Consider the following 56,724-nt stretch of genomic DNA (forward strand, 5'->3'; position numbering starts at 1 on the left):
TCAGCTTGCCCTTCGCGTGCTGAGCCGCGGTCGCCTTCTCACTCGGCCCCGCCACCGCCTGCGCACGGATCCCGTGCAACTCGGCGACGCGGCCGTGGATGTCGGCCGCGGCGGCACCGGCGGCCTCAGCTGCACCTGCGGCCTCGGCCGGAGCGGGAGCAATCGTCATCGACATGTCGTCAGTTCCCTTTCTGAGCGGCGGAGCATCTCATCACTGCCAACTGCGCGGCGCTTTGTAGGCCTCCGGCCTCCGCCACCTGCGGGGGCCACCGGCCGTCCGTCTGCCGTCCTGCTCCATGACCGCGTCCGCGTCCGCATCCGCGCGCAGGGCGAGCAGCACGACCGTGAGCGCGGCCAGTTCCTCGTCGCTGGCCCGGCCCCGTTCGACACGCAGGGACGGCTCCCCGTGGTCCGAATAGCCCATGCCCCCTCCTCCGGCTTTTCGGCCAACCATCGGACACCGTGCTCGACGAACACTCTCACTGCGCTTGAGAAACGCTGGCGGAGGCCGGGACCTGCGGTGTGTCCGAGGGGAGGGGGCAGGCGGGGCGGTGGCACGCGCGAGCCGCACTCCCCAGCCACACGCCCCAGCCGCACGCGCGAGCCGCACTCCCCAGCCACACGCCCCGCCCGCGAGACCGAGCCGCACTCCCCCACCGCCCCCAGGGCGCGCGCGGCTTCGCCCTCACACGCTCCGCGCGCGGACCGACTCCAGTGCGCGGGCGAGGGCGCGGGCGCTCTCGGCCACGCCGCCGATGCCCGTCATGACGACGGTGGTGGCCGCGGCGGTGCGGGCGGCCGTGCCCCGGGCGATCTCGTACGCGACCCGGCCCGCCGGCCCGCAGCCGCACAGCACCAGCCGCCGTCCTGGCCCGAGGAGTTCGGGCAACGCCGAGGGCGGCGTGCGGACGTCCCCGGCCAGGCTGAGGGAGACGATGCGCTCCGGGCCCTCGTACTCCCGCACCAGTGACTCGTACACGCCGGGCGGTACCCCGGGCACCGCCACGAGGCAGACGACGTCGGCCTGCGGACCGCCGGGGCGCAGCACGGCGAGGGCGACGGTGCGCGGCTCGCGCCCGTGCCGGGCCATGCGCGGTACCTCGCCGGCCTCCAGCAGACCGAGCACCTGGCCCACGGTGACCTCTTCGTCCTGCTGGTCGGAGAGCCGGCGCAGCAGGTCCATGCACTGGGACAGCACGGCGGAGGCGTCGGCGTCCGACAGTTCGGCACGGTCGTAGGTGGCGGTCAGCAGGAGCCCGCCGTCCGTGTCGTACTGCGCGACGAGGGTCACCGGCAGACTCGTGTCACCGCTCGCGCTCTGCGGTACGTCCACGCGGATGCCCTGGGCGTCGAGTTCCGCCCGCAGTGCCTGGGGCAGTTCGGGTCTGCTGTCGAAGCGGACGAGGGTGTCGGCGAGCCGGCCGGTGTCCTCGCGGCCGCTCCACCGGAGGATCCGGTCACCGGAGACCCACGGGTAGGCGCTCAGGTCGAGGGCCGCGTCGCGCACCTGGCGCAGCAGGTCCACCAGGGGCGCGGCCGGGTCGACGGTGACCGTCATCGGCAGCGGGTTGCCCAGTAGTCCGGGCATCTCCGCCGCGCCCCGCAGGGTCAGGTCGCGGCCGGAGAAGTGCACGCCGAAGCTGACCGGCACGGGTCCCCTTGTGTCCGCCGCCCGGTACAGCAGCAGCGCCCAGACGACGTGCAGCGCGCTGCTCTCCCCGGCGCCCCGTGCGGCGGCCCAGGAGCGCAGCCGGGAGGTCTGGTGGGGGCGCAGCCGGCGCTGGATGCGCCCGGCGCCGGTGAACCGGGTCCGCCCGCCCTCCCGGCCCGGCCGGACCGCGGCGTCCGCCGGCGGCGCGGCGGCGGCCCAGTAGTGGCGGGCCGCCTCGGTGTCGCGGTCCCGGAGCCATTCGGCGTGGTCGCGGATGTCCGGCCGCCGTTCGCCGCCGGGCACGACGCCGCCGGAGAGGTAGGCCCGGTAGAACTCCCGTACGAGCAGGTGGGCGCCGCGGCCGTCGAGCAGCGCGGAGTGGTAGCTCAGCAGGACGCGGGTGGGGGCCGGTTCGGGAGCGGGCCGGGCGCCCGGAGCGGGGCCCGTGCCCCGGGCGGGGGCGGAGCGTTGCGGGGGGCCGTCCAGCAGGGTGACCCGCAGCAGGCCGGGCCGGTGCAGTTCGAAGCCGCGCTGCCGGTCGCGCCGGAGCAGGTCGCTCCAGGCCACGGTGGCGTGCCGGTGGCGTACCACTTCGATGGGCGCGTGGTCGTGCAGGACGAGCAGGGGGGCGCCGGTCCAGTCGAAGGAGGCGCGCAGCACGGCCTCCCGGTCGGCGACGGAGTGCCAGGCGGCGGTGAACCGGCCGGTGTCCAGCGGGCCGGACCAGTTCCAGCAGAGCTGCTCGATGTGCCGGCCCGGACCGCCCTGCCGGGTGACGGCGGCGAGCAGCAGGTCGCGCTGGTGGCCGGTCACCGGGACGGTGCCCGCCGAGAGGGGGGCCAGCAGGTCGGCGAGCAGGTCGGCGGTGAGCGCCGGCGGTTCCGCACCGGGTGCGGTGCCGGCGCGGGTGAGGCGTACGAGGCGGCGGCCGCTGCCGTCGTCGTCCAGGGACACCGTGTACGCGCGGTGCCGGGCGGCGATGCGGTCCGCGACGGCCTCGGCCTCCGCGGCGCCGAGCGGCCCGCACAGCTCGAAGACGAGCGGGGCACCGGGCAGTGCGCCGTGCGGCTCGTGGACCACGGCGAGGACGGCCTGCGCGTGCGAGTGATGGCTGCTCATCCGGCACCTCGGACACCGGACAGGACCGCCGCGGCGGTCCGTACCGGTCTCCTGCCCTCCCTCTCGAATCGTTTCTGCGCGGGCTCCCGGATCGTGTCCCCCCGGCCTGTGCCCGGGTGCCCCGCCGAGCGGAGCCCACGGTCCCGGGCGGCCCGCTCCCTGCGTCTGTCGCCGCCGTCCTCGCTCATCGTCCGCCGGTCCTCCCCGACCCCGGAAAGCTTAGTGTTCCCGCAGGTGAAAGCCATGGTGTCGCAAGTCCGCCTGGATCCGGCCGCAAGCGGGGCTCGACCGGGCCGGCCGCGCGGTACGCCTCGCTGACCAGGTAGCGTTCCCGGATCAGACGGGTGGTGAAGCTCCAGTCGCGGGCGGCGTCGGACTCCTCGGCCAGCCGGGCGCTCCCGTCCGGCTCCCAGCGGAATCCGACGGCGTTGAACCGCCGCCGCATGCCCTGCCCGAGCGCCTTGGTGTACGCCTCCTTCAGCGTCCACAGCCGCAGGAACCGGGCGTTGCGCTCGGCGTCCGGCAGCGCGGCGAGCACCTCGGCCTCCTCGGGCGTGCACACGTGGGCGCGCAGCAGTTCGAAGGACGCGCGCCGGGTCACGGACTCGGCGTCCACGCCCACCGGTCCGCCGCGGCTGACGGCGACGGCGATCAGCTCCTCGGTGTGGGCGAGGCTCAGGTGCAGGTCATGTTCCAGGCCGCGCACCGTGGGCCGGCCGCCCGGCTGGTAGGCGACGTCGAGGGCGGCCGGGGGCACGTCGAGGACCGCGGCGGCCGTGCGCTTCATGACCAGGCGCGAGACCGCGAAAGCGAACCGGCCGGCCGGGGCGGGCGTCTGCCGGTAGCGCGGCCAGTCCCGGCCGAGCAGGGTGCGCAGGTCGGGATCGAGCAGGGCGGCGGTCAGCCACTCGCCCCACGTGGTGTGCACCACCACCCGCCCGGTGTCCTCGGCCCGTTCGCGCACCGCGTCCCACGGCCCCTGGGGGCCGGCCACCTGGACGGGCGGTGCCGCCCGGTGCTCGCTCCGCTGCTCCGTCCCCGTCATACCGCCGCCCCCTGTCCTGCCCGCCGCGCTCACCACAGCAGCCTCGTGCCGTACACGTCGCAGTCGACGCCCCGCTGGATCCGCTCGGCCAGTTCCGTCCAGACGGCCCCGCCCGGATCGGGCGCGCCGCCGGGCAGCGGCACGCCCAGCCGCCGGATGACGCGCTCGAGGGCGAGCAGCGCCCAGTCGCAACCGCCCAGGAAGCCGCCCTGCGCCTGCGCCGCCGCCTCTTGAACGCCCAGCACGGCGGCGGCCAGGAGCAGCAGCGCCTGCCGGTCGGCGAGGGCGCGCGCCGCCGGGTCGGACGCGGCGGCCGCCGACCGGGACGGGCCGCGCAGCGCCCGCTGCTCGGTCGCCAGCCGGCGGGCGTACCGGGTGAGCGCGGCACGGGCCGGGCCGTCCCCGGCTCGGGCCGGCCGTCCGGCCGCACCGGGCAGGACGGCCGCGAGCGCGGCGGTGTCGAGCGCGGCGGTGTCGAGCGGGGCCGACGCCTCCTCGCCGCCACCTCCACCGGACGCGTCCGGCGCGCCGAGCCGGAACAGCTCCCGCAGCGGGGGGCGTTCGAGGTTTCCGGGGGGCGTGGACGGCGCAGGGGGCGTAGAGGGTCCAGGGGGCACGGGGCGTACGGGCTGTTCGGGTTCTCCGGGGTGGTCGGGCTGTTCCGAGGAGTCGGCGAGCCGGGGCAGCAGCCGGATCAGCCGTGCCTGGGCGGACGCCATGGCCGTACGGTCCACCCGGGCGGCCGTGCGGAGGGCGGACTGCCGCGCCAGGGCCTCGCGTTCGCCGGCCGCCGGTCCGGACAGGCTGTCGTTCAGGACCAGTTCGAGGTCGCCCAGCAGCCCGCCGACCAGGTGCGGCACGACGTACCCGACCACGGCGGGCAGCACGGCCGCATCGTCGTCCTGGGTGCCGGCGGCATCGGCGGCACCGGAGCCTGCCGGCACCCCGGCCGCCCCGGAGACCCCAAAAGCCCTGGGCGCCCCGGAGCCCGCCGGCTTCCCGGGCGCCCCGGGCGCCCCGGAGGTCCCGGAGGCCCCGGGCACCCCAGAAACCCCCGAGATCCCATAGACCCCAGAAACAACTCCAGCCCCCCCGCACACTCCCGCCCCGCTGCCCGCAGGCATGCGCAAGGCGCGCAGCGCCACCGTCGTCAGGCTCTCGCAGGCCAGCAGGTCGGCGAAGACCGCGGCGAGCACGGGCCGCCACTGCCGCGCCCCCGGGTGAGGGGTCGCGGGCGCGGTCAGGAGCCGGACGGTGGTGCGCAGCAGGTCGCCGGTGGCGGCGATCAGCGCGGCCGGGCCGAGCAGTTCCGCCAGCCGCGCCCTGTACCCGACCGCCGCCCGCGGTTCCCCTGCCGGGGGGTTCGCCGCGGCGGTGAGCAGCGGGCGGATCACCCAGTCGTCGGCCAGCGCGGCGTCGCGGCGCAGCAACGGACGCAGGACGCGCACCAGTTGGTCGGCGGGACCGCCGTACCCGTCCGCCGCTTCGGGCACGAGCGGGCCCCACGCCGGATCGGGGCGCGGCGGGTCGCCGGCGGCCAGCGCGGCACGCCCGTAGGGGTTCGCGGGATCGTCGGGGTCACCGAGCAGGGCCTCCCACCGCAGCGCGCGCAGCGTCGGTTCGCCGGGCCCGGGCGCCTTCGCGCGGACGACCGGGGCGCGGCCGCCGCTCGCGTCCCGTGGGGCGGGGGGCGTCCGCTCGGTCTGCGGCGGCCGGGGCGGACCAGGTCGGGTGAGGGGCATCGGCGGTCTCCTCGTCGTCCTCATCGCAGCCGGCGCACGGGGCTCTCGGCGTGCCACTTGGCCAGGCCGAGTGTCTCCCTGCCGGCCCGGCCCAGCCACTCGCGTACGTGCAGGCGGGCGTCCGCCAGGCAGGTGCCCTCCCCCATGAGCGGCGCCACGGCCTCCTCCCGGAGCAGCACGCGGTGGGCGGAGACGACGGTCACCCCGGACTCGTCGGGCACGAGGGACCATTCACCGCTGTGCGCCGCGATCAGTTCGGGCGTCAGCGTCTCCTTGTAGACGATCCGTTGCGCGTACGGGAAGCACAGCCGTACGGTCTCCACGGTGACCGTCTCGCCGGTGGCGGCGGCGCAGGTGTCCAGGGCGGCGATCTGGATGCCCGGCTGGTCCTCGGTCACGCTGGTCCACTCGACGTGCGGGATCCGCTCGACCCAGTCCTCCATGCGATAGAGGAAGTCGTACACCAGCTCGGAGGGCCCCTCGACCCGCACGCTGTCCTCGAAGGACAGCAGCAGTTCGTCGAGCCGGTCCCACCGCTGGGCGGCCTCCCGTACCCGGGCGAGCTGCGCGCGGACGTCGGCGTCGAGGGTGTCCGGCACGCCGGCGGGACCGCGGGGCGTCTCGTGCCTCAGGGTGACGCGGCAGCGGTCCGTGCCCTCCGGTTCGACGGTCCAGGTGCCGCTGCTCGTCGCCCCGGGCCAGGCAGGGTCCTCCAGCTCGAACTCGATGGACCGCGTCAGCGGGTGGAGCAGGCGACGGGAGCGGGAGGCGTGCACATGGTCGGCGGTGACGTCCCACACCCACAGCTGTTCCTCGGTCCCGTCGAAGTCCATCTGCTCGACGTGGACGCAGGAGGGCAGGAACACCGGCCACCGGGGGGCGTCGGCGAGCAGGCCGTAGACGACCCCGGCGGGGGCCTCCACGCTGACGGTGGCCTGGGACGAGTGCACCCGCTGGGACGGCATGAGTGCCCCCTCTCCTCCGGTGCGCCCAGACTGCCCCGCGGCGCTGGAGCGGCGCTCGAACCGCGGTGGAGGACCGCCGGGTCCGCGGCTCCCGGTCAGCCCACCTGGGCGAAGCGGCCGGTGGCGGGGGCGCCCACGGCGGAGGGGGTGCCGGCCGGGCCGGACATCAGCATGGACTGCTGGAGCTTGGCGAGCACCGGAGAGGGCTCAAGGCCGAGGGTGCGCACCAGGGTCGCGCGCAGCCGCTGGTAGGCGTTGAGGGCCTCGCCCCGGCGGCCCGAGCGGTAGAGGGCCACCATGTACTGGCCGCACAGACTCTCGTGGCTGGGGTACCTGCTGACGAGCACGGTCAGTTCGGCCAGCAGCTCACGGTGGCGGCCCAGCCGGAGGTCGGCCTCGATACGCTGGTCCAAGGCGCACAGCCGGCTCTCCTCCAGCCGTCTGATCTGCGTCTCCAGGTGGACGCCCGCGTGCACGTCGGCGAGGGCGGGCCCGGTCCACAGGGCGAGCGCCTCGCGCAGCCGGGCGGCGGCCTCGGGGTAGTCCTCGGCGTCCATGGCGCGGTACCCGGTCCCGGCCAGCCGTTCGAACTCGCGGACGTCGCTGCTGCCGGCGCCGCCCTTGAGGAGGTAGCCGCTGGGGACCGTCAGCAGCACGTCCTTGGCGCAGCGTTGCTCCTGGCCGTCGTCCTGCCGCAGGGCGCCGTTGATCAGTTCCCGCAGTTGCAGGATGTACGTCTGGAGGGTGGGCCGTGCGCTGCGGGGCGGACGTGCGCCCCACAGCTCCTCGGTCAGGGTGGCGACCGGGACCACCTTGTCCGCGTTCAGGGCCAGCAGGGCGAGCACCTGGCGGGGCTTGGGGGCGGTCGGCGTGATCGAGACGCCCTGTTCCCGCACGGCGAGGGTGCCGAGTACGTCGATGTCCACGCTGTCTCCCCGTTGGTAGCTGCCCGCGTTCTGGAGCCGTTTCCTAGCAAGCTGAGTAAAAAACAGCATGCGCGGTATGTCAATACGAGGGTTCCGGCCCTGTTTTCCTTTCAGGCTCCAGGGAGAAAAAGGGGCATATCGTCTCATTTTTGAGAAACGACGAGGGACTGAGGCCCGAAATTCGCCTCAGTGGGCACGCATTCCTGACGCGATTACCAGACCACTAAGACTGTTTTACCAAAGCTTTTGGTGCGCCAGGGACAGATGCGTCAGAAGCCGTCGACGACCGCCGGCCCGGCGCGCAGGACGAACCGGCACGCCGGGTCTGTTCCCGGGGAAACGCGGCACGGCGCCGGGGACGGCCGGCGCGGCGTCACTCGGCCTCGGCGGGCACCCGCGTCCGCAGCCCGAACGCCTGGACGCTCTCCGGGGTCGACTCCGCCTCGTCCCGCACGCGCTGCTCGCTCTCGCGGACGATCTCCTCGACGCGTTCGGGAGTGACGACCAGCCGGCTCAGCACGGCCGGGACCGCGATGCTGGGCAGCAGGTGCTCGAAGAGGGACACCACCCGCTCCACCAGATCGGTCCGGTCGCTCAGCGTGTGGGAGTAGACCTGCACGCCGGTCCAGGACGCGGAGATGATCCAGGCGCTGGCCGCCGGGTCGACGTGCGTCAGCAGTTCGCCCTGCGCCTTCGCCTCGTGCAGCACCTTCTCGGTGGTGGCGATCCACAGGGCGACCGCCTGGCCGCCGAAGAGCGTGCGCATCTCCTGGCCCAGGGAGAGCCGGGCGGCGGCGCTGACCACCGGGTCACGGCGCATGCGGTGGGCGGTGAGCAGACCGGTGTCCACCAGTTCCTGGAGCTTGCACACCCGCGGCGCCAGGGAGACCTCGGCGAACTGGGCGTTCAGCACGCCCTCGGCCAGCGCCTGTTTCGACGGGAAGTGGAAGTACAACGCCCCCTTGGTGACGCCGGCCCTGGTCAGGATCTCGCCGATCGTGGCGGCCTCGTAGCCACGTTCGTCGAAGACGGACGCGGCGGCCTTCAAGATCGCGTGCCTGGTGCGGATCGCACGCTCCTGTTGTGCCACGACTCCTCCTACGCGCTTGCTGCCTGGCGAACAATGCCCTCACTGCTTGTTCCCCTCTAGAAACAAAACCAGGTAGTCCGTATTTTCACAAGCAGTGCCGAGCGGTCTCGTGCTCGGCGCGGCCGGAAGCAGCAAGGGTGTTCAGGACCGACAGGGGGCTCGCGTATGCCGCAGCATCTTCTCATCACCGGGGCGAACGGCTTCATCGGCAGGCACGTGGTTCGGGCCGCGCTCGCCCGCCCCGAGACGAGGATTCGGCTGGTTCGCCACCATGGCGCCGTCACCGCTCCCGACGGGGACCGCGTCCGGGTGACCCGCGCCGACCTGGGGGACACGGCCTCGCTCGACGGACTGTGCCGGGGCGTCGACACCGTCGTGCACTGCGCCTCGCGCATCAGCGGTGACGAGGCCGCCCTGCGCGCGGTCAACGAGGAGGGCACGGCGGCCCTGGTCGCCGACGCCCTGCGGCACGGCGTACGCCGCATCGTGTACGTGAGCACCGCCGCCGTCTACGGCCGCGGCCCCTTCCGCGGAGCCGAACCGCACGAACTGCCCGTCCGGCCCCGGTCCGCCACCAGCACCACCCGCGCCGCCGCCGAGCGCAGCGTCCTCGCGGCCGGCGGCACCGTCCTGCGCCCGCACCTCGTCTACGGCACCGGTGACCGGTGGGCGATCCCCGGTCTCGCCCTGCTGATCCGGCACCTGGGGGCGCCGGTCGCGGACAGCGGCGTGCACTCGGCCGTCGAGGTGTCCGCCCTGGCCGAGGCCGCGGTGGGCGCCGCCCTCGCGGACCCGGACCGCGATCTGGCGGGCGCCCACCACGTCAACCACCCGAGCCCGGTGTCCGGCGGTGTCCTGACGGAGGCGGTGGCCGGCCTGCTCGGGGCCGACGGCGCCGCCGCCCCGCTGGACCCGGAGCAGGCACGCGCCCGGCTGCAGGAACACCCGCAGGCGCTGCACCACCTCGACATGCTGACCTCGGACCACTGGTTCGCCAGCACGTCGATCTGGCGGCTGCTGGGCCTGGACCCCGGTCCGGAGCCCGCCCGGGGCCTGGCCCGCCACCTGCCGTGGTACCGGGCACAGCTGGGTTCACCCATGTACGCCGGCCGCTGAGACGCGCGCGCGGGAGCCGCCCTCGCGCTGCGGGCCGAGCCGGAGCGGAACCTCCTGGTGGCCGTTGGAGATGAAGGAACCCAGCGGACGCAGGTTCTCGGCCGGTACCGCGAGGGCGACCTCCGGGAACCGTTCGAACAGGCCGCGCAGCGCGATCTCCGCCTCCATACGGGCGAGTTGGGCGCCCACGCAGAAGTGCGCGCCGTGTCCGAAGGAGAGGTGTTCGCGGCGGGTGGCGCGGGTGACGTCGAAGCGGTGGGCGTCGTCACCGTGCACGGCGCGGTCGCGCCCGGCCGCCGCGAAGGAGATGACGATGGGCTCGCCCTTGGCGATGACGGTGTCCCCGACGGCCACGTCCTCGACGGCGTAGCGGAGGATGCCGTTGGCCCCCGGCGCCTCCGCCCGCAGCGCCTCCTCGACCGCGTCGGCCCACGTGGCCTCCCCGGCGCGGACGCGGGCGAGCTGGGCGGGGTTGGCCAGCAGCAGGCAGACGGCGTTGTCGAGCAGGTTGACCGTGGTCTCGTACCCGGCGGTGAACAACAGGATCAGGTTGTCGACCAGTTCCTTCTCGCTGAGCCGCGAACCGTTGTTCTCGTCCCGGGCGTTGATGAGGCTGGTGGTCAGGTCCTCGCCGGGGGTCTCGCGTTTGAGCGCGACGAGCCGGCCCATCGTCCGGTACAGGTCCACCTGGTTGCTCCGCGCGGCCTCCATGGAGGCGGTCGTGTCGAAGAAGCCGCTGATGATCCGGTGCAGTGACGCGCGGAACTCCTCGGGGATGCCGAACAGTTCGCTGAGCACACGGGTGGGCAGCAGGTGGGCGAAGCGGCTGCGGAAGTCGACCGGCCGGCCGCCGCCACCGGCGCCGCTGCCGCTGCCGCTGCCGCTGCCGCTGTCGCTGTCGCTGTCGGCACCGTCGCCGCCCCGGCCGTCACCGGCGCCGCCCCTGCCGCCGCCGTCGCTGCCGCCCCCGTCGCTGCCGCCGCCGTCGCCGTCGCCCTCACGGGCGAGGTCGTCGAGGAGCGCTTCGGTGATCTCCTCGACGCGGGGGCGCAGCAGGGCCACCCGGCGCGTGGTGAAGGCCGAGGCCACGAGCCCGCGCAGCCGCTTGTGGTCGTCCCCGTAGGCGGTGACCATGTTCTGCACCGAGACCCAGATGGCCAGCGGCCAGGTCTCGGCGATCTCGCCGTTGATCCACGCGGGCCAGTGCCGGTAGGCGTCCTTCGAGATCCGCGGGTCGATCAGCAGTTTCCTGATCGCCTCCTGCCCGCTCACCAACCAGGCCTCGACGCCTCCGGGCAGGACGACACGGGTGAGCGGCCCCTGCTCGCTCAGCCGGGCCGCCTCCCCGTGGATGTCCCGGCCCGACGGGTCGATCGCGTACGGACACTGCTGCTGACGGGTCATCGATTGTCTCCAGAGAGCCAGATCCGCAGGACATCAGGTGACGACGGCGGCCCGACCGTAGCACTGCTCGGGAACCTCCATCGGTACTTCACCAGAACCATAACAAACCAGACGACCGGTTTTGCAAGAGCAGGCGACCTGGAGAGTGACAAGGGCCGTCATCGACAGTCAATCACGGAGGAAATGTCCGCTTCTCCCGCAACCGATCGACGGTAAGCCCGAATAACGCCTTTCCTCACCAGGAAAGTTGCGAGTTTGAACTACCGAAAAACGGAGCCGCGTATTCAGTCGACCCGCTGACACTTGCCGAATCCTTTACCTTGAGGCCCACGCAATAAAACCGGTGGGTCCGTATCTTTGAGGCGTCGTCGAACAAAGCTTCCAGGCGGGGGATCTGCGATGGATTTGCACAGTGCGCACGACGAAGTGGGACTGCCGACGCTGCCGCGTCTGACCACCACGGTCCCGAAGGAATACGTTCACCGCGCCTGCTTGGCCGAGGTGTTCCTGACCGGCTGCACCAGCCAGGAGGACCAGCGGTTCTCCCTCACCGGCCAGTGGCCCAGGGCGCACACGCTCTTCAACCGCTCCGACGGGAACGGCCACGATCCGCTCCAGGTAGCAGAGACGTTTCGGCAGGCAGGCATGTTTCTCGCCCACGCCGAACTCGGTGTTCCGCTCACCCATCAGTTCGTGATGTGGAACCTCAGCTACACGACGTATCAGCAGCACCTGGGGATCGCGCTCAGCCCGACCGACTTCGAACTCGACGCCAGATGCACGGAGATCACCTGGCGCCGGGGGATGGCCGCCTCGCTGCGGCTCGAACTGTCCATCGTCCGGGGCGGAGCCCTCGTGGCCCACGGGGCGGGCACCTTCTCCACCGTCCCGCCGGCCGTGTACCAGCGGCTGCGGGCGAACCGCAAGCCCGGTCCGGACGACGCGTTCGACCTCGCGGCGTCCCGGCGCCCGCTCGACCCCGCGTCGGTGGGCCGCACGTCCCGGGCCGACGTGGTGCTCAGCGCCACGGACTCGCCCACCCGCTGGCTGCTCACCCCGGATCTCGCCCACCCCATCCTCTTCGACCACGCCGGGGACCATCTGCCCGGCATGGTGCTCCTGGAGGGCGGCCGCCAGGCGGCGTGCGCCGTGCTCGCTCCCAGGGGGCTGGTCCCGGCGAGCGCCACCACCGAATTCGTCCGCTACGCCGAACTGGACCGGCCGTGCTGGATGGACGTCACCCGGGTGACTCCCGAATCCGGCGATATGACCACGGTTCAGGTCACCGCGCACCAGGACGGCGAGACGGTCTTCACCTCGACGATCACCGGTCCCGTCAGCTGACGGCACCCGCCGGGGCCCGGCCGGCCCCCGCACCTCCTCGCCGTCCCTCCCCTCCCGCTCGGCCTCCCACCGCCCACGGCGCTCGTACTGCTGAGCCGCCGCCGGGCGATGGTGTTCTTCCCCGGCCGAACGGTCCGCCTCCGGCTCACCGGCGCGCGCGGCCGGCCGTGCGTCCCAGGTTTCCCCGGTCGACGTTCCCTCGGTCGACGTTCCCGCGTCCGACGCCCCGGGCTCCTCCGCCCTCGGCTGGGACGCCCCTGGTTCCGCCGCCCCCGGCCCGGCCGGAACCGGGTTCATGGACGGTCTCTGCCTCGGCGATGAGGGCGCTCATGCTGTCTCCTCTCGTCGGCAAGCGATCCGATGCCCGGTCGCCCGGGTGGTGCTCTCGCCGGTGGAACACGGTCATGGGCCGGTGGAGCGCAGTCATGACTCATGGCCTCGCCGGTCCCGCCGGTCCCCGCGCACGCGCCGCGGAGGCCCGGAACGGGAGAGGGCCTGAGCATCCTCATTTTGACACCCGGCGACCAGGTTGTCCGTAAGGTTTGCGATCGGAGCCGTAGCGGGGGAACGGGCCTGCGCCGCCGGCCGGGGCCCGCCCGTCGTGGACCATACTGATCACGAAAGCCCCCGCGGTGCCGCGAGGCCGGGGCGGGGGCCGGGCACAGGAAGGAGGCGGACATGCCCGAACGGACCCAGGAGTTCGGCAAGTACGGCGCCCGGGGCATCAAGGGGTACGAGGCCGTCGCCCGCCGGCTCGACGTGCTCGCCGGTTTCGTCGTCACCCCGGTGACCACCCGGCGCGGCCTGCTGGCCCGTCTGCACTACCTCACCCGCACCCCGCACGCCCGCGAGGCGGCCCGCGCGGCGGGTCTGACGGTCACCGACCGCACCCTGAAGGCGTGGCTCGACGGCCGCCGCAGCCCGTCGAAGAAGAACCTCGAACGCGTCGAGACCGCCTACCGGACCGTGCGCCGCCACAACGTCGCCCGCTATCTGCTGGGCCGCCTCAACCGGGAGGGCCGGGGCACCCGCGTGGAGATCCACCCGCTCAACCAGTCCCAGGTGCCCCGCCCGAGGCAGCGCGTCGTGGAGTTCCGCGCCCTCAACATCCGCCGCTGGGACCGCATCGTCGCGGCCTGGGCGGCCGACGACGCCCAGGCACTCGACGACGCCTGGGTCGACCAGATCGTCGACCTCGGCTCGCAGTGGGGGCAGTACGAGTACGTCACCAACGTCGGCTTCGCCGCCTGACGGCGCCGGCACCCGCCCCTCCCCTCTTCGCTGTCGCTCTCGCGACCGCTGCCGCTATGCGTCATGCGCATGGTTCATAGGGCACGGGTGCTAGATTCTGCGGTATGCGGATGACTCTGGCGGACCGGGTCCGGACAGCCGTGGCGGCGCTCCTGCACGCCACGGGCGAGTCGCAGACGGATCTCGCGGCGGCCCTCGGAGTGAGCCAGGCGCAGGTGAGCCGCCGTCAGTCCGGGAGCACCGCGTGGAGCCTCGACGACTGCGACGCGGTCGCCGGGCACTTCGGCATCGACGTACTGGACCTGCTGGCCGGGCCGACCCGGGCGTCGGAGGCGCTGCCGGACATCCGCCGCAGGGGAGCCGGGCGGCGCGCGCCGACGGGCCGGACCGAGCAGCCCGCCGCCCCCTCCGTCTCCGCCGTCCCCCATGGCTCCGCTGCCCCCGCTGCCGCGCAGGAGGTCGCGCGATGACGGACTTCGACGCGATCGACGCCCTGCTGGCCGCCGCCCGGCAGGAGGTCCCGCTGCCCGGGGCCGAGGAGCGGCGCGCGCTGCGCGAGGGGCTGAACCTGTCGCGCGCCCAGGTGGCGCAGGCGCTCGGTGTCGGCCCGTCCACGGTGGGCGGCTGGGAGTCGGGGCGCGACCCGAGCGGTGAGGTCCGGGAGAAGTACGCGTACTTCCTCTCCGGGGCGCGCGCCCGCCTGGCGGAGCAGGCCGCCCGCGAGCGGGAGCAGGAGAGGGGATCGCAGGGGGAGTCGGAGCCCGAGCCCGACACGGCGGCGGAGGCCGCGCCGGCCGTGGAGGCCGGCGACGTCCCCGCCCCCGACGTCGACGACATGGAGGTGGAGGCCCTCGCGGAGCCCCGGGCCTGCGTGCTGTGCGGCGGGCCGGCCCGGCAGCAGGTGGCGGGGTTCCCGCAGCACCTGGACCCGGCCGAGTGCTCCGCGCCGACGGCACCCGCCACGCCGCCCGCGCCGTCGCCCGGCCCCGGAAAGCCGGTCCCCGCCCCCACGCCCGGCACGAGCGCCCCTCCCGCCATCGGCAGGCACACGAGCACCCCTTCCCGCACCGGCGGCACCGGCGGCACCGGCGGCACCGGCGGCACCGGTGACCGGCCCCGGCCTCCGGCCGGAACCCGTACCGAACCTCACGCCGGAACCCGTACCGAACCTCACGCCGAAACCCGTACCGAACCTCACGCCGAAACCCGCGCCGGAGCCCGTACCGAAACCCGCGCCGGTGTCCGCATCGTCCCCACCGGCCGCCGGGCGCAGGCGGCGGCCTCCGTCGAGCCGGACCTGATCGGCCGGGCCGTCGCCGAGGCACTGACCCGGCACGCCGGTGATGTCGAGGCCGCCACGGCCGCGCTGGTCAAGCGGGCCATCCCGGACGCGATGGCCCTGCTGGACCACACCCGCAAGGGCGGCCGGTACGACGTCGTGGCGCACCCGTGGCTGCCCGACGTCCTGCACAAGCAGACCGCGCGCGGCGCCGACCAGATCTGGGAGGCCCGGCCCAAGTGGACCCGGCCCGAACTGCCGCCGGGCAAGCACGAGGTGACCGCGCTCGACGTCAACGGCGCCTACCTGAGCGCGCTCAAGACACATCTGCCGCTCGGTCAGCTGGAGCACTCCACCGGCGACCACCACGACCGGCGCCGGGCGGGTGTGCACCTGATCACCCCGCCCGCGTGGGAGCACGAAACGGTCCTCCCGAACCCGATCGGCAACCGCGACGAACCGGGACCGCTGTGGGTGACGGAGCCGACGCTGCGGCTGCTGCTGCGGCTGTCCGGGCCGAAGTACGGCCTCTGCGACCCGCCGGAGATCCACGAGTCCTGGACGTCGGGGGCCACGGAGAACCTGCTGGAGAAGTTCCGGGTGGCGCTCAAGGACGCCCGGGACCGGGCGATCGCCGAGGACGACGAGGTGACGCTGACGTACGTGAAGGCGATGTACTCCAAATTCGTCTCCACCCTCGGCGAGTCGAACTACAACCGCGAGATCTACCGCACCGACTGGATGCACCTGATCCGCAGCCAGGCCTTCGTGAACCTGTGGTGGAAGGCGCACCGGTCCTACGACGAGGGCCTGATGGTGGTACGGGCGATGGGCACCGACGAGTTGCACGTGATCGGTGACTGGCGCGGCGTCTTCCCCGAGGGCCGGGGCGTCACCGAGGTCAAGGTCAAGGACACCTACACGGTGGACGCCGCCGACGAGCCCTCCCCCGAGGGGCCCTGACGATCAGGGCCCTCCTCTGGGGCCCGACGATCAGTACCAGTGGTTCGACGACCAGAACGACCAGGCGCCGCACGGGCTGCCGTAGCTGCTGTTCATGTAGTTCAGGCCCCACTTGATCTGCGTGGCCGGGTTGGTGCGCCAGTCGGCACCGGCGGAGGAGTACTTGCCGGCCGGGAGCGCCTGGAAAAGGCCGTAGGCGCCCGAGGACGGGTTGACCGCGTTCATGTTCCAGCCGGACTCGTGGCTCACGATGTTGCTGAAGCACTGGAACTGGCCGCTCGGCACCATCTGCCGGGCCATCGCCTGTATCTGGGCGGTGGAGTAGGAACCCTGGACGGGGAAGTCGGAGGCGTCGGAGGTCGTGCTCTGACTCGTCGCCTTCTTCAGTTCCTCCTTCTCCTTTGCCTGCTCCTTGGCCTTCTTGTCGGCCGCTTCCTTCTCGGCGGCTTCCTTCTCGGCCGCCGCCTTCTTGGCGATCGCGGTCTCGGCCGCCGCCCTGCGGGCCGCCTGCTCGGCGTCCTTCTTGGCGCTCGCGTCGGCGGCCATCGCCTGGGCGTCGGCCTGCTGCGTGAGGGACGCGGTCTGCACCGGCGCCTGCTGCCCCACCGGGATGTCCGCGAGAAGCGTGGCGTCGGCCGCCGTCGCCTCGGCGTCGTTGTTCTGCGCGCTGCTGACCGACGCAACGCCCACGACGCTTCCGACAGCGGTGACCGCGGTGGCCGAGGCCACTGCGAGTCCCCGGACCGAGATCCGGCTCACACGGTTTCCCTTCGCCAAGGCCCCCGTGCCGTCACGGGGGCGAGTCTCACGACCCCCGACTCTGCCGTACCGGACAGCACAAGGCAATCCCCGCTCCCTTTCGTCCCGTTCCGCCACGGCCGCCCCGCATGCTTCACCGCTCACAGCCGGACGTGCGGTGAACCCCTGGGGAGACCGCACACGTGTGCATGCCGTAAGGGCTTCTCTCCTCAGTGGAACAGCGAGATCAGCATGAGCGGGAACCTTCCGGACCAGGCCGTGGCGGCGCTTTCGCCGCACGGCGCCGCGGCAGACTTCTCACCCCAGGACGTGGCCTCTTTGCGGCAGGCCGTCGCCGGACCGGTGCTGGTGCCCGGTGACGAGGGTCACGCGGCCGAGTGCGCCACGTACAACCTCAACAACCGGCTGGAACCGGCGGTGGCGGCCAGAGCCCGCTGCTCGGGCGGACGCTGGGCTACGCGGCCGACCACGTGCGCGGCCTCGACGTCGTCACGGCGGACGGGGAACTGCGCCACGTCACCGCCGACAGCGAGCCCGACCTGTTCTGGGCGCTGCGCGGCGGCAAGGGCAACTTCGGCGTGGTGACGGCGATCGAGTTCGACGTGTTCCCGGTGACGCGCTTCTACGGCGGCGCCCTCTACTTCCGCGCTGCGGACCTCGCCGAGGTGCTGGAGGCCTGGCGGGCCTGGGTGCCGACCGTGCCGGAGGAGATGACCTCCTCCGTCGGCATCCAGCGGCTGCCCGATCTGCCGGTCCTGCCGGAGCCGCTGCGCGGAGCCGTCGTGGTGCACCTGCGGATCGGCTACCTCGGCTCGGCCGACGACGGCGAGAAGCTCATCGCGCCGCTGCGCGCGTCCGCGCCGCCGCTGCTCGACCTGATCGGGGAGAAGCCGTACACCGCCCTGGGGGAGATCCACCTGGATCCCGTGGACCCGATGCCGTACTACGACCGGAGCGTCTGTCTGGGCGAGTTCACCGGGAAGACGGTGGACGCGCTGGTGCGGCTGACCGGGCCGGAGTCCGGCTGCACACTGGCCAACGTGGAGGTCCGGGCGCTCGGCGGTGCCTTCGACCGCGAACCCGCGCTCCCCAACGCGGTCTCCACGCGGGGCGTGCCGTTCGTCGTGTTCGGGTTCGCGGTGGGCGGCGCCGACCAGGCGGACGTCCTGCGGGGCGGGCTGGCCGAGGTCGTGGACGGGCTCGCGCCGTGGGCGCTGGAGCGCAACATGGTGAACTTCCTGTCCCCGGACGAGGCGACGGACCCGGACGGCGTGCGCGCGGTGTACGGGCCGGAGCGCTACGGTCGGCTGGCCGCGGTGAAGCGGCGCCACGACCCTTCCAGCGTCTTCCGTTTCAACCACAACGTCGCTCCGGGCAAGGACTGAGGCCCGGGCGCGGGGTGTTACTTCTTCGCCTTCAGCGGGCCCGCGAAGGACTTGCGCAGGGAGGAGGGGGCGGCGAGCGGGAGCAGGGCGGCGAGCGCCTTGCCCTTGACCGAGGCGGGCTGCCGGGTCAGTTCGACGTCGACGCGGGTGCCGTCGGCCTGGGGGGTGGTGGTGAAGACCCAGCCGCCGCCCGCGCCGAAGAGCTTCGAGTCGAGCGTGGTGATGTCGACCCGGCCCGCCTCGGCGTCCCACTCGTAGCGCGCCCGCTCCCATGCGGCGGCGGTGCCCTCGGTCACCTCGGCCCAGGTGTCACCGAGTCGGTGGACGGTGAAGTGGTCGGCGTCGATGGTGGGCCAGTTCTCGGCGCGGGAGGGACCGAAGTCGGTCAGCACCTCCACCACGCCGGAAGGGCTGAGCGAGGAGATGAGGTGGAAGCGGATGACGGTCATGGTGTCCCTCACGTCGAGAAGTGGTAACCGGCAGAAGTAGTAACCGGTTCGGCTGGTGACGACTCTTCCATGCAGGTCGTCACCGGTCAAGCCGGTTACTCACGTGAGGGGGGCAGTCCCGTCAGGTCGTCAGCAGCACACCCCCGTAGGAGACACCCGCGATCACGACCCAGGAACAGAGTCCGAGCGCCGCGACACGGCCGCCGTCACGGACGAGGGAGGGCAGGTGCACCGCGCTGCCCAGGCCCACGAGTGCGGCGGCGAGCAGCAGTTCCTGCGCGTGGTGGGCGAGGTCGAGGACGGTGTGCGGGACGAGGCCGGTGGAGCGCAGCGCGACCATGGCCAGGAAGCCCGCGACGAAGAGCGGCACGACGGGCGTACGCGCTCCGCGACGGGTGTCCCGCGCGGCCGTTCCGCCGGTAGCGGCCGCCCGCGCGGCGTCCTTGCGCCGGCCGCGCCGCAGGGACAGCCCGACCGAGGCGACGAGCGGGGCGAGCATGGCCACCCGCATCAGCTTGACGAGCACCGCTTCGCGCAGGGCGGTGGGCCCGGCGGTCTGCGCGGTCGCCACGACCTGCCCGACGTCGTGCACACCGGCCCCCACCCAGCGGCCGAACTGCCCGGCGTCCAGGCCCAACGGGCCCTGGAGCAGCGGAAGTACGACGATGGCGAGGGTGCCGCACAGCGTCACCATCGCCACGGCCGTCGCCACGTCCTCCTCCTCGCTGCCCGAGACGTCGCTCATGGCCCCGACCGCGGAGGCCCCGCAGATCGAGTAGCCGGTGGCGATCAGCAGCGGCTGGTCCCCGGGCAGGCCGAGACGGCGCCCGAGCCAGACCGTGCCGGCGAAGGTCGCGGCGACGGTGCACACCACCATGACGACGGTCTGCCAGCCGAGCCCGGCGACGTCGTCGAGGCCGACGCTCAGGCCGAGCAGGACGACACCGGCGCGCATCAACCGCTTGCCCGCGAAGGTCAGTCCGGGCCGCGCCGCGCCCCGCACCGCGCCGCGCAGCCGCGGAAGGTGTGCGGCGAGCACACCGAGCACGATGGCGGCCGTGAGCATCGGCACGCCCGGAAGCAGCCGGTGCACCGTCCACGCCAGCGTGACACCGGCGGCGGCCGCCGCGAGCCCCGGCACCTTGGCCCGCGCCCCACCGGCAGCACGCGGCTTCGGCTCCGTCCCCGGCCCCGGCGCCGCATCCGGGCCCTGCTCCTGCCTTGGCTCCTGCTCCGGCCCCTGGCCCTTCCCCTGTCCCCGCCCGTGCCCCTGGCCCGTCTTCGGCCGCGTCACCGACGTGGTGCGGGTCACCGACGTGGTGCGCCCGGTCATCGTTCGTCGTCCGGCGGCTCGTAGACCCGGCGGACGCTGCTGCCCAGGCGGCCGATGTCGGCCCCGTAGATGTGCAGGGAGACGGCTTTGCCCCCGCCCGCGTTCCAGACCCGGTGGATGTCGCCCGGCGGTGCGAAACCGCAGACGTCGCCCTGCTCGTTGACGACGTCCTGGGTGGCGAGGAGACGTGTGCCGTCGCCGTCGGAGACCTCCCGGTAACGGCGTTCGTGTTCGCGGCCCTCGTGCACCCCGGTGACGCACCAGGAGACGTGGTCGTGGACGGACGTGCGCTGCCCCGGCAGCCACACCAGGGCCACGACGGAGAAGCTGCCGTCCTCCTCTATGTGCAGGACGTGCTGGCGGTAGTCCTCGGCACTGCCCTCGCGCTGAGACTCCGTCAGCAGTTCGGGGTCGCCGAGGTGCGGTGCCAGGCGCTGTGCGACCAGGTGCGCGGTGCGGTCACCGGGCAGGCCCTGCCCCACGGCCTCCCGCACTTCCTGGACGAGACGGTCCAGGCGGGGGGCGGCCGCCGTGCGTGTCCGGACGTCGGTAGTGGTCATGCTGCCAGCGTCCGACCGGGAGAACCGCACGTCCAACGACGGTTTCTTCGGTCGTTCCCAAGCTGTGCTTATGCGGGACGGGCCGTGTCGCTGCGGGACGGCTCAGCAGCCCACGCGCCGCTGCGCGACCGCCTTGATCGTGTCGACGACCAGCGCGGTCGCCGGGACCCTCAGGTGCTCGCGCAGCACGTACGCCGAGATACGGCGGCGTACGGCGGGCTCCAGCGCGCGGCCCGCGACCCGGTCGAGCCGCAGGAAGGACAGCACCAGGCCGGGCATCATGGCCACCCCCAGCCCCTCGGCGACCAGCGACTGCACCACGAGACCGTCGTCCGTCGTGAACGCGATGTCGGGTGCGAAGCCCAACTCGGCGCACTCGTGCAGGAAGTTGGTACGGCAGCGCGGGCACCCGGCGATCCAGCGCTCCTCGGCCAGGTCGGCCAGCCTGACCGCCCGCCGCCGGGCCAGCGGGTGACCGATCGGCATCAGTACGGTCAACTGGTCCTCCAGGAGCGGGATCTCCTCCACCTCGTCCGGTACCGACTCCCGCAGTCCCGGATAGGTGAAGGCGAGCGTGACGTCGCACTCGCCGCGCGCCAGCCGCTCCAGCGAATCGGGCGGCTCGTCCTCCAGCAACTGCACACGTATGCCCGGGTGGTCGGCGGCGAGCCGGGCCAGCGCCTCGGGGACCACGGTGGCGTTGGCGCTGGGGAAGGCGCAGACCCGCACCCGGCCGCTGCGCAGCCGCGTGATCGCCGTGACCTGCTCCTCCGCCACGGACAGGCTGCCGAGTATGGCTTCCGCGTGCCGGGCCAGGGTCTCCCCGGCCTCGGTCAGCCGCATCCGCCGGCCGACCCGGATGAACAGCGGGGAGCCGACGGACCGCTCCAGCGCCTTCATCTGCTGGGTGACGGCGGGCTGGGTGTAGCCGAGGACCGCGGCGGCCCCGGAGTAGGTTCCGGCGTTCACCACCGCGTGGAAGGTCCTGATGTGCCGTGAATCGAACACACCTCGCATCATAAGCAGAACTTGGGTTCCGGTCCGCAGAGGTGTCCTTGTACCCGCACCTGCCCCTGCCCCTGCCCCTGCCCCTGCCTTCGAGCGGTTTCGGTTCCGGGGACAGTACAACCATCGGCAGGGCACGACTGTCGTACACTCCGACGATCATCGGCTTCACTGAATCTTTTCAGGATGCCGACACCACAATCTGATCAGTGGGGGGCTTTTGTCTACTTCGCGCCCATTCGGTAGAGCGCGCCGTTCCCGGCTGCTTGGCTGCACCGCCCTCGCGGTGGCCGCAGGCATGTTCCTGAGCACGCCGGCCCTCGCCGCGGACAAGCCGTCGCAGGACGTCTCCATCCCGAAGCCCAAGTCTGCCCTGCCCAAGGCGGACCGGCCCGCGGCCGGCGTGCACGCCGCGCCGGGCCTGCGTTCGGGCATCAAGGCCGCCGGAACCACCTTCGACCTGGACGGCGACAAGGTCGACGACAACATCGTGCGGCTCGACGACGGGACGACCCTCGTCTGGCTGAGCACCAACGGCAAGTTCCAGCAGTACACCATCAGCCAGGACAACCCCGACGAGAAGTCCAAGGACATCCTCACGCCGGGAAACCTCGACGGTACCGACGACCCCGAGGTCCTGACGCTGTCCACGACGGGCACCCTGTCGCTGTACCACAGCACGAGCACGTCCGGCACGAGCTACAGCACCTGGAGCGGCCAGGGCTGGCAGATCTACAACAAGGTCATCGCGCCCGGTGACGTGACCGGCGACGGCAAGCCCGACCTGCTCGCCCGCACGTACTCCGGCGACCTGTACCTGTACCAGGGGACGGGCAACGGCAGTTCGCCCTTCCGCGCCCGGGTCCTGGTCGGCGGCGGCTGGTCGATGTTCGACCAGCTGGTCGGCGTCGGGGACATCAACAAGGACGGCATCGGCGACGTCGTCGCCCGCACGCCCTCCGGCGACCTGTACTTCTACGCCGGCAAGGGCAGCGCCACCGCTCCGCTCGCCGCCCGGACGAAGATCGGCAGCGGCTGGAACACGTACAACCAGATCATCGCCGCCGGCGACTGGAACGGCGACGGACTGGGCGACCTGCTCGGCCGCACCGCCTCCGGTGACCTGTACTACTACTACGCCGACGGTTCGGGGAACTTCCTCGCCCGGAAGAAGAACGGCAGCGGCTTCGAGCCCGTCGACCTCTTCTCGGGCAGCGGAGCCAACCCGTACTGGGGCAAGGCCTCGCTCGTCGGCCTGGACAACGGCGGCACGCTGTACTGGTACGGCGTGCTGCACAACGGCCAGCTGGGCGGACGCGCCAAGATCAGCGACACCGGCGGCTGGGCCGGCGCCCACGTCGGCTACGCCTCCTCGCTCGACGCGGACGGTTACGCGGACGTGCTGGAGCAGTGGAACGGAGCGCTGTACAACCACAGCTACGGTACCGACTCCGCCGTGTCCAACGGCTGGAGCAAGTACAACCTGTTCCTCGGCCCGGGCGACCTGAACGACGACGGCAAGGGCGACGTCCTCGCCCGGGACACCTCCGGCAACCTGTACCTGTACCGCGGGAACGGCACCGGTGGGTCCCTCGCCTCGCCGCTCAAGATCGGCGGCGGCTGGAACGGCTACGACAAGATCGTCGGCGCGGGTGACCTCAACGGCGACGGCCGTGCCGACATCGTCGCGCGGACCCCGTCCGGCACGCTGTACCTCTACCGCGGCACCGGCAACAGCACGTCGCCCTTCGCCTCCAAGGTGAAGATCGGCACCGGCTGGCAGCAGTACAACAAGCTGGTCTCGCCCGGTGACATCGACGGGGACAACCAGGCCGACCTGCTCGCGGTCAATTCCAAGGGCGAGCTGTACCGCTACTCCTCCACCGGCCAGGGCCAGTTCAAGGCCCGCGCCAAGCTCGGCACCGGCTGGAACACGTACAAGAACCTGTACTGACCCGCCCGTAGCGGCCTCAACGGCCGCGGTGGCGCGGAACTCGCGACAGGAAAGGGGCTCCCCCGGCGTCACGGCGCCGGGGGAGCCCCCCTTTCTGCTCCCGGCGCCCGGCCCGGTGCGTCCCCTCCCGGCCAGGGACCGAAGAGACCGGGAACCGGGGTGCAGTCATATGGCCGATGCGTCCGGCTCTGCCGGAAGCCACGCTGAAGCGAGTGACGCCGCACCAGCGCGCACCGTTCCCGCTTCGGAGTCCGACATGACCAGGTTCACCATGATCGACCTGACGGGCCGGCCCGCCTCCCGCCGCCCGTCGACCCGGCCGCCGCTGCCCCGCCGCCGGCCCGCGGCCGACCGCGACGGCCCGGCCCGCAGACCCGCCCTCACGCTCGTCCCGGGCTGCGACCCCTACCGCAGCCCCGTCGAACTGCGCACCCTCGTCCGCTCACCCATGCCCGAGAACGTGCGCGGCGCGCTGGTGACGACGGTGCGGAAGGCGCCGGGCCGGGCGTTCCAGGCCCGCTGGACCACACTCGACGCCCCCTCTCGCATCCCCCCGGGCCGGGTGCGTCTGTCCTGGACCCCCGCCGGGGAAGAACGGATGGACGTCAGCGCCCACTTGGGGCCGCCGGGCGCCCAGGTCCTGCTGGCCGTGTGGCCGGCGCTGCACGGCAACTGGTGCGACGTGGTCCGCCCGACCGTCGCGGAGGTGACGGATCTGCACGCGGCCCTCAGCCTGGCCACCGCGGCCCTCGACCACCTGGTCCGCTGAACCGGCCGGTGCGCCCCTCCCCGGCTCACGTCACTCCGGCGTCACTCACGACGTCACATCGACGTAACATCGGCGGCACTCGTCATCCCGTCGATCCCGTCCAACGACACCAACGCCACGGTCCTCGCGATCGCCGAGCGCGCGGCCGACCTGCTGCGCCACGGGTGACGAGGGGCCGGGCCACGGGTGACCGCGAGCCGTGCCACCCATGACGGCGGGACGGACGGGGTGGCCGACGGGACGGGCGGCGTCCACGGCGGGCCTCTCCGCCCCACGTACGGGACGCTTCCCTTCCGTGCCGGCACAGGTGGGTGGCGCACCGGCCATCAGGTTGCACAGGGCTGACTAAGCTGGGCGCGGGAGAGCCGACGCAGCACGCAACCTGGAAGCCGTCCTGACCACCGGGGCACGGCTGCTCGCCGCCGACCCGGCCGCGAGCATCGCGAGCATCGCCGCCGAGGCCGGAGTCGACCGCCGCACCGTCTACCGGCGGTTCGCCTCACGCGAGGAACTCCTCGCCGCCATCCACATCTCCCGCCTCGAAGCCATCGAGAGCGCCATCGAGGACGCCCGACTGCGCGAGGCCCCCGTCGCCGTCGCCCTGCACCGCTACGTCGAGAACATCATCACCGTCAACCGCACCTGGCCCGTCGACCTCACCCGCATGCTCGCCGACGACGACATACGCGAACGCCGCGACCGCTCCCTCCAGGAGGTCGACACCTTCCTGCGCCGCGCCACCGACGAAGGCCTCCTCCGCCCCGACCAGCCAGAAGGCTGGACCGCTGCGCTCCTCCCGCAGCTGATGCACCTGGTGGCCCGGCAGATGCCCCACCTCAGCGCGCCCCGGGCCGCCGACGTCGTCGTCGACACCTTTCTCCAGGGAATGGGAGCCCGGCAGTCCGGGCGGACGACTCCGTAGCCGCCGTCGGCGCGGGTCAGGCGTGGGCGGCCACGGGATGACGCGGTTCGCCCCCGCCCATCCGCCGCGGCGTGTCGGAGCCCTGTCCCGGGAGTACGTGCGGGCCATGTCGACGTTCGCCTCCGGCGACGGCGCGGACCACGTGCAGGCGCTGAAGGAGACCGCCGCACAACTCGCTCACGCGGCACACGAGTTCGGGTACCAGCTGGACTACACGCGCATCACCATCGCCGGCCAGGTGGTCCTCTTCCTGCTGGAGTGGGCGTTCACCCTGCTGCTGATGCTCATCGACCCGGCCGAGGCGCTGGCGGAGCAGGCTGCCCTGCGGGCTGCCTTCCGGGCGCTGCTGCTCAAGGAGCTGCGGCGGCTGTCGCTGGAGGCCGCGGTCATGGTCGGCGTCAACGTCGGCCTGTCCACCGCGCTGGACGGGCGGGCCCGGTGGATCCTGGCGGCCCAGGGCAAGCACACCACGCAGGGCGCCGCCTACCACCGCCAGTCGGTGGTGTTCGGCGCGATCCAGGGTGCGATCGGCACCGCGCTGCCGTTCGCGACGGCGGGCACGTCCAAGGTGCTGGCGAAAGCCTCCCTCCCCGCGCTCGTGAAGGACCTGGAGAAGGCGGTGCAGGCAGGCCTGCACCGTCCCGCGCCGTCGGCCCCGGCCCGTACGGCGGGCGAGGACGCAGCCGACGCGGCTCCGGCGCACGCCGTCCGGGGAGCCGGACTCGTGGTCCCGCGCTCCTCCGTGGCCGACGCCGTTCCCGATCCCCATCTCGCCGCACTGGACGGCTGGTTCGCCGGGAAGCTGGCCGCCGTGGTGGCGCCGGTGGCCGTCTCCCTCCGCCCGGGCGTGGTCGACGGCGCCGCCCGCGGCCTCTTCCGGCTCCGCGTGGAGACGCTCTTCGGCAGGGCCTTCGCCGAGCACATCGGTCCGGCGGCGGCCCGGAGCGCGGGACGCGACTGGGCGGACGCGTTCCTCGCCCGCGACGGGTCGTCCTCCCGCACCGGCCGTTCCGCCCTGGCCGAGGCGCTGGGCGAGGCGGTGCGTCCACTGCCCGAACGGTTCGCCCCGCTGCGGACGCGACTGTCGGACGGCGTGGCGCGGGCGCTGCCCGGCAGGGCGGCCATGAAGGGGCTGACGCTGCTGTTCGAGACGCCGCTGAACGCGGCGCCCCAGAACCTCTCCGAGGGCGTGTTCAACGTCTGGCTGACCGGCACGTGACGACACGGCGCGACATGTGTGCCGTGCGGGCGGGGCGGTCCGGTGTGATCGCCCCGGCGAGATCACTATATGTTTCTCGCTCCGACCCGCCTCACTTGCCACCGAGGAGCCGCCGGGGGGTGCTCGGGGTTGGTGTACTCGCGCCAGGCCGCGATCAGGCCGTCACGGATCTCGTAGACGGCATGCGGCGTCAGTCCGTCCCGCCCAGCGATACGCCCAGGAGCGCCTCCATCCGGGCGATCGTCTCGTGCGGCTGCCGCGCGTGGATCGTCGCGAAACCCAGTTCAGCGGCGGGCGCCAGGTACTCCTCGGTGTCGTCGACGAACACACACTCCTCGGCGGGCAGGTCCAGCATCTTGAGGACCAGCGCGAAGATCTCGGGCTGCGGCTTGCGCAGGCCGTGCCGCTCGGAGATCACCACGGCGTCGTAGTTCCGGTCCAGGTCGTAGCCCGAACGAGCCAGGCGGCCCCCGCAAGTCCTGCTCATGGGGCCGCCTTCCCGTTCCGGCTCCATTCCCCGGGAAGCCGGAACCGGACGGTCCCGCCCGCCTCGTCCACAGGCGGGCGGGACCACGGAGCAGGCACGAGCGGCGCGCACCTCGTCGGGCCCGGCACCGCACGGCGACCCCGTTCCGCACCCGTTCACCCCACCCTCACGAACGGGTCTCGTGCCGTCCGGAACCACGGCCTAACCTCACCGGGTCCGCTTCCCCGTTGCCGCCCCGACCCGAACGAGGTCCCCCATGCCCCTCCGGCGTGCCCTGGCCGTCCTCACCGTCCTGCCCGCCCTCGCGCTCGCCCTCCCGGCGAACGCGCAGGCGGCCACCGCCGCTCCCCGGCACCCCGCCCCGCCCCACCACCGGGCCCCCTTCGACCTCCAGGCCCACCGCGGCGGTCTCGGCCTCACCACCGAGGAGTCCCTGGAAGGGTTCGGCAAGGCGCTGCGCCTCGGGGTGAGCACCCTGGAGCTGGACACGCAGATCACCAAGGACCGCAAGGTCGTCGTCAACCACGACCGGCAGATCAGCGCCGTCAAGTGCGCCGACACCGGGCCGGTGGTGCCGGGCGACCCGATGTACCCGTACGTCGGGAAGTACATCAAGGACCTGACACTCGCGCAGATCAAGACGATGGACTGCGGGTACCGGCAGTTGCCCGGTTTCCCCGAGCAGGAGCAGGTCAAGGGCTTCCGGATGGTGGAGCTGAAGGACGTGCTGAACCTGGTCAAGCGCTACCGGGCCCGGCAGGTCAAGCTCGACATCGAGACCAAGGTGGAAGCCGGAGCGCCCGAACAGACCGCGCCGCGCGAGCTGTTCGTGCGCCGCGTGTACGAGGAGATCCACCGCTCGGGCATCGAACGGCAGGTCACCGTCGAGTCCTTCGACTGGGGCGCGCTGAAGACCATGCACCGGTTCGCGCCGTCGTACCCGCTGGTGGCGCTGACCAACTACGACTTCCTGCAGGTGGGCGAGCCGGGCGCGTCACCGTGGCTCGGCGGTGTCGACGCCGACGACTACGACGGCGACTTCGTGAAGGCCGCCGCCGCTGCCGTCCCCGGCCTCACCACGCTCTCCCCCAACTACGGCTTCCCGCAGAACGGCACGGTCGCCGACCCGGGCTTCCGCTTCTACCCCGACGCGCGGATGGTGGCCGAGGCGCACCGGCGCGGCCTGAAGGTCGTCCCGTGGACCTGCGACGACCCCGCGACGCTGGAGGCGCTGATGGACCTGGGGGTCGACGGGGTCATCACCGACTACCCGGACCGCGTCCGGGCCCTGATGGACGAGCGCGGCATGCCCCTGCCGAGGGCCTACCCCGGCCCCCGGCAGTGACGCGGTTCCTCGCTCAGGCGGGGCGTTCGCCCCGCCGGTGGGGGTGGGACGGGTAGACGCCGAGGACACGCACCTCGGAGGAGAAGAAGCGCAGCTCCTGGAGGGCGAGCGCCACGTTGGGCTCGTCTGGGTGGCCCTCGATCTCGACGTAGAAGCGGCTGGGGTTGAGCCCGGCGCCCATCTGGTAGCTCTCGATCTTGGTGAGGTTCACGCCGCTGCTGGCGAACCCGCCGAGCGCCTTGTAGAGGGCGCTCGGAATGTTGCGCACGCAGAAGAACAGGCTGGTCACCGTGGGCCCGTCCGTGCCCGGCCAGGGGCCCTGCTCCCGGGAGAGCACCACGAACCGCGTCGTGTTGTCCGGGTCGTCCTCGACCCCCGCACGCAGCACGTCGAGCCCGTACAGTCCGGCGGCGGCGGGCGGGGCGAGCGCCGCGTGCCGCGGGTCGCCCAGCTCGGCCACCTCACGCGCCGAACCCGCCGTGTCGTCGCTGACCAGCGTGCGCCAGCCGCCCTCGCGCAGCAGCTTGCGGCACTGCCCGAGCGCGTGCACATGGCTGCGCACGCACTCCACCTGATCGAGGGAGGCGCCGGGGACACCCATCAGGTCGAAGCGGATGGCCAGGAAGTACTCGCCGACGATGAACAGTCCCGATTCCGGCAGCAGGTGGTGCACGTCCGCCACCCGGCCCGCCGCGGAGTTGTCGACCGGGATCACCGCCACATCGGCCGTGCCCAGCGTCACCGCGTCCAGTGCCTGCTCGAAACCCGTGCAGGGCAGCTCGCCGCCGTCCGGGAACAGCGCCTGGGCGGCGGTCGCCGAGTTCGAGCCGCGCTCACCCTGATATGCGACGGTCGTCACCGTGTATCGCCTTCCACCGTGGGGGTCCTCTCGTCGGGCGGCAGCAGGTCCACCGCGTACCGCATGTACTGCAGTATCGGGGTGCTGTCGTCCACCAGGGAAATCAGGGGGTCCTGCGCCGCGCTCCCCCGGCAGGCCAGACCGTGCTCGTACGCCGCCGAGACCACCTGGTGCACCAGCCGGCCCGCCCGCCGGACCTGCTCGGCGAGCACCGCCTCGGCGGCCGGCCGGGCCCCCGCCGCCGTCCGGGAGACCCCGTGCAGCCGCGCCGCCAGGCTCAGCCGCTCGTCGTGCAGTGCGGCGGCCAGCTCGGCCGCCGCCTCGACGGGCGACACGGCGGGTGACCGGACGGCGCGGGGGGGTGCCGAGCGCGGCCAGGGCGCCGGTCAGCCGCCGCACGGCGCCGAACGCCATGCCCGCCACCGCCGCCCAGACGAACACCGCGTCCCCGGCCCCCAGCGGGGTGCCGGACGAGCTGGTGGCGAACCCGCCCGGCACGTACACGTCCGCCAGCCGGAACACCGCCCCGGACCCGTCCGTCCCCCTGTCCGCACTTCCGGCCGTACCTCCGGACGCACCGCCGTCCCCAGCCCCGGACGCACGGCCGTCCCCAGCGGCGCGGGCGTCGCGCGACGGCCCGGGCAGTACCTTCGACGACACCACGAACACGTCCAGGTCGCCCACCCCGGAACTCTCCCCGGGCCCGTGGGGGTGCTCGGCCAGCCGCAGCGCCAGCCACTGACCGCCCGTCGCCCCCTCAGCCCTCGCCGCCGGCAGCAGCCGAAACTGCCCCGACACCGAGAACCCGCCCGCGATCCCGCGCACGAGCGGAGCGGCGCCGGACGGATCCCAGGGGACGGCCGCGCCGAGCGGTGCGGACCAGTTCCACACGGAGGTGAACGACTCCCACGCCGCCGACGCGTCGGAGTACCCGTCCCGCTCGTAGGAACCAAGCACCCGCACCGGATCGGCGTGCGGTCCGACGATCCCCAGGTAACCGCCCCGCACGTCGGTCGTCCCCCGCCTGGGCGACCCGCTCACCGGCCTCGTGCTCGTACGCGTACTCGTGTCCGTACGCGGCCGTGTGGACGACGTTGTCCAGTTCCGCACCGCGCGCGAACCGGTGCGGCTGCCGCCGCAGGAAGTCCACGCTCATCTGCGGGAACGCGTCGGTGAAGGCGGCCACGTGCGGAGTGACGAGGGCGCCGGGCAGGTCCCACAGGGGATGGCCCGCGGGCAGCGGCTCGGGGTCGGTCACGTCGAGGACGACCCGCAGCCGGCCGCCGCGCACCTCGCGCACCGCGGCGGCGGTGTCCAGCAGTTCCCCGCGGGCGACGTTCACCAGGAACGCGCCGTCCTTCAGCCGTGCCGGCTCCGCCGCGCCGAACATGCCGCGGGTGGCCTCGGTCAGCGGGGCGCACAGCACCACCGCGTCGGCCGTGGGCAGCAGCGCGGGCAGTTCCGCCGCGCCGTGCACGCGGCCCGCCGGGGTCGTACGCCCTGTCCTGGCCACGAGGACGACCTCGCAGCCGAACACGCCGTGCCGTGCCGCCACGGCCGCGCCCACGGCGCCGTAGCCGACCACCACGACCCGTTTGCCGACCAGCGTGGTACCGGTGTTCGGGCGCCATTCCCCGGCCGCCTGCCGGCGGGCGTAGTGGTCGAGGCCCCGGCCGAGGGCCAGCAGCAGGCTGACGGCCAGTTCCGCGGTTGCCTCGCGGTGCACTCCGCGGGCGGTCGCCAGCCGGGCGCCGGGCGGCAGCAGGTCGAGCAGCGGCATCATGTGGTCGTATCCGGAGCTGAGGAGCTGGACGACCTCGACGTTGACCGCCCGGGGCAGCAGGTGCGCGAAGACGCGTTCCGCCCCGGGTGCCGGGGGCCCGGCCAGGAAGCGCACCTCGCGCGGGTCGCCGGGCAGCGAGGCCGTACCGTCCCAGTAGCGGTAGGAGAGTCCGTCCGGCAGGCGCGGGACTCGTTCCGGTCGGTACGGGAGCCACACCGTCTTGCCGTCGTTCATCGTGCCTCAGCCTCTTCCGCGTCCCGCCGCGCCACACGGGCGCGGAACCGTCCGGTCACGTCCGTGAGAACACGTGTGCATGTACTCATTTCGCCAACGTGTGCAAGTCGGCCGAAAGTTCACGTGAGGTACGGCACACCCCTTGTCGGACTCCCGGTGAACCTCCTCGCCATGCCGCCGCGTGTACGGAGCGGGGGAAGGGTGGGTGCGGTCACCCACGACGACATCGCGCACGAGGAAAATGACGTGAACCCACCAGCGACCGGACGGCAGACCCCCGCCGCCGGCCTCTCCGCCCTGCGAGCCGCCGTCACGGGGCCGGTGCTCACACCCGACGACTCGGCGTACGCGACGCAGTGCACCGGCCACAACCTGCTGCACGCAGGCCGGCCGTCGGTCGTCGTCTGCGCCACCTGCCAGGAGGACATGGTCGCCGCCGTACGGTTCGCGGCGCGGCACGGCATGCCCGTCGCGGTGCGCAACGCCGGGCACCGGATGGTCCTGCCGGACGTCGGCGACTGGCTGCTGATCAGCCTGCGCCGCATGCCCGACGTCGTCGTGGACGCCGGGCGCCGTACCGTCACCGTGGGCCCAGGCGCCCGCTGGGACCACGTGCTCACCGAGACGGCCCGGCACGGCCTCGCGCCCGTCTGCGGTTCGGCTCCCGCGTCGGGGTGATCGGCTGCACGCTGGGCGGCGGGATCGGCCCGCTGCTGAGCCGGACGTACGGGTACGCCGCCGACCACGTACGCCGGATGGAGGTCGTCACGGCGGACGGCACCGTCCGGGAGGTCGCGCCGGACAGCGAACCGGACCTCTTCCGGGCGCTCCTGGGCTGCAAGGGCAACTTCGGCGTGGTCACCCGCATGGAGTTCGACGTCTTCCCCGTCAGCCGCTTCTTCGGCGGCGGGCTGTGGTTCCGCGGGGAGGACATGGCCCACGTGCCGGGTGTGTGGCGGAGCTGGCTCGAAGGGCTGGACGAGCGCACCACCACCTCCGTCGCCGTGCAGCGTCTGCCCCCCCGTCCCCGGCCTCCCGCCCGGGCTGCGCGGCGCGTTCGTCCTGCACGTGCGCGTGGGCCACCTCGGACCGGCCGCCGAGGGCGAGCAGCTGGTCACCCCGCTCCGGGCCGCCGCCCCGCTCCTGCTGGACACCGTCGCGGAGCGGCCCTGCGAGCAGGTGGGCGACATCCACGTGGATCCGGTGCGAGCCGCGTACGTCACGGAGACCACCGTGGGCCTGCGGGAGTTGACCGCCGACACCCTCGCCGCGTTCGTGGAACTCACCGGCCCGGAATCCGGCTGCCCTCTCGCCTCCGTCGAGATACGCGCCTTGGGCGGTGCCCTGGACCGGGAACCGCCGGTCCCCAACTCTGTGCCGTCACGGGGCATTCCGTTCGTGACGTTCGCCGTGGGCGTGGCGGGGCCGTCCGGGGCGGGCCTGATGGCCGGGCACCTCGCCGCGTACGCCAAGGGGATGGCCGCTTGGGGGGACGACCGGAGCATCATGAACTTCCTCGCCCCGGACGCGGAGCGTGAGGAGGCGGACGTACGCGCGCTGTTCGGCGGCCAGCGGTACGACCGCCTGGCGGCGGTCAAACGTCGCTACGACCCGAGGAACATGTTCCGCCTCAACCACAACGTCCGCCCCGCCTGAGACGGGGGACCGGTGTCCGCCCGCGTGGGACGGGGGACCTGTGTCCGCCCCACGTGAGACGGCCGACCGGTGTCAGCCCGCGTGGGACTGGGGTCCGACGTCCGGCCCTCGTGAAGCCGGCGTAGCGCCGTCCGCCCCGCGTGAGACGGCGGTCAGGCAGCGGGAGTGAACGCCCCCGGGCCGCTCGGCATGCCCAGCCTGCCGACCCGTTGTGCCCGCCGCGTGGTGGGTGTGCCCGGCCGCAGGCGCAGGCGCAGTGCGCGGCAGCCGCGGCGCGCGGGCCCGCCGCCGGCCCCGCTCCCCCGCGTCAGGCCTCCGTGCGCCGCGGCAGCCGCCAGTTGGGCCGCGGGAAGTGGCAGGTGTAACCGTCCGGGTAGCGCTGGAGGTAGTCCTGGTGCTCCGGCTCGGCCTCCCAGAAGGGACCCGCGGGCACGACCTCGGTCACCACCGGACCCGGCCACAGCCCCGACGCGTTCACGTCGGCGATGGTGTCCTCGGCGACCCGCCGCTGCTCCTCGTCGAGGTAGAAGATGGCGGAGCGGTAGCTGTCGCCGATGTCGTTGCCCTGGCGGTTCTTCGTCGTCGGGTCGTGGATCTGGAAGAAGAACTCCAGGATGGCGCGGTAGTCGGTCGCGGTCGGATCGAACGTGATCTCGATCGACTCGGCGTGGCCGTCGTGGCGGCGGTAGGTCGGGTTCGCCAGCTCACCTCCGCTGTATCCGACGCGCGTGCCCACCACGCCCGGGAGGTTCCGGATCAGCTCCTCCATGCCCCAGAAGCAGCCTCCGGCCAGCAGGGCCCTCTCCTCGACGTCTGTCATGACATCTCGCCTTTCTTTCCACATCTCTTCGTCTCGAACAGCCTCGCACATGGCCCACGCCCGCTCACACCGCTGGTGAGTGGCACGGAGGCCCAAACATGTCACCAGTTCAGAAGGTGACGGTATCATGTCAGGCTTAGGTGTCACCAGTCAATAAGGTGACGCTTGGTCCCTGTCGCTGTTGCGACATGTCCCACCTGTGCCAAGGGAAGCCAGTGACAGCCGCCGCACAGCCATCGGATTCTGTCCAGCGCGTGAACTCCGCTCACCCCCCGAGGGAAGGCATGGCACCGATGAGACAGATCCGCCTGATGGCGGCGACCGCCGCGGGCTTCGCCCTGGCCGCAGGAGCCGTGACGCCGGTTTCCGCCACGCCCGGCGCGCGGCCGGCGGGCACACCACGGGCGCACCCGCCGGCCGCGTCCGCGAACAGCGCGGCGACGGTCCGCCTGATCACGGGTGACAGCGTCACCGTGGCGAGAGGACCCGACGGCCACCAGGCCGCCACCGTACGGCCCGGTCCCGGACGCGGGAGCATCGTCTTCCAGACGTTCGAACAGGACGGGCACATCTCGGTGTTGCCGTCCGACGCGCAACCCCTCGTCTCCGCGGGGCGGTTGGACAAGTCACTGTTCGACGTCACCGCCCTCCTCGCGCAGAAGTACGACACCGCCCACACGGACACCCTCCCCCTGCTGGTCAGCGCCTCCGGCGGCGCGGCGGGCCCGGCCGAACGCAGGCTCACCGCGTTCGCCGAGGAGTCCAAGCAGCCGAACAGGCCGGAGAATTCCCCGAACTCCCCGGACCTCCCGAAGTCCGGGGTGAACGAGAAGCCCGAGAAGCCCGCCCCCACCCCCGCCCTGGCCAGCATCCACGCCCGCGCTCTGCGTGTCGCGCAGGGCGACCTCGGCCGCTTCTGGGACGAACTGGCCCCGCCCTCGGCCTCGGTCGAGGGCACGTCGCGGACTTCTTCCGCGCTCGCCGCCGTCCCCCGCGTGTGGCTGGACGGCCGGGTCCACGCCGTACTCGACCGCAGCACCGCCCAGATCAACGCGCCCGCCGTCTGGCAGAAGGGCGACCGCGGCGACGGCGTCAAGGTCGCCGTGCTCGACACCGGCGCCGACCAGTCCCATCCCGACCTGGCCGGACGGATCTCGAAAGCCGAGGACTTCTCCGGCAGTTCGGGCACCGGTGACGTCTTCGGGCACGGCACGCACGTCGCGTCCATCGTCGGCGGCAGCGGCGCGGCCTCCGACGGCACCCGCAAGGGCGTGGCACCCGCGGCCGACCTGCTGATCGGCAAGGTCCTCGGCGACGACGGGTTCGGCACCGAGTCACAGGTGATCGCCGGCATGGAGTGGGCCGCCGCCCAGGGTGCCAAGGTCGTCAACATGAGCCTCGGTTCCGAGGAGGCCAGTGACGGCACGGACGCCATGAGCCTGGCGCTGAACGAACTGAGCCGCAGCACCGGCACGTTGTTCGTGGCCGCCGCGGGCAACAGCGGCGAGAACGGCGAGATCACGGTCGGCTCCCCCGGCGCGGCCGACGCCGCCCTCACCGTCGGTGCCGTGGACCGCGACGACTCACTGGCCGGCTTCTCCAGCCGCGGCCCGCGGGCCGGTGACGGCGCCGTCAAGCCGGACGTGACCGCGCCGGGCGTCGGCATCGTGGCGGCCCGGGCGTCGGGCACCACCATGGGCGACCCGGTCGACCGGTACTACACGGCCGCCTCCGGCACTTCGATGGCCACCCCGCACGTGGCCGGGGCCGCCGCCCTGGTCGCCCAGCGGCACCCCGACTGGACCGGTACGCAGCTCAAGGACGCCCTGATCAGCACCGCCCGTACGATCGAAGGGCAGAAGACCACCGAACAGGGCGGCGGCCGCATCGACGCCGCCGCCGCGGCCCTCGGCCCGGTCACCGCGACGGGCAGCGTCACCCTCGGGTCCTTCCAGCCCGGGGACGGCCCCCGCACCGCCACCCTGCACTACACCAACACCTCCGGCACGGACGTCGCCCTCGCCCTTTCCCCGCACCTGACCGACGTGCACGGCCGTTCCGTGCCGCCCGCCGCGCTCGGCCTCGCGGCCTCGGTGCGCGTGCCCGCGCACGCGACGGCGGACGTCCCCCTGACCGTGCGCCCCGCGAAGGCTCCCCGGGGCACCTACTACGGCTACGTCACCGGCACCGCCGCCGGCGCCTCCGCGCCCACCGTCCACACCACCCTCGACCTGACCGTGCACGGCCCCGTGCACCGGCTCACGGTGGTGTCGTACGACGAGAAGGGCGACCGCGTCCCCCTCCAGCCGGTCATCTGGGGCCCTGGCGGGTTCGTGCCGTACACGGACTCCGAGCACGCGGTCGCCGAGGTGGAGGAAGGCACGTACCAGGTCAGCCACACCTTCACGGTCACCGCGCACGACGGCGAGGAAATGCGCGAGGTCGTGCTCCCCGAGGTGAAGGTCACCAAGGACACGACCGTCACCGTGGACGCCCGCGCCACCACGCCCGTCGAGATCCGCACCCCGAGGCCCGCCGAGCAGCGCGGCGCGATCAGCTTCCAGACGTACCGCGAGATCGACGGCCGCAGCCTCACCCAGGGCACGATGTACTTCGACATCGCCAAGCGCGTCTACGCCAGCCCCACTCCCCCGGTCCAGGACGGCAGGTTCGAGTTCGCCTCCCGCTGGCAGCTCGTCGCCCCCCTGCTGGACGCACGGGCCGCCGGGATGCCCGGCAGGCTGGACGCCTACTACATGCCCGCCTCCCCGCTGTTCGACGAGCGCGGTGCCGCCCTGACCGCCGTCGACGCGGGCGATGCCGCGGCCCCCGCATTCGCCCGGGTCCGTGGCCGGATCGCCGTCCTCACCAACACCACGTTCGTGAGTGAACCCGCCGTCATCGCGCAGGCCGCGGCGGCGGGCGCCAAGGCGGTGCTCCTGGTCGACTCGTCGGACACCGCCTGGACCCGCTGGCGGCCGGACGGCGACCGCTGGGCCGTGCCGACCATCCGTATCGGCGCCTCCGCCGGAGCCCAGCTGCTGCGGCTCGTCCACCGGCAGACCGAACGCATGACCTTCCACGGCACCGCCCGCAGCCCCTACCTCTACGACGTGATGCAGGTCAGCAGGCAGAGCATCCCGCGCCACATCGTCCACACCGTCTCCGACCGCACCAGCGCCGCCGTCCGCACGACGTACGCGGACACCGGCGGCCCCGGCTGGATCTCCGAACAGCGCTTCGCCCGGCGCCCGTACCAGCGGACGTCCTGGAACCAGTACAACCGCTACGTGCCCACCGGCTTCACCCGCACCGAGTACGTCAGCGCCGATGACACCGTCTGGCAGCACCTGGTGCACCACACCACGGCCTTCGACCCGGACCAGGCGCTGGCCGTGGGCCTGCGGGACGATCCGCGCACCTACCGGGCGGGCACCCGCGACACGGAGACCTGGCAGGGCGCCGTTGTGCGCCCGTCGATCCCGGCCGGCACCACGACGCCGACGGTACGGTCGGGCGACGTACTGCACCTGTGGATACCGGAGTTCACGGACTCCCAGCCCGGTCACTGGTCGCGACTGGTGGAGGGCGGCGGAGACATCGGCCTCTCCGGCGCCTCCGGAACCACCGGCACCACCGGAACCACCGGCACCACCGGCACCACCGGCACCACCGGAACCACCGGCAGCCCCGATACCAGCCAGGCAGCGGCGGGTGACACGAGCACGGCGGTGCTGTACCGCAACGGGAAGAAGTACGCGGACCTGGGCACCGCCTGGGTCGACGCCGAGGTCCCCGCGGACAAGGCCGGCTACCGCCTGGACATGACCACCTCCCGCACCTCGTCCACCTGGCGCTACGCCACCGCCACCAGCACCTCGTGGTCGTTCCGCTCGCAGCACACCGAACAGGCCGTGGCGCTGCCCCTGCTGCAACTCGACTACGACATACCGGTCGACGCGCGGAACACGGTCAGGACCGCGGGGCCGTACGGCGTCGGCGTCACCGTCCGCGCCCAGGACGGCGCACCCGTCCCGCACGGCGTCACCGTCCGGGTCGAGACCTCCTGCGACGACGGACACACCTGGCGCACGGCCCGACCCGGCCACCGCACCGGCAACACCTTCCGGGCCACCGTCGCCCGCACCGGTGGCCACGGCACCGCCTACGTGACCCTCCGCGTCACGGCCGAGGACGCCGCGGGCAACCGCGTCCAGCAGACCGTCCAACGCGCCTGGGCCCAGCACCGGTAGGGCATTCAGGCACTGTCACGGGCACGGAGGGGCGAGCGGTCATCCGACCGCTCGCCCTTGCGTCACCCTTCACACCTCTTTGTGACGATCGTCCCCATCCCCCCTTGCCATACAGTCTTCAACCAGCACCAACGGCAAGTGGGGAGGACGTGCGGGATGCTGGAAGCCGCTGGAGTCTCACAAGTGCAGGAATCCGTCTACCGCGTGCTCGTGATGTCCGACCGGGCCACGGTCGACGACATCGCCCGGCGCACCACCCTGACCCACGCCGACACCGCCCGCATCCTCGACGCCCTGGTCGCGCTGGGCCTGGCCACCCCCGCCGACGGCTCCCCGCGGCTGTACCGCGCCGTGCCCCCGGACGTGGCCCTCCTCCCCCGCATCAAGAAGAACGCGGAGGCCCTCGATCTCGCCCGGACGGAAGCCGCCCGGCTGATCGAGACGCACCGCGAGACGGTACGCCGCCACGACGCGGGGCAACTGCTCGAAGTCATCACCGGGGCCGAGGCACTGCGCCAGCACCTCAAGCAGATCCAGACCAACACGCGCGAGGAGATGCTCTGGTTCTGCAAGGCCCAGTACGTGGCCATGCCGTCCGGCACCAACGCGGAGGAGTACGAGGCCCTGGCCCGGGGCGTGCGCTACCGCGTCCTGTACGAGCAGGCGTTCTTCGACGACGACGGCGCCGTGGACAACGTTGCCACGGGCATGCGAGCAGGAGAGATCGCACGTTCCGTCCCCACCCTCCCGCTGCGCCTCGCCGTCGCCGACCGCTCGGTCGCCCTCTTCCCGCTGGTCCCCGGCGGCCCCCACGGCAGCCCCGACGAGCCGACCACCGCGCTGGTGCGCGACAGCAACCTGCTGAGCGCCCTGGTGGCACTGTTCGAGAGCTACTGGGAGAACGCCGTCCCCCTGCACCTCACGGCCACCGAGGGCGCCTCCCCCGCCCTGGACGCGGAGGACCCGGACACGCGCACCCACCTGTCACCGACCGACAGCAAGCTCCTGTCCCTGCTCGTCGCGGGAGTCGCCGACAAGGCGATCGCCTCCCACCTGGGCCTGAGCCGGAGGACCGTCCAGCGCCGCATCCAGGGCCTGATGGAACGCGCCGGGGCCGGGACGCGGATGCAGCTCGCCTGGCAGGCCGCCCGGCGCGAGTGGCTGTGAAATACATGTTTTCGGGGTGTGTCAGTGCCAGCGGCATCGCTCACCAGCGGAAAAGAGGCCCTCAAATGAATACCTACAGAGCGGACCTGACATCCATGCGGGGAAACATGTGTTGTGGCCCCAATCGTGCTGCCCCCACATGACCAGGCCACCACAGCCCACACCTGGACCACACGTTGCCGGATTCAGATGTGTGAGTGTGCGACCAGAAATGGAAGACCTCCCATGTCAAGAGCCCGCCATTTCGCGCTGGGTTCAGCGCTGAGCACGACCGCAGCCGTGCTCAGCGTCTCCGCCTGCGGCACCGTGAGCGCGTACGCGGCGAGCCCGCAGGCCTCCGGCACCCAGCAGGGCGCTTTCCACCCCAATCCGAACGCGGCCGGCAGCAGGGTCGACTCCCCCTGCCGGTTCTCCGTGAACGGCCAGGAGTGGCTGCCGAGCAGCGAGGCGCGGAAGCTCAGCCTGACCTCCGCCGCCGACGGCAAACTTCACATCGGGGTTCGCGCGGGCAAGTGGGACAACTGCACAGTCTCCTTGGCCGCGTACCTGACTCACGGCCCCTCCTGGCAGACCTCCGGCAAGCAGGAGTTCCTCGACTTCGACACCGTCAAGGTCTCCCACGGCGCCACCGGGCATCTGGCGATCACGGCCCCCGGCAAGGACTGCTTCACCCAGGTCGACCTCTACCGGGGCGACGTCAAGCACGACGGAAAGACCGCCGATCTGCCGGAGGGCCCCGACCACCCGGTGTTCACGGGGAACCTCATCGCGGCCTGGCAGGGCGGGACCACGGTGTGCCACGTCCCGCAGACCCCCTCCACCCCTCCGCCCGTTCCTTCGAAGCCCACCCCGCCCGCCGAGTCGACGACGCCACCCGCCGAGGCGACGCCGCCCGCGACTCCGGCCCCCACCGCCTCCCGGCCCTCGGCCCCGGGCACCCCCAAGCCGTCGGCCTCGGCGCCGTCCGCCCCGCCCGCCTCCCCGGCTACCTCTCCGGCCGCGGCCGTACCGGTCACCGCCACCGCCCGGCCGAGCCGGTCGAGTGGTTCGTCCACGCCCCTCGCCGAGACGGGCAGCGGCAACGCCGTGCCGCTCACAGTGGGCGCGGCGGTTCTGGTGGCGTTGGGCGCCGGTGCGTTCGTGGTCGCCCGGCGGCGACGGTCAGCACAGAAGGGCTGACGAGACACACGTTTCCGCGACCAGGTGAAGTCTCGTGTGAATCCGGGTTCCGACTTACCATGGATAGCGGCAAAGGCGGAACCGGGCTGCGGCCGAAACGTTCCCGCCCGAGCGGGCCCGCCACGGGCAAGGTTGGCTGGGTCTCGGCTTAGACGAAGGAAAGTACATGGCAAGCGGCACCGTGAAGTGGTTCAACTCCGAAAAGGGCTTCGGTTTCATCGCCCAGGACGGCGGACCTGACGTCTTCGCGCACTATTCCAACATCGCGGGCAACGGCTACCGCGAGCTGGTCGAGGGCGAGCACGTCACTTTTGACGTCACCCAGGGCCAGAAGGGCCCGCAGGCAGAGAACATCGTCCGCGGCTGACCGTTCGCGCGAACAGGGCTCTGTCCCGGAGAATCGTTCTGAGCGAAGAATCGAACAGTTCGAACAAGCTCCGGAACATTGACCAGACAGCAGGAAAGACGTCCTGCGGATCGCACCTCATGTACGTCACGTCAATGAGGGACGATCCGCAGGACGTCTTCTGTTTCCCGGGGGGCCTGCTTCCCACCGGGACTGCCTTCCGGAGAGGCCCCTCCAAAGCGGCCTATCTTGGAGGGGCCGGACCTCTGGAAGAGCCGGACCTCCCGACGGTCGGTCCTCCGTACGGACGATCCTCCGGACGGGCGGGATCAGGTCGCGCGGCGGAGCGGAACGACGACCCGCTCTCCCAGCCGACCCGGAACGATCCGGTAGTACTTGATGTGACCGATCTTCTCGGTCTCTTCCAGCCAGCCCAGACCGATCACCTGCTTACGCGTCCGCGAGAACACGGGCGGCGCCATCCCCACCAGCTGCGCCAGCTGCGCCGCGGTCTCCAGTACGGCACCGGAGCGGTCCGTCGGGTGCAGGGCATACAGCATGACGACGAGACGCTGGTTGGCGGTCATGCCGGCCGTTGCCTCCAGCAGCTTGAGGTTCTGCTGCTTGTCGTCACTGGTCACTTTGCCTCCCACCGTGCTGGAGTGTTCTCGTCGAAGCCCGGGATGTCCGGCGGATTGCACGTCCTCACCGCTTCACGCTGCTCCAGCCCTGTTCCATGGAAGGCAATGTACGGGCTGATGCGGTAGAAGTTGTAGTTGCCGATGCGCCCTCGGACGATCAGAACCCGATGCTTGGCCAACTTTCTGTTGATCTTCCCGACCGCGTCCGTCGACATCCCCACCCGCTTGGCGATGTCCGCTCCCGTGGCCCGCAGCGGCTCCATGCCCTCGGGCGACACACCGATCCACCACAGAACGAGGAACTTCTGACTGGGCGTGAAGGCCTTTGACTCCGTGATGGCCTCCACCCGCGCCTTGTCCACCTGTGTATGCCTGCCGGAGAAGGCATAAGGCGCGTAGGGGACCGGCTCGCCGGTGTCGGCGTCGACCAGTCTGCGTACTGCTCCCAACAGGCCCTCCATGCGTGGGGCATTGATGCTGTGTTCATCCAGGGCGACCCTCAGGCCGACCATATGAACCTAACGTACATGAGCAGGAAGTCAATCAACTCCGCTCGTCGACCGTGTCGCTTGTCCTCCACACAGGGCATCACCGCTCCACCCCCTGGCCCTCTCCCGACCGAGAGATGTACGTGACGTCAATCTGCCGCTGTTCTGGAACAGCGGTGCTCAGTTCCCTCAGACGTGGTGGCAGTTCCAGGGAACCGTGTGCCAGATCGACGGACAGCGGTAGCGGATCAAGGAAACCGGGTGATCAGTCCGAGGAAACCGGGTGCCCGGTTCTCTCAGCCGCCCACGGCGATCGACCGAACTGCCTGCCAGTCCCCAGGATCTTGGTCAGGCTCTGCATTTCCGCAGGTCAGAGGCGGTTTTTGCGGAAGACGCTCTCTTACTTCGTCCAACGCGCCGTGGGCCCACCGTCTGACTTCACCTCACCGGCACTGATGCGAACCCCACTGTTCCTGTACCACGGAAAGTCAGCCACTACGCCCCCGCGGCCGACGACTCAGGCGCGCGTGTGCCTCCAGCAACCCCGGAGGAGGCTCAGCCACGCCTTTGGAGGAACTGCCCTGACGCACCTGCACCGGCCGGAGCACCCCGGCCACGATGGTGCTGGCGCATGGTCCGGGCAGCTTCGTGGAGAGCCCCGGACGAAGAGACGGCCCCCGCCCGAGAGATGGCCCACGTCTCGGAGACGGCTGCCGCTCCCCTCCCCTATTACGCCGTAATAAGGCCGTCCCCCTATTACGGCGTAATAGGGGGACGGCCTGTGCGACGGTCTGCGCTCAGCGGGTGCTGCTGGGGGACTCCAGACGCTCCTGCTGATGCTTGTTGAGGATGACCAGCATCCGGTCGAACTCCGTGACATTCATCTTGCGGATGAGGTGCATGGCGAGGAAGGCGCCGTTGTCGTAGGGCAGACGGCGGGCCGCGGACCCGTTGACATCGGTGAGGTCCTGGTCCGGAACGGAAGCCCGGTTGGACCGGGGCTCGGGCACGGTCTCCGGAGCGGGAGTGGACTGTACGGCCACCGACGGAACGGCCTCGTCCGGCTCGACCGACCGGCCTGACTCATCCGGCACATCGAACTCGTCAGGCTCGTCTGCCTCGTCCGGCTCTCCCCCGTCGACTGGGGCGGCCTCGTACTGTTCCTCCAGGGCCTGCAGGCTCTCCGGAGTCTCCGGGTTTTCCGAGCCCGCTACGCTCTCCGGTTCCTCAACCTCGTACCCTCCCATCCCTTCGTCCGCCTCCGGGCCGGGGACCGCCGGGGCTACCGGCGGTGCCGGGGTCATCGCGGCGGCGGCTGCCGCCTTCCGGTCCGCTTCCCTGCGAAGCCGCTCGGCCTTCAGCTCCTCCAGGGCGGCTTCCTGCCGCTCCTGCGGTTCCTTGGCCACGGCCCGGAGCAGTTCGACGGGCTCCGCACCGACCGCTGCCTGGAGTTGGGGGGACAGGTTCAGCAGCGCGAGACGCTGGGACACCCAGCCCTGGGACTTGCGCAGCCGCTTGGCGAGCTTGACCTGCGAGCCGTGGATGGCGAGGAGCCGTTGCAGTGCGCGAGCCTCGTCGAGCGGATCCAGGTCGTTGCGGTGGATGTTGGCGACGAGCGCGGATTCGAGGATGGCATCGCCGTCACTCCCCTGCTCGTCGTCGACCATCACATGGAGATGGGTGAGTCCTGCCTCCCGGGCGGCGGCCAGGCGGCTGCTGCCGTCGACGACGACGTGCGTCGTGTCGGGCTCCAGGTCCTTCTCACGGTCCGGGTTGGCTTTGAGGTAGGCATCGCGGTTCATGACCGTGATGGCCTGCTTCTGACCGTGCTCCTGGAGACTGCCTGCGAGTTCGCTCAGATCACCGAGGGTGGTGCGCGGGTTCTCGGGGTTGGGGCTGATGCGTGCCACGGGCAGACGGGCCGGCGGGGAAACCCCCTCGGTGGGGACGCCGGTGGCCGCGCCGATCGCGGCACGCCGGGCACTGACCGGCCGGGCGCCTCCTCCGAAACGTCCCGCTCCGAGCTGATCGGCCTTGCTCATGAGATCTCCCGTGCCAGGGCCCGCATGCCGATGGCCTGCTGCGAGGAGGGGGCGTAACTGAGCAGGGGCTGCTTCATGCGCACTGCTTCCTTCTGTTCCTTCAGGTCGCTGATGAGACCGACGACCCGCGGATCCTTTATGTCGATCCAGCCCTGGAGCGAGGAGGTGGCGATGTAGCCACGGCGGCCGTCGTAGAGGTTGACGACGATCCCCAGGTAGTCGATGTCGAGACCGAGGTCGTTGCGGAGGTCCTCGATCTGGTTGGTGAGCAGGTCGTAGGCGTCGGCGGAACTGTCCTCCGCCTGGACGACGATGAGCGCGCCGGACTGGCCGGGGCGCTCGCCGTCGCGGCGGCGTCCGTAGTAGGCCGCAGCGTCCATGCTGAGGCCGAGGCTCGGCGGGCAGTCGACGAGGATCACGTCGTAATCGGCTTCCAGCGGAGTCAGTGCTCGTTCCAGGGCGGCCTCCCGTGCGCGCACGGCGGACAGGCGCACGTCCAGGAGGAAGGCGTCATGGCAGGCGGGCAGCAGGTGCAGCCGACCGCCGAAGTGGTCCTCGTCGATGGAGACGATCAGTTCCCGCAGCTCGCCCTTGGGGTCGCCCGCCATGTGGTTGGTGAGGCTGTCACCGTTCATCGGGAGGGGCGCGGCCCCGAGCTGGTTGGTCAGGTGGCACTGGGGGTCGAAGTCGACCAGCAGGACGCGAAGACCGCGGCCGGGGAGCTTCTCGATGCCGAGCGGATCGCTGCTGCTGTCGGCCACGTCCCCGTCCTCGTCGCCCGCCCTGAGGGCGGCGGCCAGGGCTTTGGCGACGCGTACGGGATACAGGCGGTTGGAGTCCTCTGACAGTGCCTCACCCACACCGGCTGTGATGGCCGTCTTGCCCACGCCGCCCTTCTGGTTGCAGACGACGATGCGGCGGGTGATGTCCGGGCGCTGCACGTCGGGGGCCGGGTTCGTGTCGAGCCAGAGCTGGACGGACTGGGCGAGTCCCTGAATGAGGGAGACCCGGCGGTCCTCCGAGATCCCGCGGAACTCCTCCCACTGCCCGGGGGGCAGGAAGGTGGAGAAGGACTCGGCCCCGGCGGTGTCGACCGAGGCCGTCGCCGAGGCGAGGCCGCACCAGGCCGCGATGCCCTGCTCGACGGCGGTCTGGATCTCGATGCCGAGCTGAGCGGTTCTTACCTTGAGGTTCTGCCGGAGCCATCCCGGCAGTTTGGAGACGACCTTCACTCGGTCGTTCGAGGTGGCTGGCATACTCATGGCGCTACCTTACTAACGCCCTTGATCAACTGCACCACCGACACGTTAGTTAGTGCGACTTGGTGATGCGTCAGGCCGTGGCAGCCGGTCTCCCACCCCTATTACGGCGTAATAGCCGGGACCGGTTCGCACCGTCCGGACCCTCTCTTCCCCATGCTGCCTGCGGCCCACGACCCGGAACCTATTACGGCGTAATAGGTTCCGTCTTCGCCGCCTTGAGGAAGTCGGCAGCGGCGGTCAGCGCGAGACGTGCCCCATCGGTGAGGGCCGCGTTTCTGCCCGTCTGCCGTTCCTGCTTGGCCAGGGCACGAACGGCCGCGTCGAGGTAGCGGTGGAGGCTCACCATCTGGAGCGGGGTGCGGCAGTGCGGGAGCACCGCCGCGATCTCCTCGAACCAGTAGTCCGCGTCTTCGTCGAGCACCAGGCCGTCCCGCTGCTCCAGGAGACGGCCCGCGACAGGGACCAGGAGTTCGTGGCGTTTCTGCGCCTCCTCCTGGGCCCGGCGCTCCGCTGACTGTTCGAGGACGATCCGCCGTTCGGCTTTCAGTACGGCTTCCGGAGTGCGGCGTACCGGTTGGGCTTGCGGGGTCTCGTCGGTGAGCGTGCTCGCCCTCAGTCTCTTCGCCTTGTTGTAGGCCGCGCTCGGGGCGTTCACCGCCAGCGCCGGTGCCAACTGCTCCCAGTGGGCTCCTGCCTCCCGGGCATCGTCCACCGCCCGTGCCTGGTGGGATTCGCTCTGCTCTCGCAGGTACTCCCACAACTGGACCCGCTTCAGGGCCGCTGCCCGCCGGGCCTCCGGGGGCTGGGTGCGCAGCGCGTCCGTGTGCTTCTCCGCGTACAGCAGCGCTCCGTACAACTCGTCGTCGGCAGGCATGCGCTCGACGTCCGGATCCTCGGCGTTCTCATGGATCTGCCTCAGCTCCCCGACCAGAGCTACCGCATCCAGGGAACCGATCCGTACAGGCGCTTTGACCAGGGGTTTTGTGGGCCGGGTCGACTTCCGCACGCGCTTCGCCATGGAGAGATTGTGCCGTCTCCCCCCGTGATTCACAGAATGTGAAACAGCGTAGAAGCGCCTGAGTCCGCGGGCGAGGGGGCCGTACTCCGCGCAGTTACGCGGGGTCCCTCCGCCTCCTCACCGCTGAGCCGGCCTGACAGCTCCTGGAGAGCGGGTGGGAAGGGACTTGAGCCAGGGGCAGGGACCGAGCGGAGCCTATTACGGCGTAATAGCCAGAGCCCCTGGCAGGGACCCACCTCGTCCCGGAGGGTACGAAGGGACTCATGACAGGAAGACGCACGCAGGGACTGAAAGGTTCACCGCTCTTTCGGACGTTCCGGGGTGCGGGCAGGGACCAGGGACCTCCGGGCGGGTCGCCCGCGGAGGGACCAAGAGGGGGAGGGGCCGGACGGGAGGGGCTGAAGCAGTGCTGGTCCCTCTCGGTCCCTGAGCTTCAGTCCCTGGTGTTTTCGCAGGTCAGAGGGGTTCTGACCGTCCAGACAGGGACTGTAGGGACTTAAAGTCGCAATTATGACGTAGACAAGACATGTGATTCGTGTACGCGGGCGCGTATGTAACCCATATTCATGTACAGCTCATAATTGCCGAGTTCAGTCCCTACAGTCCCTGATGGGGAAGTCGTAAGCCTCTGACCTGCGAAAACGTCCAGGGACTCAACAGGGTCCCTGGACCCTGTCGGCCCCTGGACTTCGGTCCCTGGGGCGCTTCGGACCCTCCGGGCCGCCGGTACAGCCCTCTTTCAAGTGCTGGCTTATATGACAATCATCAGTCCCTTCAGCCCCTAGGGTGGGAACTGGCTGGTCCCTGCCCCGCCGAGAGGGACCGGACGTCTCCCGGTCGCAGGGACCGACGCAGGCCGGTGCGCACCGGAGACTCACCGCAGGAGGGACCCAGGGACTCAAGGGACCAGGAAAACTGATAGAAACGGCACGCGGCCCAGAACAGACCCACTTTTCGGACGATGAGCTCTAGACTCTTTTTCGCACTAGAGTCCCTTCGGTCCCTGATGGCGCGTCACTGCCAGCCAGGTGTCCGTGCAGTGAGCCAACGATGAGACGTGACGAGGACGATCCCCGTGCCGCGCGAAGGTGAGAACCGCGAAAGTGCAGCCCGAGTCGGGCCCGTGGCTCCGCATGCCGTCGCACGGTGGTGTGCCGCTCAGGGCTGGCCGGTCCACCCCCTGGCCCCCGGGCGCAAGACGCCCGCCGCGAACTGCCCTGACTGCCGCACGCACCGGCACGACCCCGCCGACTGCTCCTGCCTCCCCGCAGGCCGCCCCTGCCACGGCTTCCACGCGGCGACCACCGACCCGGACCGCATCGACCGCTGGTGGACCGAGAAGCCCTCGTCGGGCGTGGGCGTAGCCTGTGCCCCCGCACAGCTGGTGGTCATCGACATCGATGCCCACGCGGCCCCGGTGGCCGACCGCTCGCGCCTGCTGCCCGGCATCCCCATCCCCGAGCAGGTGAGCCTGGCCGGGCTGGCCTCCGGTTTCGACACGCTGGCGCTGCTGGCCGCCTACCGGGGAGAGCCCGACCCCGCCTCGGACGAGACGACGCTACGGGTCCGTACCCCTTCGGGGGGACTCCACGTCTGGTACCTCAACCCCGCCCCCTCGACCCGGTTCCGCTGCTCCACCGGGTCCGGGCGGAACGCGGCGCTGGCCTGGCAGGTCGACGTCCGTGCCGACGGCGGCTACATCGTGGCGCCCGGCACGCGGACCCCGCAGGGCGTCTACCGGGCCGAGGGCGCGGCCCGGCTCCCGGCGCCCCTGCCCGGCTGGCTCAGGGACGAACTCACCCGCACGGGACATGTCGTGGCTCCGCGGCCCGTCACGCCCTTCTCCGCGCCTTTCAGGCCCTTGCCTGAGGATTCCCCCTCCCAGAGGCCCGTAATCGCCTCAGAAGCCGCTCCAGCCCCTTCCAGGGCCCTCCGTCCGGGCCACGGCGTGGCTGGTGCGCTACGGATCCTGGATCCGCTGATCCAGCAGGTCGCCGGGTGCGCCGTGGCCCGGGAGGGGACGAGTTTCACCGAGAAGCTCAACCGGGCCGCCTACACCGCCGGAGGGCTTGTGGGCGCGGGGCACCTCGAACACGCGGACGTCCGGGACCGACTCGTCCGGGTCGCCCAGTACGCCCGTCCCTGGCAGCAGACCAGAAATGAAACGATCGTCGACGACGCCCTTGCCGTAGGGTCTGCCCGCCCTCTCCACCTCAAAGGACGTCCATGAGCAGCAGTGCCGGAAGCTCACCGCGCTTCGACCCGCAGGCTGCCGCTCAGCAGATGCTCGACCTGGAGGCGGCCGGCCCGTCCGGAGCGGCCCTGTTGCCCGCCCAGACGGCGCCTGAGGCCGTGTCACTGGCGTCGCCGCTCCCGCCGCCGGGCGCCTTCGGCACGCCGTCCCTGCCGCCGTCGCTGTCCGACCGGGGGAACGCGCGGCTCTTCGTGCAGATGCACCGCGACCAGTTCCGGCATGTGGAGGGGCTGGGCTGGTTCGCCTGGGACGGTTACCGGTGGAAGCGCACGGGGGGTGAGAAGGCCGCGCTGTGGGCGGCGGGGGAGATGGCCGAGGACATGCCGGACACCGATCCGCGCGGCATCTTCAGCAACCGTGAGATCGCCCAGCACAAGCGGCGCACCCTGTCCACCACCGGCATGAAGGCCCTGCTCACGCAGGCGAAGGCGTCTCCCGACCTCTCGGTGGACCCGGACTGCCTGGACGGGGATCCGTACGCGCTGTGCACGCCGGCGGGCGTGGTCGACCTGCACAACGGCCATCTGCGCAAGGCCGACCCCACCCGGGACTTCCACTCCCGGGCGACGAGCGTGGCCCCGCAGCGGATGGAGACGCCCCGCTGGCACCGCTTCCTCGCGGACACCTTCGGCAGTGATCCCGAGGGCGAGGAGATGATCGACTTCCTGCACCTGCTGCTGGGGTACTCGATCACCGGTGACGTGGGTGCCCAGGTGCTCCCGTTCCTGCACGGCGAGGGAAAGAACGGCAAGTCCGTCCTGCTGGACATCATGATCCAGATCCTGGGCGACTACGCCGACGCCGCCCCGCCCGGCTTCCTGATGGACCGCGGAGCGTTCTCCGAGCACTCGACCGAGCTGACCGAGCTGCACGGCCGCCGGCTGGTGGTGTGCAGCGAACTGAAGCCGAACGACAAGTTCGACGAGGCCCGGGTGCGGCTGCTGACCGGCGGCGACAAGATCAAGGCGCGCCGGATGCGGCAGGACTACTTCTCCTTCACGCCCACCCACCACCTGTGGCTGCTGGGCAACCACCGCCCGGAGGTCTCCACGGGCGGTTTCGCCTTCTGGCGCCGCATCCGCCTGCTGCCCTTCACCCGGACCGTCCCGGCCGAACGCAGGATCGACAACCTCGCCTTCGAACTCGTACGGGACGAGGGCCCCGGCATCCTGCACTGGCTCATCGAGGGCGCCCAGCGCTACCTGGCCACCCGCGACCCGCTGGAGGGACCCGACCGCGTCCGCATCGCCACCACCGCCTACGCCACCACCGAGGACCACATCGGCCGCTTCCTGGCCGAGTGCTGCACCCGGGACGGCGGTGAGGCCGGGCGGGACCTGCGGGTCGAACAGGGCCTGCTGTACACGGAGTACAGCTCCTGGTGCAACGCGGGAGAGGGGATCAGGCCGGCGACACCGAGGGCCTTCGCCAACCGGGTCCGCCAGGAGGTCGGATTGGCCTCGCCGGCCGACATGATCAAGTCGAACGGGCGCAAGTACTACCCGGGCATCGCTCTGCTGGAGCACCCGTGAGAGGGCCCGGAGTTCGGCCGTACTCAGCGGTCGGCCTGCATCCCGGCCGCCGGGCGCTCTACGATGGAGGGCAGGTCCCGCATGCGGTGGCTCCCACCCGAGGCCCCGCCGCTGGCAGGAGCGCGGGCCGGAGCGACATGTTCACATGCCTGGCCACGTCCCCCTTGGTGGGGAGCACGCCGACGAAGGAGGGGCTGCAGCCATGAGCTCGCTACTGACCGAGAGCGACCTCATCCACGAGGAAGAGGTGGTGTGGCTGGAGAACCCCGAAAAGCTGGACTACGTCCGCCAGGCGCTGGACAAGACCAAGCGCCGCAACACCAAGCCCCCCTACGCCCGCGACGGGCGCATGGTGGGTTACGCGCTGCTCGACGAGCAGGCCTCGCCCGACCCCGACAGCGGCCTGTACAAGCGCCGGGTCTTCTTCCTGCTGCCGCACGACCGGGACAGCCTGCCCGACGGCCTCTACCGTGAGGGGGCCCCCGGCGAGGCCGTCGACCCCCGCACCATCGCGCCGAAGAAGCCGGGCGCGAAGACGCCCCGGTCGCAGTGCGGCTCGCTGCCGATAGCGACGTCGGCGCCCTGAGCGGGCGGTCCGGGCGCGGCGGACTACCGGCTCAGGAGAAGTACACGAGGACGCGGCCGGAGTTCCCCGCGTCGACCTCACGGCGGACGTAGAGCTTGCGGATGTGCTGCTGGTCCAGGAAGGCCAGGACCCGTGCCCGGAGCTGCCCCGACCCTTTGCCGGGGATGATCTCCGCGACCGGCACGCCGGCGTGCGAGGCCCGGAAGAGGAACTGACGCATCGCGAGTTCGATGTCCCGGTTGTTGCGGAACAACGGGTGCAGGTCGAGCGTCATCATGGGGAGCCCTCCTCCGGGCGGGGTGCGCCTTGGCCCTACAGGCTACGGCCGGAGGCCACGGCCTCCCTCATCCGCCGTCACGTCCCGTCTCACGTACGAAGGCGAGCACCGCGTCGGTGAACCGCTCCGGTTCCTCGACGTGCCCCATGTGGCCGCTGTCCTCCAGGACGAGCAGCCGCGAGTCAGGGATCAGGTCGTCCAGTTCCCGGCCCCAGCGCAACCCGCAGATGACGTCGTGCCGGCCCACCACGACCAGCGCGGGCACCGCCAGACCCTTCAGGGCCACGCGGTCGTCGATGACGTCGGGGGAGAGGTCCTCGTCAAGGCCCGAGATGAACGTCGCCCGGATCGCGTCCCGGAACGGGGCCAGCTCCTCCTCGTTCTCCCAGTAGCGGGCGAAGTACGAGGGCAGCACGCCCCGGGCCACCGCCACGGTGTCCTCGTCGGTGGCCATGCCGGACATCGCGCCGAAGGCGGCCAGGACGTCCGGCAGGCCGGGGTGACCGGCGTGCTCGGCGGCGAACTGCTCCACCATGCGGCCCGCCTCCGCGCCGTGCTCGGGCCCGGTGACCGGCGCCCCTTCGTAGAGCACGACACCCGCCAGCCGCTGTGCGCGGTTCAGCGCGTGATAGGCGGCGACGAACGCGCCGTGCGAGTGGCCGAGCAGGTGGACCTCGGGCACGCCCAGGCGGTTGATCAGTACTTCCAGGAAGCGGCTGTAACGGTCCCGGGTGTAGCCGTGCGGGTGCGAGGGGAGGCGGCCGGACCCACCGGTGCCGATCGGTTCGACGTACACCATGGTGAGGCGCGCTTCCAGTGCCGGCATGCGCAGGTACTCCCAGTGGATCCCGGGTCCTCCGGGATGGGCGATGACCACCGGGCCGTTGCCGTACACGTGGTACCGCTGGGTGATGCCGCCCACTTCGAAGGAGTGGGCGCCGGGGGACAGCGGGCCAGAGGAGGCGTCGTGGGCGTGATTCGAACCGGACGTGCTGCTCATGGGGTTCTCCGCATCGAGTGAGGGTGTGTGCTGACACCGACACGACGCGGGAGGTGGTCGAAAGTTCGATCGCGTGGGCGTGATCCACGTCACGCCGGGCGAGAGGTCCGGAGTGCGGAGGCCGCGCAGAGCTATTACGCCGTAATAGGGCGGGGTGGCGTCGCGGTGGCGGGCCCGGCGCGTCACGGCTATTACGGCGTAATAGGGCCAGAGGGGTTTCGCGGTGGCGGGCGCCGCGCGCAGGGGCTATTACGGCGTAATAGGTCGCGGTCCCGAGCGGGACAGGCTGCGCTTGCGAGGGGGGCTATTACGCCGTAATAGCCAGGATGGCTCCGCCGGGCAGGCCGCGTCGGTGACCCCGGCGTCGAGGCTCCGGCGTCGAGGCTCCGGCCTTGGGCCCTGGCGCCGGCGGTCCTGGCGCGACCCGGGGGTTCAGGCCGTCGGGACTTCTCGCATCGCGGCGGGACGCGTCGCGTGGTAGAGGCGCAGCTCGTCGACGCGGCCGCCTTCCAGGCGCATGATCCAGGCGACCCCGGGCGGGCAGTGGCCCGGGGCGTCCGGCGGATTGACCAGATCCATCTCCCACACGACCAGCGACCGGCCGGCGACGACATGCCGCGGGCGCTGGCGGACCCCGGCCGACAGGTCGGAGTCCATGCCCACCAGCATCAGCCCGACGCCACCGAGCCGGTGCCCGCCGCTGAGCAGGGAGAGATCGGGGGAGTAGCGGTCCTTGACCACCTTGTCGAACTCCCCGCGCTCGGCGGCGGCGAGCGTCTCGGGCGCCTCCTGCCAGCTGGCCTCGGTACGGCGTGTGGCGTCGTCGTGGCCGGAGGCGGAGGTGTCCGCGAGGGCCTGGGCGAGCAGGCCGCGTGCCTGGTGCAGACGGCTGCGGACCGTGCCGACGAAGACCGCGCAGGCCTCGGCGATCTGCTGGTACGAGGTCACGCCGGACGAGAAGTAGCGGAGCACCACCGGCAGCCGCAACACCGGGGACAGTTCCTCCACGGCCTCCCAGATCCAGTCCCGCAGGACGTGCCGGTCCAGCAGTTGTTCGGGGGAGGCACCGTCGGGAGGCAGGGGCACCTCGTCCACGGGTTAGATGCGCCGGGCCTCCCGCAGCAGGGACCGGCAGGCGTTGCGCACCACCATGCGCAGCCACGGTCCAACGGCCTGCGGGTCACGGACGTCGGCGATACGGCGCAGGGCGGCCAGCGCCGCTTCCTGCACGACGTCGTCGACATCGGGACCGGGGCCCAGCAGGCTCAGGGCCACCGCGCGCATTCCCGGGCGGTGGCGCTCCAACAGCGTTCCCAGAGCTGCCGCTTCGCCCCGCTGCGCCGCCCGTGTCAGGAGCGCGTCCTCGGCTCGCACGATGTCCATCAGCGCCGTATCCATGTGTGGCCTCCGGCCCTGGTCGTTGCTGTGCCCGAGGATACCCAGGGGAGAGAACCGGCCAGATGTGGGCGACGGTCACCCGGCGAACACCACGGGCGCATCGGCAGCACCTGCGGTGATGTGTCTCATACAGGTGGGGCGCTGACGAGTTCCTGAAAAGTGTTCGACATGCTTGGGGCATGGCCTCACCGAGCAAGCACACCCCCCGAGGGCGCCACCGGGCCCCGACGGCGGGTGACCAGATCTTCACCACGTTGTCCCGGGCAGGCGGACGCCTGCCGCTGACGGCCGCCGCCCTGGTGGTCGCGGCCACCGTCACCGGGTGCGGGGCGAGTGGAGCGGGGGCGTCCCACGACACCTCCGCGGCAGTCTCCGCGGACGGCCCCACGGCCGCCGCGCCCTCCGCGCGGGACGATGCGCGTCCGATGTCCGGAGTCGACAACGCGGCTCCCGAACTGCCCACGCAACTGCCCGGACTGGGACCCAAGACACTGTCGCAGGTCCCGGCGGAGACCCGGCAGGTCGTCCTGGTCACCGGCCAGGGCAAGAACTCCAACCGCTCCGGGGTCGTGCTGTACCAGCGCACCGCTGACGGCTGGAAGGCGGGCGCGACGTGGGCCGCGCACAACGCGCTCAAGGGCTGGACCGACGACCACCGCGCCGGTGACCTCCGGTCGCCCATCGGCGTGTTCACCCTCAGCGACGCCGGGGGCCGGTTGTCCGACCCAGGCTCCCGACTGCCGTACACCCGCTCCTCCGGCGGATACACCGTCGGCGGTCTCGGTTTCAACGGCGAACCCCTGGCAGGGGCGTTCGACTACGTCATCGCCATCGACTACAACCACAAGAAGGGCACGACCCCGCTGGACTGGACGCGTCCGCTGGGCGCGGACAAAGGCGGCGGCATCTGGCTGCACGTCGACCACGGCGGCCCCACCCACGGGTGCGTCAGCATCGCCAAGCGGCACATGAAGGAGCTGCTGGGCACGCTCGACCCGGCACAGCACCCGGTGGTCGTGATGGGGGACGCCGGATCGCTCAGCAGGTGAGGCGTTCCGGCTGCCAGAGCGCCCGGTCGGCCACCAGAGCCCGCAGGGTGCGCAGTTGCCGGAACATGCCCATGCCGAGGGCGGCGACCACCCGGCCGTCGCGGACCCGTACGGCGGTGAACTTCCGCTGCTCCGGGTCCCCGTCGACGACATGTGTCTCGCCGGGGCCGCGGGCGAGGCCGTGCACCTGGAGCCGCAGGCCGTACTGGTCCGACCACACGTAGGGAACCGTGCTGAACGGAGTCGCGGCCTCGGGCCCCGCCAGGATGTTGGCCGCGACCTGGCGTCCCTGCTCGGCGGCGTTGGTGCGGTGCTCGATCCGCAGCCGGGCGCCGGAGACGGGGTCGGGCCAGGAGGCCACGTCCCCGGCGGCCCACACGTCCTGCCCGGCGTACAACCGGCTGTCGCACTCGACACCGTCGCCCAGTGGCAGTCCGCTGCCGGTCAGCCACTCGGTGTTCGGCCGGGCGCCGATGCCGAGGAGTACGGCGTCGGCGGGGAGCGCACCGATGACACGGTCCCTGTCCGTGGCCACGCCCGTGACACGCCCCCCTTCGGTGAGCAGACCGGTGACGCGGGTTCCCGTGACGAGGCGGACCCCGTGTTCCCGGTGCACCGAGGCCAGCATGTCCGCGACGACGGGACCGACCGCGTCCGTCAGCGGTGCCTGCCCCGCGGTGATCAGGGTGACCTCGCAGTCCAGCGCCCGGGCCACCGAGGCGGCCTCCGCGCCGACGAAGCCGCCGCCCACGATCACCAGTCGCGGACGGCCGGCCAGCGCGGCCCGCAGCGTGAGCGCGTCGTCGAGGGTGCGCAGCACATGCACTCCGGCCACACCGGACGCGCCGAGCAGCGTGCGGGCCCGCGTTCCGGTGGCGACGACGAGACTGTCGTAGGGCACTTCGGACCCGTCGGCCAGCCGGACCCGGTGGGCGGCGGGGTCCAGGGCGCGGGCCGCCACGCCCAGCCGGAGCCGTACGTCCAGTTCGGTGTACGCAGCGGCCGGGCGCAGCAGGAGCCGTTCCTCGGGCCAGTCACCGGCCAGCAACTGCTTGGAGACCGGCGGCCGGTCGTAGGGCGGGCGTGACTCGTCCCCGATCAGCGTCAGCGGGCCGTCGTATCCCGCCTGCCGCAGAGCCTCGGCGGTGGTCAGGCCCGCCGCCGAGGCACCGACGACGACCACCCCGGCGGGAGACGTCACGCCTCGACCTCGATGGCGGCGGCCGGGCATACGGCGACCGCTTCGCGTACCGCGTCGTGCTGGTCGTCGGCCGGGTGTGCGGTGAGGAGTACGACGATGCCGTCCTCGTCGCGCTGGTCGAAGACCTCGGGCGCGATCAGGACGCACTGGCCGGCGCCGCAGCACTTGCCCTCGTCGACGGTGATGTTCATGACGCTCCTGTCGGTGGTGGTACGGGTCTTGTGAAGGGGTGGGGTCACCAGGCGACGGGCAGTTCGCGCACGCCGTAGACGATCCCGGTGGTGCGGAAGGGGATGTCCTCCAGCGGGCGGTCGAGCCGCAGGCCGGGGAAGCGGCGCAGCAGGGCCGGATAGGCCTCCTGGAGTTCCACGCGGGCGAGGTTCTGGCCGAGGCACTGGTGCGGTCCTGAGCCGAAGGCCATGTGCTTGCGGCTGGACCGGGTGACGTCGAGGCGGTCGGGGGCTTCGAAGACCGCCGGGTCGCGGTTGGCGGCCTCGCTCACGCACAGCACGCCGTCACCGGCCGCGATGCGCACCCCGCCGATCTCGATGTCCTCCAGGGCGACCCGGCGTCGTCCCATGTGCGTGATGGTCAGGTACCGCAGCATCTCTTCGACTGCGCCGGCGACTTGGCGGGGATCACCGTCCCGTACGGCGGCCAGCTGGTCCGGGTGCTGGAGGAAGGCGCAGGTTCCCAGGGCGATCATGTTGGCCGTGGTCTCGTGCCCGGCGACCAGCAGCAGCCGGGCCTCGTTGGCGCATTCGTCCTCCGTGCCGCGGCCGGTGGCCAGTTGCTCGGTGGCCATCCGGCTGAGCAGGTCGTCCCCGGGCTGCTTCGCCTTGCGCAGGATGAGGTCGCGCAGGTAGTCCACCAGTTCCTGGGAGGCGGCGACGGCTGCCTGGGGGGTGCTGCGGGTGTCGATGATCGCGGCGCTGGCCCGCTGGAAGAAGTCGTGGTCCTCGTAGGGGACACCGAGGAGTTCGCAGATGACGAGCGACGGCAGGGGCAGGGCGAAGGCGGTGACGAGGTCGGCGGGCGAACCCTGCCGTTCCATCGCGTCCAGGAGGTCGCCGATGATCCGCTGGATACGCGGGCGCAGCCGCTCGGTTGCCTTTACGGTGAAATTGCCCGTGTACAGGCGCCGCCGTTCGTTGTGCTCGGGCTCGTCCATGGTGATGAAGGCCCGGTGGCGTGCGCGGATGGCGTCGCTGCCCGCGCTCATGCTGGGGTAGCCGGGCCGGGTGTTGTCGGCGCTGATACGCGGGTCGCGCAGGAGGGCGACCTGGTCGGCGTGGCGGGTCACCAGCCAGGCCGTCGCGCCGTTCCAGAGCGTCACCCGGGAGATGGGCTCGGTGTCCAGCAGGGCCGTCACCGAGGGCGGCGGGTCGAAGGGGCAGCCGGGGGCGCGTTCGGCGGGCCAGGGGGTGGCCGCGGGGGAGGGGGCCGGGCTGGGGACGGACGTTGCCTTGGTCATGACTGATCCTCGGCTTCTAGGATGTGCTGTGGGGACGGCGGTGTGGGTGGGGGCGCCGGGGCGCACGTTACGACGCGCCTGACATCCGCGGAAGAAGCGATCCGTGTATGGGGCATGTTTTTC

At 71.9% G+C, this 56,724-nt stretch carries 49 protein-coding genes and 1 pseudogene (1 of these 50 only partly in view); 21 read left to right on the top strand and 29 right to left on the bottom strand.

The features are described 5' to 3' along the window. Nucleotides 1–211: 211 nt before the first annotated feature. The 7 genes from AB0G56_RS16455 to AB0G56_RS16485 form a co-directional block, all read right to left on the bottom strand. Nucleotides 212–424 (bottom strand): acyl-CoA carboxylase subunit epsilon, encoded by a 213-nt coding sequence (locus tag AB0G56_RS16455; protein WP_360969638.1) that lies wholly within the window; start codon nt 422–424, stop codon nt 212–214. Between the two features lie 261 nt (nt 425–685). Further along, nucleotides 686–2,770 (bottom strand): condensation domain-containing protein, encoded by a 2,085-nt coding sequence (locus AB0G56_RS16460; RefSeq protein ID WP_360969640.1) that lies wholly within the window; start codon nt 2,768–2,770, stop codon nt 686–688. A 184-nt stretch (nt 2,771–2,954) separates the two neighbouring features. Then, nucleotides 2,955–3,815, bottom strand: a complete 861-nt coding sequence (locus AB0G56_RS16465; protein ID WP_360969642.1) for a 4'-phosphopantetheinyl transferase superfamily protein — start codon at nt 3,813–3,815, stop codon at nt 2,955–2,957. Nucleotides 3,816–3,844: 29 nt separating this feature from the next. After that, nucleotides 3,845–5,557 (bottom strand): hypothetical protein, encoded by a 1,713-nt coding sequence (locus tag AB0G56_RS16470; protein WP_360969644.1) that lies wholly within the window; start codon nt 5,555–5,557, stop codon nt 3,845–3,847. A 20-nt stretch (nt 5,558–5,577) separates the two neighbouring features. After that, nucleotides 5,578–6,522, bottom strand: a complete 945-nt coding sequence (locus AB0G56_RS16475) for an SRPBCC family protein (RefSeq protein WP_360969646.1) — start codon at nt 6,520–6,522, stop codon at nt 5,578–5,580. A 95-nt stretch (nt 6,523–6,617) separates the two neighbouring features. Continuing rightward, nucleotides 6,618–7,448 (bottom strand): AfsR/SARP family transcriptional regulator, encoded by an 831-nt coding sequence (locus AB0G56_RS16480; RefSeq protein WP_360969648.1) that lies wholly within the window; start codon nt 7,446–7,448, stop codon nt 6,618–6,620. A gap of 373 nt (nt 7,449–7,821) precedes the next feature. Beyond that, entirely contained in the window at nt 7,822–8,538 is a 717-nt protein-coding gene (locus tag AB0G56_RS16485) for a ScbR family autoregulator-binding transcription factor (RefSeq protein ID WP_360969650.1), read from the bottom strand. 165 nt (nt 8,539–8,703) lie between these two features. On the opposite strand from AB0G56_RS16485, the gene AB0G56_RS16490 reads away from it, so the two are divergent. After that, a complete protein-coding gene (locus AB0G56_RS16490) occupies nt 8,704–9,654 on the top strand; it encodes an NAD-dependent epimerase/dehydratase family protein (RefSeq protein ID WP_360969652.1) in 951 nt (316 codons plus the stop codon). Here AB0G56_RS16490 and AB0G56_RS16495 read toward each other — a convergent pair. After that, nucleotides 9,631–11,058 carry a cytochrome P450 gene (locus AB0G56_RS16495; RefSeq protein WP_360969653.1) on the bottom strand — a complete coding sequence of 476 codons (1,428 nt, stop codon included), beginning with the start codon at nt 11,056–11,058 and terminating at the stop codon, nt 9,631–9,633. The two genes, AB0G56_RS16490 and AB0G56_RS16495, sit on opposite strands and share 24 nt — an antisense overlap. A 399-nt stretch (nt 11,059–11,457) precedes the next feature. Here AB0G56_RS16495 and AB0G56_RS16500 point away from each other — a divergent pair, with 399 nt between their 5' ends. From AB0G56_RS16500 to AB0G56_RS16515, 4 genes are all read left to right on the top strand, one after another. Further along, entirely contained in the window at nt 11,458–12,402 is a 945-nt protein-coding gene (locus AB0G56_RS16500; protein ID WP_360969655.1) for a ScbA/BarX family gamma-butyrolactone biosynthesis protein, read from the top strand. 678 nt (nt 12,403–13,080) lie between these two features. Next, complete coding sequence (locus AB0G56_RS16505; RefSeq protein ID WP_360969657.1) at nt 13,081–13,653, top strand: transcriptional regulator; 573 nt, start codon at nt 13,081–13,083, stop codon at nt 13,651–13,653. Between the two features lie 104 nt (nt 13,654–13,757). Beyond that, nucleotides 13,758–14,123: a helix-turn-helix transcriptional regulator gene (locus AB0G56_RS16510; RefSeq protein ID WP_360969659.1), complete on the top strand. Its 366-nt coding sequence runs from the start codon at nt 13,758–13,760 to the stop codon at nt 14,121–14,123. Continuing rightward, on the top strand, nt 14,120–15,895 hold the full coding sequence (locus AB0G56_RS16515) for a helix-turn-helix transcriptional regulator (RefSeq protein WP_360969661.1): 1,776 nt from the start codon (nt 14,120–14,122) through the stop codon (nt 15,893–15,895). The genes AB0G56_RS16510 and AB0G56_RS16515 overlap by 4 nt, the downstream gene beginning before the upstream one ends. A 30-nt stretch (nt 15,896–15,925) precedes the next feature. Here AB0G56_RS16515 and AB0G56_RS16520 read toward each other — a convergent pair whose 3' ends face one another. Beyond that, nucleotides 15,926–16,654: a transglycosylase SLT domain-containing protein gene (locus tag AB0G56_RS16520; RefSeq protein WP_360969663.1), complete on the bottom strand. Its 729-nt coding sequence runs from the start codon at nt 16,652–16,654 to the stop codon at nt 15,926–15,928. Between the two features lie 377 nt (nt 16,655–17,031). Between AB0G56_RS16520 and AB0G56_RS16525 the strand changes: the two genes are divergently transcribed. Beyond that, nucleotides 17,032–18,039, top strand: coding sequence for a BBE domain-containing protein (locus AB0G56_RS16525; RefSeq protein ID WP_360969664.1), 1,008 nt, complete (start codon nt 17,032–17,034; stop codon nt 18,037–18,039). Between the two features lie 17 nt (nt 18,040–18,056). On the opposite strand, the gene AB0G56_RS16530 is transcribed toward AB0G56_RS16525, so the two are convergent. The 4 genes from AB0G56_RS16530 to AB0G56_RS16545 form a co-directional block, all read right to left on the bottom strand. Next, on the bottom strand, nt 18,057–18,488 hold the full coding sequence (locus AB0G56_RS16530; RefSeq protein ID WP_360970072.1) for a hypothetical protein: 432 nt from the start codon (nt 18,486–18,488) through the stop codon (nt 18,057–18,059). A 121-nt stretch (nt 18,489–18,609) separates the two neighbouring features. Then, nucleotides 18,610–19,821 carry a putative sulfate exporter family transporter gene (locus tag AB0G56_RS16535; protein WP_360969666.1) on the bottom strand — a complete coding sequence of 404 codons (1,212 nt, stop codon included), beginning with the start codon at nt 19,819–19,821 and terminating at the stop codon, nt 18,610–18,612. Then, on the bottom strand, nt 19,818–20,381 hold the full coding sequence (locus AB0G56_RS16540; protein ID WP_360969668.1) for a cysteine dioxygenase family protein: 564 nt from the start codon (nt 20,379–20,381) through the stop codon (nt 19,818–19,820). Before AB0G56_RS16540 ends, AB0G56_RS16535 begins: the two co-directional genes overlap by 4 nt. A 102-nt stretch (nt 20,382–20,483) precedes the next feature. After that, nucleotides 20,484–21,389: a LysR family transcriptional regulator gene (locus AB0G56_RS16545; protein WP_360969670.1), complete on the bottom strand. Its 906-nt coding sequence runs from the start codon at nt 21,387–21,389 to the stop codon at nt 20,484–20,486. Nucleotides 21,390–21,684: 295 nt separating this feature from the next. Between AB0G56_RS16545 and AB0G56_RS16550 the strand changes: the two genes are divergently transcribed. The 4 genes from AB0G56_RS16550 (at nt 21,685) to AB0G56_RS16565 (ending at nt 26,250) form a co-directional block, all read left to right on the top strand. Further along, nucleotides 21,685–23,340 carry a VCBS repeat-containing protein gene (locus tag AB0G56_RS16550; protein ID WP_360969672.1) on the top strand — a complete coding sequence of 552 codons (1,656 nt, stop codon included), beginning with the start codon at nt 21,685–21,687 and terminating at the stop codon, nt 23,338–23,340. A gap of 256 nt (nt 23,341–23,596) precedes the next feature. After that, a complete protein-coding gene (locus tag AB0G56_RS16555) occupies nt 23,597–24,109 on the top strand; it encodes a hypothetical protein (RefSeq protein ID WP_360969674.1) in 513 nt (170 codons plus the stop codon). 412 nt (nt 24,110–24,521) lie between these two features. After that, nucleotides 24,522–25,031 carry a TetR family transcriptional regulator gene (locus tag AB0G56_RS16560; protein WP_360970074.1) on the top strand — a complete coding sequence of 170 codons (510 nt, stop codon included), beginning with the start codon at nt 24,522–24,524 and terminating at the stop codon, nt 25,029–25,031. Between the two features lie 106 nt (nt 25,032–25,137). After that, a complete protein-coding gene (locus AB0G56_RS16565; protein ID WP_360969676.1) occupies nt 25,138–26,250 on the top strand; it encodes a hypothetical protein in 1,113 nt (370 codons plus the stop codon). 190 nt (nt 26,251–26,440) lie between these two features. Here the strand turns inward: AB0G56_RS16565 and AB0G56_RS16570 are convergent, their stop codons facing one another. Continuing rightward, nucleotides 26,441–26,737: an HAD-IA family hydrolase gene (locus AB0G56_RS16570; RefSeq protein WP_360969678.1), complete on the bottom strand. Its 297-nt coding sequence runs from the start codon at nt 26,735–26,737 to the stop codon at nt 26,441–26,443. A 256-nt stretch (nt 26,738–26,993) separates the two neighbouring features. Between AB0G56_RS16570 and AB0G56_RS16575 the strand changes: the two genes are divergently transcribed. Continuing rightward, a complete protein-coding gene (locus AB0G56_RS16575) occupies nt 26,994–28,082 on the top strand; it encodes a glycerophosphodiester phosphodiesterase family protein (RefSeq protein ID WP_360969680.1) in 1,089 nt (362 codons plus the stop codon). A gap of 13 nt (nt 28,083–28,095) precedes the next feature. Here the strand turns inward: AB0G56_RS16575 and AB0G56_RS16580 are convergent, their stop codons facing one another. The 3 genes from AB0G56_RS16580 to AB0G56_RS16590 form a co-directional block, all read right to left on the bottom strand. Beyond that, nucleotides 28,096–28,941: a prephenate dehydratase gene (locus AB0G56_RS16580; protein ID WP_360969682.1), complete on the bottom strand. Its 846-nt coding sequence runs from the start codon at nt 28,939–28,941 to the stop codon at nt 28,096–28,098. Further along, nucleotides 28,938–29,276 (bottom strand): hypothetical protein, encoded by a 339-nt coding sequence (locus AB0G56_RS16585; protein WP_360969683.1) that lies wholly within the window; start codon nt 29,274–29,276, stop codon nt 28,938–28,940. The genes AB0G56_RS16580 and AB0G56_RS16585 overlap by 4 nt, the downstream gene beginning before the upstream one ends. Nucleotides 29,277–29,698: 422 nt before the next feature. Next, nucleotides 29,699–30,958 (bottom strand): NAD(P)-dependent oxidoreductase, encoded by a 1,260-nt coding sequence (locus AB0G56_RS16590; protein ID WP_360969685.1) that lies wholly within the window; start codon nt 30,956–30,958, stop codon nt 29,699–29,701. A gap of 246 nt (nt 30,959–31,204) precedes the next feature. Here AB0G56_RS16590 and AB0G56_RS16595 point away from each other — a divergent pair, with 246 nt between their 5' ends. Next, nucleotides 31,205–31,636, top strand: coding sequence for an FAD-binding protein (locus tag AB0G56_RS16595; protein WP_360969687.1), 432 nt, complete (start codon nt 31,205–31,207; stop codon nt 31,634–31,636). A 390-nt stretch (nt 31,637–32,026) separates the two neighbouring features. Next, entirely contained in the window at nt 32,027–32,614 is a 588-nt protein-coding gene (locus AB0G56_RS16600) for a BBE domain-containing protein (RefSeq protein WP_360969689.1), read from the top strand. A gap of 307 nt (nt 32,615–32,921) precedes the next feature. Here the strand turns inward: AB0G56_RS16600 and msrA are convergent, their stop codons facing one another. Beyond that, on the bottom strand, nt 32,922–33,434 hold the full coding sequence (gene msrA / locus AB0G56_RS16605; protein ID WP_360969691.1) for a peptide-methionine (S)-S-oxide reductase MsrA: 513 nt from the start codon (nt 33,432–33,434) through the stop codon (nt 32,922–32,924). Between the two features lie 293 nt (nt 33,435–33,727). Here msrA and AB0G56_RS16610 point away from each other — a divergent pair, with 293 nt between their 5' ends. From AB0G56_RS16610 to AB0G56_RS16625, 4 genes are all read left to right on the top strand, one after another. Further along, nucleotides 33,728–37,687: a S8 family peptidase gene (locus tag AB0G56_RS16610; protein ID WP_360969693.1), complete on the top strand. Its 3,960-nt coding sequence runs from the start codon at nt 33,728–33,730 to the stop codon at nt 37,685–37,687. A 156-nt stretch (nt 37,688–37,843) separates the two neighbouring features. Beyond that, entirely contained in the window at nt 37,844–38,854 is a 1,011-nt protein-coding gene (locus AB0G56_RS16615; RefSeq protein ID WP_360969694.1) for a helix-turn-helix domain-containing protein, read from the top strand. Between the two features lie 225 nt (nt 38,855–39,079). After that, on the top strand, nt 39,080–40,033 hold the full coding sequence (locus AB0G56_RS16620) for an LPXTG cell wall anchor domain-containing protein (protein WP_360969696.1): 954 nt from the start codon (nt 39,080–39,082) through the stop codon (nt 40,031–40,033). A gap of 166 nt (nt 40,034–40,199) precedes the next feature. Then, nucleotides 40,200–40,400, top strand: coding sequence for a cold-shock protein (locus tag AB0G56_RS16625; protein ID WP_037863297.1), 201 nt, complete (start codon nt 40,200–40,202; stop codon nt 40,398–40,400). A gap of 308 nt (nt 40,401–40,708) precedes the next feature. Here AB0G56_RS16625 and AB0G56_RS16630 read toward each other — a convergent pair whose 3' ends face one another. The 5 genes from AB0G56_RS16630 to AB0G56_RS16650 all read right to left on the bottom strand — a co-directional run bounded on the left by AB0G56_RS16630 (nt 40,709) and on the right by AB0G56_RS16650 (nt 45,830). Continuing rightward, nucleotides 40,709–41,020, bottom strand: a complete 312-nt coding sequence (locus AB0G56_RS16630) for a hypothetical protein (RefSeq protein WP_018569291.1) — start codon at nt 41,018–41,020, stop codon at nt 40,709–40,711. Next, nucleotides 41,017–41,469, bottom strand: coding sequence for a MarR family transcriptional regulator (locus tag AB0G56_RS16635; protein ID WP_037863325.1), 453 nt, complete (start codon nt 41,467–41,469; stop codon nt 41,017–41,019). Before AB0G56_RS16635 ends, AB0G56_RS16630 begins: the two co-directional genes overlap by 4 nt. Nucleotides 41,470–42,305: 836 nt before the next feature. Next, nucleotides 42,306–43,550 carry a ParB/RepB/Spo0J family partition protein gene (locus tag AB0G56_RS16640; RefSeq protein ID WP_360969698.1) on the bottom strand — a complete coding sequence of 415 codons (1,245 nt, stop codon included), beginning with the start codon at nt 43,548–43,550 and terminating at the stop codon, nt 42,306–42,308. After that, entirely contained in the window at nt 43,547–44,812 is a 1,266-nt protein-coding gene (locus tag AB0G56_RS16645) for a ParA family protein (protein WP_360969699.1), read from the bottom strand. Before AB0G56_RS16645 ends, AB0G56_RS16640 begins: the two co-directional genes overlap by 4 nt. Before the next feature lie 184 nt (nt 44,813–44,996). Then, entirely contained in the window at nt 44,997–45,830 is an 834-nt protein-coding gene (locus AB0G56_RS16650) for a hypothetical protein (protein ID WP_360969701.1), read from the bottom strand. A gap of 1,123 nt (nt 45,831–46,953) precedes the next feature. Between AB0G56_RS16650 and AB0G56_RS16655 the strand changes: the two genes are divergently transcribed. The 3 genes from AB0G56_RS16655 to AB0G56_RS16665 all read left to right on the top strand — a co-directional run bounded on the left by AB0G56_RS16655 (nt 46,954) and on the right by AB0G56_RS16665 (nt 50,202). After that, nucleotides 46,954–48,060, top strand: a complete 1,107-nt coding sequence (locus AB0G56_RS16655) for a bifunctional DNA primase/polymerase (RefSeq protein ID WP_360969703.1) — start codon at nt 46,954–46,956, stop codon at nt 48,058–48,060. Continuing rightward, nucleotides 48,057–49,616: a phage/plasmid primase, P4 family gene (locus AB0G56_RS16660; RefSeq protein WP_360969705.1), complete on the top strand. Its 1,560-nt coding sequence runs from the start codon at nt 48,057–48,059 to the stop codon at nt 49,614–49,616. The genes AB0G56_RS16655 and AB0G56_RS16660 overlap by 4 nt, the downstream gene beginning before the upstream one ends. Nucleotides 49,617–49,818: 202 nt before the next feature. Beyond that, complete coding sequence (locus tag AB0G56_RS16665) at nt 49,819–50,202, top strand: DUF6009 family protein (RefSeq protein WP_360969706.1); 384 nt, start codon at nt 49,819–49,821, stop codon at nt 50,200–50,202. Between the two features lie 31 nt (nt 50,203–50,233). Here the strand turns inward: AB0G56_RS16665 and AB0G56_RS16670 are convergent, their stop codons facing one another. From AB0G56_RS16670 to AB0G56_RS16680, 3 genes and pseudogenes are all read right to left on the bottom strand, one after another. Continuing rightward, the gene (locus AB0G56_RS16670; RefSeq protein ID WP_360969708.1) at nt 50,234–50,479 is read right to left on the bottom strand and encodes a Smr/MutS family protein; all 246 of its coding nucleotides are present in this window, start codon (nt 50,477–50,479) and stop codon (nt 50,234–50,236) included. Between the two features lie 67 nt (nt 50,480–50,546). Then, on the bottom strand, nt 50,547–51,479 hold the full coding sequence (locus tag AB0G56_RS16675; protein ID WP_360969710.1) for an alpha/beta hydrolase: 933 nt from the start codon (nt 51,477–51,479) through the stop codon (nt 50,547–50,549). A gap of 432 nt (nt 51,480–51,911) precedes the next feature. Next, nucleotides 51,912–52,877: pseudogene (locus AB0G56_RS16680) on the bottom strand (sigma-70 family RNA polymerase sigma factor). A 179-nt stretch (nt 52,878–53,056) separates the two neighbouring features. Between AB0G56_RS16680 and AB0G56_RS16685 the strand changes: the two are divergent. Next, nucleotides 53,057–53,926: a L,D-transpeptidase family protein gene (locus AB0G56_RS16685; protein WP_360969712.1), complete on the top strand. Its 870-nt coding sequence runs from the start codon at nt 53,057–53,059 to the stop codon at nt 53,924–53,926. Here AB0G56_RS16685 and AB0G56_RS16690 read toward each other — a convergent pair. The 3 genes in view from AB0G56_RS16690 to AB0G56_RS16700 are tightly spaced (at most 44 nt apart) and all read right to left on the bottom strand, a layout consistent with a single transcriptional unit that may run on beyond the window. Next, on the bottom strand, nt 53,916–55,157 hold the full coding sequence (locus AB0G56_RS16690; RefSeq protein ID WP_360969714.1) for an FAD-dependent oxidoreductase: 1,242 nt from the start codon (nt 55,155–55,157) through the stop codon (nt 53,916–53,918). The two genes, AB0G56_RS16685 and AB0G56_RS16690, sit on opposite strands and share 11 nt — an antisense overlap. Continuing rightward, nucleotides 55,124–55,318: a ferredoxin gene (locus tag AB0G56_RS16695; RefSeq protein WP_360969715.1), complete on the bottom strand. Its 195-nt coding sequence runs from the start codon at nt 55,316–55,318 to the stop codon at nt 55,124–55,126. Before AB0G56_RS16695 ends, AB0G56_RS16690 begins: the two co-directional genes overlap by 34 nt. A 44-nt stretch (nt 55,319–55,362) precedes the next feature. After that, nucleotides 55,363–56,724, bottom strand: partial view of a cytochrome P450 gene (locus AB0G56_RS16700; RefSeq protein WP_360970077.1) — the 3' portion only. It continues 1,122 nt past the right edge of the window; only the last 1,362 of its 2,484 coding nucleotides appear in the window; the start codon falls outside the window, past its right edge — the gene reads right to left on this strand; it ends in the stop codon at nt 55,363–55,365.

The organism is Streptomyces sp. NPDC021356 (genome assembly GCF_040641015.1).
Taxonomy (GTDB): domain Bacteria; phylum Actinomycetota; class Actinomycetes; order Streptomycetales; family Streptomycetaceae; genus Streptomyces.

What these genes read in the sequence shown, in the direction of transcription:
- AB0G56_RS16455 (WP_360969638.1), bottom strand. Translation starts at nt 424, where the DNA reads ATGGGCTATTCGGACCACGGGGAGCCGTCCCTGCGTGTCGAACGGGGC.
- AB0G56_RS16460 (WP_360969640.1), bottom strand. Translation starts at nt 2,770, where the DNA reads ATGAGCAGCCATCACTCGCACGCGCAGGCCGTCCTCGCCGTGGTCCAC.
- AB0G56_RS16465 (WP_360969642.1), bottom strand. Translation starts at nt 3,815, where the DNA reads ATGACGGGGACGGAGCAGCGGAGCGAGCACCGGGCGGCACCGCCCGTC.
- AB0G56_RS16470 (WP_360969644.1), bottom strand. Translation starts at nt 5,557, where the DNA reads ATGCCCCTCACCCGACCTGGTCCGCCCCGGCCGCCGCAGACCGAGCGG.
- AB0G56_RS16475 (WP_360969646.1), bottom strand. Translation starts at nt 6,522, where the DNA reads ATGCCGTCCCAGCGGGTGCACTCGTCCCAGGCCACCGTCAGCGTGGAG.
- AB0G56_RS16490 (WP_360969652.1), top strand. Translation starts at nt 8,704, where the DNA reads ATGCCGCAGCATCTTCTCATCACCGGGGCGAACGGCTTCATCGGCAGG.
- AB0G56_RS16495 (WP_360969653.1), bottom strand. Translation starts at nt 11,058, where the DNA reads ATGACCCGTCAGCAGCAGTGTCCGTACGCGATCGACCCGTCGGGCCGG.
- AB0G56_RS16500 (WP_360969655.1), top strand. Translation starts at nt 11,458, where the DNA reads ATGGATTTGCACAGTGCGCACGACGAAGTGGGACTGCCGACGCTGCCG.
- AB0G56_RS16505 (WP_360969657.1), top strand. Translation starts at nt 13,081, where the DNA reads ATGCCCGAACGGACCCAGGAGTTCGGCAAGTACGGCGCCCGGGGCATC.
- AB0G56_RS16510 (WP_360969659.1), top strand. Translation starts at nt 13,758, where the DNA reads ATGCGGATGACTCTGGCGGACCGGGTCCGGACAGCCGTGGCGGCGCTC.
- AB0G56_RS16515 (WP_360969661.1), top strand. Translation starts at nt 14,120, where the DNA reads ATGACGGACTTCGACGCGATCGACGCCCTGCTGGCCGCCGCCCGGCAG.
- AB0G56_RS16530 (WP_360970072.1), bottom strand. Translation starts at nt 18,488, where the DNA reads ATGACCGTCATCCGCTTCCACCTCATCTCCTCGCTCAGCCCTTCCGGC.
- AB0G56_RS16535 (WP_360969666.1), bottom strand. Translation starts at nt 19,821, where the DNA reads ATGACCGGGCGCACCACGTCGGTGACCCGCACCACGTCGGTGACGCGG.
- AB0G56_RS16540 (WP_360969668.1), bottom strand. Translation starts at nt 20,381, where the DNA reads ATGACCACTACCGACGTCCGGACACGCACGGCGGCCGCCCCCCGCCTG.
- AB0G56_RS16550 (WP_360969672.1), top strand. Translation starts at nt 21,685, where the DNA reads ATGTTCCTGAGCACGCCGGCCCTCGCCGCGGACAAGCCGTCGCAGGAC.
- AB0G56_RS16555 (WP_360969674.1), top strand. Translation starts at nt 23,597, where the DNA reads ATGACCAGGTTCACCATGATCGACCTGACGGGCCGGCCCGCCTCCCGC.
- AB0G56_RS16565 (WP_360969676.1), top strand. Translation starts at nt 25,138, where the DNA reads ATGTCGACGTTCGCCTCCGGCGACGGCGCGGACCACGTGCAGGCGCTG.
- AB0G56_RS16570 (WP_360969678.1), bottom strand. Translation starts at nt 26,737, where the DNA reads ATGAGCAGGACTTGCGGGGGCCGCCTGGCTCGTTCGGGCTACGACCTG.
- AB0G56_RS16575 (WP_360969680.1), top strand. Translation starts at nt 26,994, where the DNA reads ATGCCCCTCCGGCGTGCCCTGGCCGTCCTCACCGTCCTGCCCGCCCTC.
- AB0G56_RS16590 (WP_360969685.1), bottom strand. Translation starts at nt 30,958, where the DNA reads ATGAACGACGGCAAGACGGTGTGGCTCCCGTACCGACCGGAACGAGTC.
- msrA (WP_360969691.1), bottom strand. Translation starts at nt 33,434, where the DNA reads ATGACAGACGTCGAGGAGAGGGCCCTGCTGGCCGGAGGCTGCTTCTGG.
- AB0G56_RS16610 (WP_360969693.1), top strand. Translation starts at nt 33,728, where the DNA reads ATGAGACAGATCCGCCTGATGGCGGCGACCGCCGCGGGCTTCGCCCTG.
- AB0G56_RS16615 (WP_360969694.1), top strand. Translation starts at nt 37,844, where the DNA reads ATGCTGGAAGCCGCTGGAGTCTCACAAGTGCAGGAATCCGTCTACCGC.
- AB0G56_RS16620 (WP_360969696.1), top strand. Translation starts at nt 39,080, where the DNA reads ATGTCAAGAGCCCGCCATTTCGCGCTGGGTTCAGCGCTGAGCACGACC.
- AB0G56_RS16625 (WP_037863297.1), top strand. Translation starts at nt 40,200, where the DNA reads ATGGCAAGCGGCACCGTGAAGTGGTTCAACTCCGAAAAGGGCTTCGGT.
- AB0G56_RS16640 (WP_360969698.1), bottom strand. Translation starts at nt 43,550, where the DNA reads ATGAGCAAGGCCGATCAGCTCGGAGCGGGACGTTTCGGAGGAGGCGCC.
- AB0G56_RS16645 (WP_360969699.1), bottom strand. Translation starts at nt 44,812, where the DNA reads ATGAGTATGCCAGCCACCTCGAACGACCGAGTGAAGGTCGTCTCCAAA.
- AB0G56_RS16650 (WP_360969701.1), bottom strand. Translation starts at nt 45,830, where the DNA reads ATGGCGAAGCGCGTGCGGAAGTCGACCCGGCCCACAAAACCCCTGGTC.
- AB0G56_RS16660 (WP_360969705.1), top strand. Translation starts at nt 48,057, where the DNA reads ATGAGCAGCAGTGCCGGAAGCTCACCGCGCTTCGACCCGCAGGCTGCC.
- AB0G56_RS16665 (WP_360969706.1), top strand. Translation starts at nt 49,819, where the DNA reads ATGAGCTCGCTACTGACCGAGAGCGACCTCATCCACGAGGAAGAGGTG.
- AB0G56_RS16670 (WP_360969708.1), bottom strand. Translation starts at nt 50,479, where the DNA reads ATGATGACGCTCGACCTGCACCCGTTGTTCCGCAACAACCGGGACATC.
- AB0G56_RS16675 (WP_360969710.1), bottom strand. Translation starts at nt 51,479, where the DNA reads ATGAGCAGCACGTCCGGTTCGAATCACGCCCACGACGCCTCCTCTGGC.
- AB0G56_RS16685 (WP_360969712.1), top strand. Translation starts at nt 53,057, where the DNA reads ATGGCCTCACCGAGCAAGCACACCCCCCGAGGGCGCCACCGGGCCCCG.
- AB0G56_RS16690 (WP_360969714.1), bottom strand. Translation starts at nt 55,157, where the DNA reads ATGCCCGGCCGCCGCCATCGAGGTCGAGGCGTGACGTCTCCCGCCGGG.
- AB0G56_RS16695 (WP_360969715.1), bottom strand. Translation starts at nt 55,318, where the DNA reads ATGAACATCACCGTCGACGAGGGCAAGTGCTGCGGCGCCGGCCAGTGC.